Annotated in this window: 49 protein-coding genes (2 of these 49 running past the window's edge); 28 read left to right on the plus strand and 21 right to left on the minus strand. The window is 60.3% G+C overall.

All coding sequences use genetic code 11. The features are described 5' to 3' along the window. A protein-coding gene (locus tag EJ576_RS08505) for a DUF748 domain-containing protein (protein WP_126570034.1) crosses the window boundary here: on the minus strand, window positions 1–725 show its 5' portion. It extends 352 nt beyond the left edge of the window; only the first 725 of its 1,077 coding nucleotides appear in the window; the start codon lies at window positions 723–725; its stop codon lies beyond the left edge, outside the window. Window positions 726–852: 127 nt separating this feature from the next. On the opposite strand from EJ576_RS08505, the gene cysK reads away from it, so the two are divergent. Beyond that, entirely contained in the window at window positions 853–1,827 is a 975-nt protein-coding gene (gene cysK, locus EJ576_RS08510) for a cysteine synthase A (RefSeq protein WP_010212098.1), read from the plus strand. 109 nt (window positions 1,828–1,936) lie between these two features. Continuing rightward, window positions 1,937–2,875, plus strand: a complete 939-nt coding sequence (locus tag EJ576_RS08515; protein ID WP_028619405.1) for an aspartyl/asparaginyl beta-hydroxylase domain-containing protein — start codon at window positions 1,937–1,939, stop codon at window positions 2,873–2,875. A gap of 79 nt (window positions 2,876–2,954) precedes the next feature. On the opposite strand, the gene acnA is transcribed toward EJ576_RS08515, so the two are convergent. Then, on the minus strand, window positions 2,955–5,696 hold the full coding sequence (gene acnA / locus EJ576_RS08520) for an aconitate hydratase AcnA (RefSeq protein ID WP_122724967.1): 2,742 nt from the start codon (window positions 5,694–5,696) through the stop codon (window positions 2,955–2,957). Window positions 5,697–5,892: 196 nt separating this feature from the next. On the opposite strand from acnA, the gene rlmM reads away from it, so the two are divergent. Beyond that, entirely contained in the window at window positions 5,893–6,969 is a 1,077-nt protein-coding gene (gene rlmM / locus EJ576_RS08525; protein WP_016975248.1) for a 23S rRNA (cytidine(2498)-2'-O)-methyltransferase RlmM, read from the plus strand. Window positions 6,970–6,996: 27 nt separating this feature from the next. After that, entirely contained in the window at window positions 6,997–7,248 is a 252-nt protein-coding gene (gene tusA, locus EJ576_RS08530) for a sulfurtransferase TusA (RefSeq protein ID WP_126570035.1), read from the plus strand. On the opposite strand, the gene EJ576_RS08535 is transcribed toward tusA, so the two are convergent. After that, window positions 7,245–8,639 carry an MATE family efflux transporter gene (locus EJ576_RS08535; RefSeq protein ID WP_126570036.1) on the minus strand — a complete coding sequence of 465 codons (1,395 nt, stop codon included), beginning with the start codon at window positions 8,637–8,639 and terminating at the stop codon, window positions 7,245–7,247. The two genes, tusA and EJ576_RS08535, sit on opposite strands and share 4 nt — an antisense overlap. A gap of 140 nt (window positions 8,640–8,779) precedes the next feature. Here EJ576_RS08535 and pdxB point away from each other — a divergent pair, with 140 nt between their 5' ends. Further along, window positions 8,780–9,922: a 4-phosphoerythronate dehydrogenase PdxB gene (pdxB, locus tag EJ576_RS08540; RefSeq protein ID WP_126570037.1), complete on the plus strand. Its 1,143-nt coding sequence runs from the start codon at window positions 8,780–8,782 to the stop codon at window positions 9,920–9,922. Window positions 9,923–9,975: 53 nt separating this feature from the next. Here the strand turns inward: pdxB and EJ576_RS29750 are convergent, their stop codons facing one another. Then, window positions 9,976–10,149: a PA1571 family protein gene (locus tag EJ576_RS29750; protein WP_014717504.1), complete on the minus strand. Its 174-nt coding sequence runs from the start codon at window positions 10,147–10,149 to the stop codon at window positions 9,976–9,978. A gap of 248 nt (window positions 10,150–10,397) precedes the next feature. On the opposite strand from EJ576_RS29750, the gene EJ576_RS08545 reads away from it, so the two are divergent. Continuing rightward, window positions 10,398–12,185: an ABC transporter transmembrane domain-containing protein gene (locus tag EJ576_RS08545; RefSeq protein ID WP_164393655.1), complete on the plus strand. Its 1,788-nt coding sequence runs from the start codon at window positions 10,398–10,400 to the stop codon at window positions 12,183–12,185. 260 nt (window positions 12,186–12,445) lie between these two features. On the opposite strand, the gene EJ576_RS08550 is transcribed toward EJ576_RS08545, so the two are convergent. Continuing rightward, complete coding sequence (locus tag EJ576_RS08550; protein ID WP_126570038.1) at window positions 12,446–14,374, minus strand: transglycosylase SLT domain-containing protein; 1,929 nt, start codon at window positions 14,372–14,374, stop codon at window positions 12,446–12,448. 213 nt (window positions 14,375–14,587) lie between these two features. Here EJ576_RS08550 and EJ576_RS08555 point away from each other — a divergent pair, with 213 nt between their 5' ends. Further along, window positions 14,588–16,507: an ATP-binding cassette domain-containing protein gene (locus EJ576_RS08555; RefSeq protein ID WP_122724977.1), complete on the plus strand. Its 1,920-nt coding sequence runs from the start codon at window positions 14,588–14,590 to the stop codon at window positions 16,505–16,507. A gap of 183 nt (window positions 16,508–16,690) precedes the next feature. Here the strand turns inward: EJ576_RS08555 and EJ576_RS08560 are convergent, their stop codons facing one another. Then, the gene (locus tag EJ576_RS08560; protein WP_122724979.1) at window positions 16,691–17,131 is read right to left on the minus strand and encodes a universal stress protein; all 441 of its coding nucleotides are present in this window, start codon (window positions 17,129–17,131) and stop codon (window positions 16,691–16,693) included. Window positions 17,132–17,236: 105 nt separating this feature from the next. Here EJ576_RS08560 and EJ576_RS08565 point away from each other — a divergent pair, with 105 nt between their 5' ends. From EJ576_RS08565 to EJ576_RS08595, 7 genes are all read left to right on the plus strand, one after another. Beyond that, complete coding sequence (locus EJ576_RS08565) at window positions 17,237–17,674, plus strand: hypothetical protein (protein WP_126570039.1); 438 nt, start codon at window positions 17,237–17,239, stop codon at window positions 17,672–17,674. A 619-nt stretch (window positions 17,675–18,293) separates the two neighbouring features. Further along, complete coding sequence (gene fadB / locus EJ576_RS08570; RefSeq protein WP_028619416.1) at window positions 18,294–20,441, plus strand: fatty acid oxidation complex subunit alpha FadB; 2,148 nt, start codon at window positions 18,294–18,296, stop codon at window positions 20,439–20,441. Between the two features lie 29 nt (window positions 20,442–20,470). Further along, window positions 20,471–21,646 (plus strand): acetyl-CoA C-acyltransferase FadA, encoded by a 1,176-nt coding sequence (fadA, locus tag EJ576_RS08575; RefSeq protein WP_016975260.1) that lies wholly within the window; start codon window positions 20,471–20,473, stop codon window positions 21,644–21,646. 97 nt (window positions 21,647–21,743) lie between these two features. Then, entirely contained in the window at window positions 21,744–21,980 is a 237-nt protein-coding gene (locus EJ576_RS08580) for a DUF1653 domain-containing protein (RefSeq protein WP_028619417.1), read from the plus strand. Between the two features lie 114 nt (window positions 21,981–22,094). Further along, on the plus strand, window positions 22,095–24,716 hold the full coding sequence (gene topA, locus EJ576_RS08585) for a type I DNA topoisomerase (protein WP_122724981.1): 2,622 nt from the start codon (window positions 22,095–22,097) through the stop codon (window positions 24,714–24,716). Between the two features lie 110 nt (window positions 24,717–24,826). Then, on the plus strand, window positions 24,827–25,348 hold the full coding sequence (locus EJ576_RS08590; RefSeq protein WP_016975263.1) for a DUF6586 family protein: 522 nt from the start codon (window positions 24,827–24,829) through the stop codon (window positions 25,346–25,348). Between the two features lie 178 nt (window positions 25,349–25,526). After that, a complete protein-coding gene (locus tag EJ576_RS08595) occupies window positions 25,527–25,760 on the plus strand; it encodes a hypothetical protein (RefSeq protein WP_016975264.1) in 234 nt (77 codons plus the stop codon). A 318-nt stretch (window positions 25,761–26,078) separates the two neighbouring features. Here the strand turns inward: EJ576_RS08595 and sulA are convergent, their stop codons facing one another. Both sulA and lexA read right to left on the minus strand, forming a co-directional pair. Further along, a complete protein-coding gene (gene sulA / locus EJ576_RS08600) occupies window positions 26,079–26,552 on the minus strand; it encodes an SOS-induced cell division inhibitor SulA (protein WP_028619419.1) in 474 nt (157 codons plus the stop codon). Window positions 26,553–26,562: 10 nt separating this feature from the next. After that, complete coding sequence (gene lexA / locus EJ576_RS08605) at window positions 26,563–27,171, minus strand: transcriptional repressor LexA (protein ID WP_003172575.1); 609 nt, start codon at window positions 27,169–27,171, stop codon at window positions 26,563–26,565. Window positions 27,172–27,434: 263 nt separating this feature from the next. Between lexA and psrA the strand changes: the two genes are divergently transcribed. Both psrA and nagZ read left to right on the plus strand, forming a co-directional pair. After that, the gene (gene psrA, locus EJ576_RS08610) at window positions 27,435–28,142 is read left to right on the plus strand and encodes a transcriptional regulator PsrA (RefSeq protein WP_016975266.1); all 708 of its coding nucleotides are present in this window, start codon (window positions 27,435–27,437) and stop codon (window positions 28,140–28,142) included. Between the two features lie 136 nt (window positions 28,143–28,278). Beyond that, window positions 28,279–29,289 (plus strand): beta-N-acetylhexosaminidase, encoded by a 1,011-nt coding sequence (nagZ, locus tag EJ576_RS08615; RefSeq protein WP_122724983.1) that lies wholly within the window; start codon window positions 28,279–28,281, stop codon window positions 29,287–29,289. Between the two features lie 48 nt (window positions 29,290–29,337). Here nagZ and EJ576_RS08620 read toward each other — a convergent pair whose 3' ends face one another. Genes EJ576_RS08620 through mfd form a run of 3 tightly spaced genes read right to left on the minus strand, consistent with a single transcriptional unit; the run spans window position 29,338 to window position 36,065 of the window. Then, window positions 29,338–32,028 (minus strand): DEAD/DEAH box helicase, encoded by a 2,691-nt coding sequence (locus EJ576_RS08620; protein ID WP_126570040.1) that lies wholly within the window; start codon window positions 32,026–32,028, stop codon window positions 29,338–29,340. A gap of 9 nt (window positions 32,029–32,037) precedes the next feature. Continuing rightward, window positions 32,038–32,604 (minus strand): CsiV family protein, encoded by a 567-nt coding sequence (locus EJ576_RS08625; protein ID WP_126570041.1) that lies wholly within the window; start codon window positions 32,602–32,604, stop codon window positions 32,038–32,040. An 11-nt stretch (window positions 32,605–32,615) separates the two neighbouring features. Next, a complete protein-coding gene (gene mfd / locus EJ576_RS08630; RefSeq protein ID WP_126570042.1) occupies window positions 32,616–36,065 on the minus strand; it encodes a transcription-repair coupling factor in 3,450 nt (1,149 codons plus the stop codon). A 340-nt stretch (window positions 36,066–36,405) separates the two neighbouring features. Here mfd and EJ576_RS08635 point away from each other — a divergent pair, with 340 nt between their 5' ends. Continuing rightward, window positions 36,406–37,869, plus strand: coding sequence for a glyceraldehyde-3-phosphate dehydrogenase (locus tag EJ576_RS08635; RefSeq protein WP_122724991.1), 1,464 nt, complete (start codon window positions 36,406–36,408; stop codon window positions 37,867–37,869). A 172-nt stretch (window positions 37,870–38,041) separates the two neighbouring features. Here EJ576_RS08635 and EJ576_RS08640 read toward each other — a convergent pair whose 3' ends face one another. Continuing rightward, window positions 38,042–38,575, minus strand: coding sequence for a chalcone isomerase family protein (locus EJ576_RS08640; protein ID WP_122724993.1), 534 nt, complete (start codon window positions 38,573–38,575; stop codon window positions 38,042–38,044). Between the two features lie 234 nt (window positions 38,576–38,809). On the opposite strand from EJ576_RS08640, the gene sthA reads away from it, so the two are divergent. After that, window positions 38,810–40,204 (plus strand): Si-specific NAD(P)(+) transhydrogenase, encoded by a 1,395-nt coding sequence (gene sthA, locus EJ576_RS08645; RefSeq protein WP_126570043.1) that lies wholly within the window; start codon window positions 38,810–38,812, stop codon window positions 40,202–40,204. Window positions 40,205–40,246: 42 nt separating this feature from the next. Here the strand turns inward: sthA and EJ576_RS08650 are convergent, their stop codons facing one another. Next, window positions 40,247–40,969: a glycerophosphodiester phosphodiesterase gene (locus tag EJ576_RS08650; RefSeq protein ID WP_016975274.1), complete on the minus strand. Its 723-nt coding sequence runs from the start codon at window positions 40,967–40,969 to the stop codon at window positions 40,247–40,249. Between the two features lie 44 nt (window positions 40,970–41,013). Then, window positions 41,014–41,592, minus strand: coding sequence for a PilZ domain-containing protein (locus tag EJ576_RS08655; RefSeq protein ID WP_016975275.1), 579 nt, complete (start codon window positions 41,590–41,592; stop codon window positions 41,014–41,016). 94 nt (window positions 41,593–41,686) lie between these two features. Here EJ576_RS08655 and EJ576_RS08660 point away from each other — a divergent pair, with 94 nt between their 5' ends. The 3 genes from EJ576_RS08660 to EJ576_RS08670 all read left to right on the plus strand — a co-directional run bounded on the left by EJ576_RS08660 (window position 41,687) and on the right by EJ576_RS08670 (window position 44,934). Further along, window positions 41,687–42,937, plus strand: coding sequence for a lipoprotein-releasing ABC transporter permease subunit (locus tag EJ576_RS08660; RefSeq protein WP_016975276.1), 1,251 nt, complete (start codon window positions 41,687–41,689; stop codon window positions 42,935–42,937). A 7-nt stretch (window positions 42,938–42,944) separates the two neighbouring features. Further along, the gene (lolD, locus tag EJ576_RS08665) at window positions 42,945–43,628 is read left to right on the plus strand and encodes a lipoprotein-releasing ABC transporter ATP-binding protein LolD (protein WP_020372622.1); all 684 of its coding nucleotides are present in this window, start codon (window positions 42,945–42,947) and stop codon (window positions 43,626–43,628) included. A 61-nt stretch (window positions 43,629–43,689) separates the two neighbouring features. Further along, complete coding sequence (locus tag EJ576_RS08670) at window positions 43,690–44,934, plus strand: lipoprotein-releasing ABC transporter permease subunit (protein ID WP_016975278.1); 1,245 nt, start codon at window positions 43,690–43,692, stop codon at window positions 44,932–44,934. Window positions 44,935–45,039: 105 nt separating this feature from the next. Here the strand turns inward: EJ576_RS08670 and EJ576_RS08675 are convergent, their stop codons facing one another. Both EJ576_RS08675 and EJ576_RS08680 read right to left on the minus strand, forming a co-directional pair. Then, window positions 45,040–46,386, minus strand: coding sequence for a heavy metal sensor histidine kinase (locus EJ576_RS08675; RefSeq protein ID WP_122724997.1), 1,347 nt, complete (start codon window positions 46,384–46,386; stop codon window positions 45,040–45,042). After that, complete coding sequence (locus tag EJ576_RS08680) at window positions 46,383–47,063, minus strand: heavy metal response regulator transcription factor (protein WP_028619430.1); 681 nt, start codon at window positions 47,061–47,063, stop codon at window positions 46,383–46,385. The genes EJ576_RS08675 and EJ576_RS08680 overlap by 4 nt, the downstream gene beginning before the upstream one ends. Before the next feature lie 155 nt (window positions 47,064–47,218). On the opposite strand from EJ576_RS08680, the gene EJ576_RS08685 reads away from it, so the two are divergent. Both EJ576_RS08685 and queF read left to right on the plus strand, forming a co-directional pair. Further along, window positions 47,219–47,731 (plus strand): plastocyanin/azurin family copper-binding protein, encoded by a 513-nt coding sequence (locus EJ576_RS08685; protein ID WP_028619431.1) that lies wholly within the window; start codon window positions 47,219–47,221, stop codon window positions 47,729–47,731. 69 nt (window positions 47,732–47,800) lie between these two features. Next, window positions 47,801–48,631, plus strand: a complete 831-nt coding sequence (gene queF / locus EJ576_RS08690; protein ID WP_122725001.1) for an NADPH-dependent 7-cyano-7-deazaguanine reductase QueF — start codon at window positions 47,801–47,803, stop codon at window positions 48,629–48,631. A 136-nt stretch (window positions 48,632–48,767) separates the two neighbouring features. On the opposite strand, the gene EJ576_RS08695 is transcribed toward queF, so the two are convergent. Both EJ576_RS08695 and EJ576_RS08700 read right to left on the minus strand, forming a co-directional pair. Beyond that, window positions 48,768–49,034: a DUF4404 family protein gene (locus EJ576_RS08695; protein WP_122725003.1), complete on the minus strand. Its 267-nt coding sequence runs from the start codon at window positions 49,032–49,034 to the stop codon at window positions 48,768–48,770. 110 nt (window positions 49,035–49,144) lie between these two features. Next, window positions 49,145–49,753 carry a hypothetical protein gene (locus EJ576_RS08700; RefSeq protein ID WP_028619434.1) on the minus strand — a complete coding sequence of 203 codons (609 nt, stop codon included), beginning with the start codon at window positions 49,751–49,753 and terminating at the stop codon, window positions 49,145–49,147. A 195-nt stretch (window positions 49,754–49,948) separates the two neighbouring features. Here EJ576_RS08700 and EJ576_RS08705 point away from each other — a divergent pair, with 195 nt between their 5' ends. Then, a complete protein-coding gene (locus tag EJ576_RS08705; RefSeq protein WP_068936084.1) occupies window positions 49,949–50,638 on the plus strand; it encodes a VacJ family lipoprotein in 690 nt (229 codons plus the stop codon). Between the two features lie 60 nt (window positions 50,639–50,698). Here the strand turns inward: EJ576_RS08705 and EJ576_RS08710 are convergent, their stop codons facing one another. Beyond that, entirely contained in the window at window positions 50,699–50,995 is a 297-nt protein-coding gene (locus tag EJ576_RS08710; RefSeq protein ID WP_028619436.1) for a PilZ domain-containing protein, read from the minus strand. A 276-nt stretch (window positions 50,996–51,271) separates the two neighbouring features. Here EJ576_RS08710 and rssB point away from each other — a divergent pair, with 276 nt between their 5' ends. Next, on the plus strand, window positions 51,272–52,453 hold the full coding sequence (gene rssB / locus EJ576_RS08720) for a two-component system response regulator RssB (RefSeq protein ID WP_016975286.1): 1,182 nt from the start codon (window positions 51,272–51,274) through the stop codon (window positions 52,451–52,453). Beyond that, window positions 52,453–52,935 (plus strand): anti-sigma factor antagonist RssC, encoded by a 483-nt coding sequence (gene rssC, locus EJ576_RS08725; protein WP_003172602.1) that lies wholly within the window; start codon window positions 52,453–52,455, stop codon window positions 52,933–52,935. Before rssB ends, rssC begins: the two co-directional genes overlap by 1 nt. Window positions 52,936–53,046: 111 nt before the next feature. Here rssC and tal read toward each other — a convergent pair whose 3' ends face one another. After that, on the minus strand, window positions 53,047–53,973 hold the full coding sequence (tal, locus tag EJ576_RS08730; RefSeq protein WP_016975287.1) for a transaldolase: 927 nt from the start codon (window positions 53,971–53,973) through the stop codon (window positions 53,047–53,049). Between the two features lie 249 nt (window positions 53,974–54,222). After that, entirely contained in the window at window positions 54,223–55,242 is a 1,020-nt protein-coding gene (gene dusA, locus EJ576_RS08735) for a tRNA dihydrouridine(20/20a) synthase DusA (RefSeq protein ID WP_126570044.1), read from the minus strand. Between the two features lie 102 nt (window positions 55,243–55,344). Here dusA and EJ576_RS08740 point away from each other — a divergent pair, with 102 nt between their 5' ends. Next, window positions 55,345–56,442, plus strand: coding sequence for a site-specific integrase (locus EJ576_RS08740; RefSeq protein WP_126570045.1), 1,098 nt, complete (start codon window positions 55,345–55,347; stop codon window positions 56,440–56,442). A 20-nt stretch (window positions 56,443–56,462) separates the two neighbouring features. Next, window positions 56,463–56,966 carry the 5' portion of a hypothetical protein gene (locus EJ576_RS08745; protein WP_126570046.1) on the plus strand. Its footprint extends 114 nt past the window's final position, so only the first 504 of its 618 coding nucleotides appear in the window; the start codon lies at window positions 56,463–56,465; its stop codon lies beyond the right edge, outside the window.

Genomic DNA, 56,966 nt, shown 5'->3' on the forward strand with positions numbered 1-56,966 from the left:
AATTTGCCGTAGGCCGAGGCGAAGTCATTCATGCGCTTGAGCTGCAGGTCCTTCGCGCGAAAACGGAATTCGAAGTTCTCGAAATTGCTCAGCGGGTCGAAGGTGGCGGTGGCTTCCAGCGGCGCCTGGCCCTGAAGGAGCGCCTTGCCCTCGAAGCGGGCGTCGCGCTTGCCTTTGACGTCGACCACGTTGGTCAGGTTATAGAAGCTGGCGTTGACCTCGGTGGCATTGATGTTGACCGGTGGTTTGGAGTTGAAGTTGTGGAAGGTGATCTTGCCGTCCTCGATGCGCACCTCGTCGAGGGTGATGGGGGCCAGCTTGCTCAATTGCTCGCGCCAGTCGGTGCCCTTACCGGTCTGGGACGCCTGCTTGTTGGCGCCGCCGTCGACGAAGTTCACTTCGGGGTTGATAAAGCGCACCTTGGCGACCACCGCATGGTCGTACCACAGCGAGTGCCAGCTCACCGCCAGGTCGATCAACGGCGCCTTGACGAACGGTACGGGCACTTTGCCATCGACCTTGATGATCTCCAGGCCGTTGATCCTGTAGGCGCCGCGCCACAGGGCCAGGTCCACATCGGTAACCTGGCCGCGGTAGTCGCCCATATCAGCGAGCTTCTCATTCAAATAGTTGCGCACCAGGTAGGGCAGGGCGATGCTCAGGGCAACCAGCACCACCAGCAATCCGGCAACGGTCCATAGTGGCCAGCTGTAGCGACGTTTCATGGGGAGGGTCCTCTGTCCGTATAGGGGATGGACTGTTGTGAAGCGTGCAACGTTCCTCCGACTGGACGCTTCGCGGCACGAGGCATACCCTTGTGGCCTTCCTGAACACCGCCCAATAGGACCCGTCATGAGCCGCATCTTTGCAGACAACGCGCACTCCATCGGTAACACGCCCCTGGTTCAGATCAACCGGATCGCACCGCGTGGCGTGACCATCCTGGCCAAGATCGAAGGGCGTAACCCAGGTTACTCGGTGAAGTGCCGCATTGGCGCAAACATGATCTGGGACGCTGAAAGCACCGGCAAACTCAAGCCGGGCATGACCATTGTCGAACCCACCTCCGGCAACACCGGCATCGGCCTGGCATTCGTCGCCGCCGCCCGTGGGTACAAATTGCTGCTGACCATGCCGGCCTCCATGAGCATCGAGCGACGCAAGGTGCTCAAGGCACTCGGCGCCGAGCTGGTGCTGACCGAGCCGGCCAAGGGCATGAAGGGTGCGATCGAGAAAGCCGGCGAAATCGTTGCCAGCGACCCCGCCACCTATTTCATGCCGGCTCAGTTCGAAAACCCGGCCAACCCGGCGATCCACGAGAAAACCACCGGTCCGGAAATCTGGAATGACACCGATGGCGCCGTGGACGTGCTGGTGGCGGGGGTGGGCACTGGCGGCACCATCACCGGTGTGTCGCGCTATATCAAGAACATCGCGGGCAAACCGATCCTGTCGGTGGCGGTCGAGCCGATTGTGTCGCCGGTGATCACCCAGGCGCTGGCCGGTGAAGAGATCAAGCCCAGCCCGCACAAGATCCAGGGCATCGGCGCCGGGTTTGTGCCGAAGAACCTTGACCTGTCGATGGTTGACCGTGTGGAACTGGTGACCGACGACGAATCCAAGGCCATGGCCCTGCGCCTGATGCAGGAAGAGGGGATTCTGTGCGGTATCTCCTGCGGCGCCGCGATGGCCGTGGCGGTACGCTTGGCCGAGAAACCGGAGATGCAGGGCAAGACTATCGTGGTGATCCTGCCGGACTCCGGTGAGCGCTACCTGTCGAGCATGCTGTTCAGCGATTTGTTTACCGAGCAAGAAAACCAGGCTTGATTTGAGTCAGCGCCGAAAGCCCGGGCCTTCTGCATAATGGCCCAACTGTTTATCATGGCCGGCTGCTACGTCTGCTGTTGGCCAGGCGCTTATTTCCAGGAGTTGCTGCATGACCTTTTCTTTGGCCGCCAAGCTGTCGGTGCTGGCGTTGTTTATCGGCAGCACGTTGTATGTGCACCTGCGCGGCAAGGCGCGTTTGCCGCTGTTGCGCCAGTTCGTCAACCATTCGGCGCTGTTCGCCCCGTATAACGCCTTGATGTACCTGTTCTCGGCCGTGCCGTCCAAGCCGTACCTGGACCGCAGCAAGTTCCCGGAGCTGGATGTGCTCAAGGACAACTGGGAAGTGATCCGCGAAGAGGCCATGCACCTGTTCGACGAGGGATACATCCGCGCGGCCGAAAAGAACAACGACGCCGGCTTCGGCTCGTTCTTCAAGAAGGGCTGGAAGCGTTTCTACCTCAAGTGGTACGACAAACCCCTGCCGTCGGCCGAGGCGCTGTGCCCGAAAACCGTGGCGCTGGTGAGCAGCATTCCCAACGTCAAGGGCGCGATGTTCGCGCTGTTGCCGGGCGGCAGCCACCTCAACCCGCACCGCGACCCGTTTGCCGGTTCCCTGCGTTATCACCTGGGCCTGTCGACGCCGAACTCTGACGACTGCCGCATCTTTGTCGACGGCCAGGTCTACGCCTGGCGTGACGGTGAAGACGTGATGTTCGACGAAACCTACGTGCACTGGGTCAAGAACGAAACCGAGCAGACCCGTGTGATCCTGTTCTGCGACATCGAGCGGCCACTGAGCAACCGCGTGATGACCCGCGTCAACCGTTGGGTCAGCAAGCAATTGGGGCGCGCCACTGCGCCGCAGAACCTGGATGACGAGCGCGTGGGCGGGATCAACCAGGCGTATGCCTGGAGCAAGACCTTCAGTGACAAGTTCAGCGGCGTGGTCAAGCAGTGGAAGCGCAAGCATCCGAAGGCTTACCGGATTGCTCGGCCGGTGCTGGCGGTGGTGGTGCTGGTGCTGCTGTGGAAGTGGTTGTTCGGCTGATTTGAAATGCAGTTGAAATTGTGGGAGGGGGCAAGTCGAACCGTCGCACCGCCCCTCCCACATTTGACATCTATCGTTCTTAAGAGGCGATCAACTGGCGCAGCACGTAGTGCAAGATGCCGCCCGACTTGAAGTATTCCACCTCATTGAGCGTATCGATCCGGCACAGCACCTCGACCTTCTCGCTGCTGCCATCCTCCCGGGTAATCACCAGCGTCAGGTTCATCCTCGGCACGATCTCCACCTCGGTCAGACCGAGAATGTCGATCTTCTCCTTGCCGGTGAGCTTGAGCGACTTGCGGTTCTGATCCAGCTTGAACTGCAACGGCAGCACGCCCATGCCCACCAGGTTGGAGCGGTGAATCCGCTCGAAACTCTCGGCGATCACCGCCTTGACGCCCAGCAGGTTGGTGCCCTTGGCTGCCCAGTCGCGGCTGGAGCCGGTGCCATATTCCTGGCCGGCCACCACCACCAGCGGTGTGCCCGACGCCTGGTATTTCATCGACGCATCGTAGATCGGCATTTTCTCGCCAGTGGGGATGTACAGCGTATTGCCGCCTTCTTCGCCGCCGAGCATTTCATTGCGGATACGGATATTGGCAAAGGTGCCACGCATCATCACTTCATGGTTGCCCCGGCGTGAGCCGTAGGAGTTGAAGTCGCGCGGTTCCACGCCTTGTTCACGCAGGTAGCGACCGGCGGGGCTGTCGGTCTTGATATTGCCGGCCGGGGAGATGTGGTCGGTGGTCACCGAGTCGCCCAGCAGCGCCAGCACGTTGGCGCCTTTGACGTCTTTGATGACCGGCAGAGGCCCGGCAATGTCGTCGAAGAATGGCGGATGCTGGATATAGGTCGAGTCTTTCTGCCACACGTAGGTGGCGGCCTGTGGCACTTCAATGGCTTGCCACTGCTCGTCACCGGCGAATACCTCGGCGTATTCCTTGTGGAACATACCGGTGCTGACCTGAGCCACGGCATCCGCGATTTCCTTGCTGCTTGGCCAGATGTCCTTGAGGTACACCGGCTTGCCATCCTGATCGTTACCCAGCGGTTCACTGCTGATATCGATGCGCACGGTGCCCGCCAAGGCATACGCCACCACCAGCGGCGGCGAAGCCAACCAGTTGGTTTTCACCAGCGGGTGCACGCGGCCTTCGAAGTTGCGGTTACCCGACAGCACAGACGCCACTGCAAGGTCGGCCCTCTGGATGGCTTTTTCGATCGGCTCGGGCAGCGGGCCGGAGTTGCCGATGCAGGTGGTGCAGCCGTAACCCACCAAATCAAAGCCGAGCTTGTCCAGATACTGGGTGAGGCCCGCCGCTTTGTAATAGTCGGTAACCACTTTGGAGCCTGGCGCCAGAGAGGTTTTAACCCACGGCTTGCGTGTCAGGCCTTTTTCCACGGCCTTTTTCGCCACCAGACCGGCCGCCATCATCACGCTGGGGTTGGAGGTGTTGGTGCAGGACGTGATCGCGGCGATCACCACCGCGCCGTTTTTCAGGCGATAGGTCTGGCCGTCGTATTCATAGTCGGTTTCGCCGACGAGGTCGGCATTGCCCACGGCAACCCCGCCACCGCCTTCGCTTTCCAGGCGGCCCTCTTCTTTGTTGGTGGGTTTGAATTGCAGGTCGAGGAAGTCGCTGAAGGCTTGGCCGACATTCGGAAGCGCCACACGGTCCTGCGGGCGTTTCGGCCCGGCCAGGCTGGCTTCGACGCTGCCCATGTCCAGGGCCAGGCTGTCGGTGAACACCGGCTCCTGGCCCGCGTTGCGCCACAGGCCCTGGGCTTTGGTGTAAGCCTCGACTAGCTTCACGGTTTCTGCGGGACGGCCGGAGAGGCGCAGGTAGTCCAGTGTTACCTCATCCACCGGGAAAAAGCCGCAGGTGGCGCCGTATTCCGGGGCCATGTTGGCGATGGTGGCGCGGTCGGCCAACGGCAGGTCGGCCAAGCCGTCGCCATAGAACTCGACGAATTTACCCACCACGCCTTTCTTGCGCAGCATCTGGGTCACGGTCAGCACCAAGTCAGTGGCGGTGATGCCTTCCTTCAATTTGCCGGTGAGCTTGAAGCCGATCACTTCCGGGATCAGCATCGACACCGGTTGGCCGAGCATCGCCGCTTCCGCTTCGATCCCGCCCACGCCCCAGCCGAGTACGCCCAGGCCGTTGATCATGGTGGTGTGGGAGTCAGTGCCGACCAAGGTGTCGGGGAAGGCGTAAGTGCGACCGTCTTCGTCCTTGGTCCACACGGTGCGGCCGAGGTATTCGAGGTTGACCTGGTGGCAGATGCCGGTGCCCGGTGGCACCACACTGAAGTTGTCAAAGGCGCTCTGGCCCCAGCGCAGGAAAGCGTAGCGTTCGCCGTTGCGCTGCATTTCGATGTCGACGTTCTGCTCAAAGGCGTCGGCGTTGCCGAACTTGTCGACCATCACCGAATGGTCAATTACCAGGTCCACGGGCGATAGCGGGTTGATGCGCTGCGGATCGCCCCCGGCCTTGGCCACGGCGGCGCGCATGGCGGCCAGGTCGACCACGGCGGGGACGCCGGTAAAGTCTTGCATCAACACACGGGCGGGGCGGTACTGGATCTCACGGTCGGACTGGCGTTCCTTGAGCCAGGCGGCAATGGCCTTGAGGTCGGCGCCGGTGACGGTCTTGTTGTCCTCCCAGCGCAGCAGGTTTTCCAGCAGCACCTTCAGTGACATCGGTAGCTTGTCCAGGTCACCCAGGCTCTTGGCGGCTTCGGGCAGGCTGAAGTAGTGGTAGGTTTTGCTGTCTATTTCAAGGGTCTTAAGGGTTCTCAGGCTATCAAGCGATGACATGACACGACTCCTTATGGTCCGCACGGCTACGGACCTGACGGGACGAACAGAGCTATCAACTTAGCCCTGTTTTCATTAGCAGGCTAATAACTGGACTCTATCGTTAAGTCCAAGGTTCCGAACTCCGTTATCATGCGCGGGTTTTCATGACAGGCATTGCGACAGCGCAACGTCAGTTGATTCACTTGGAGAGTTGATGAACACCCTTTTTATGCACTGCCGCCCGGGTTTTGAAGGCGAAGTCTGTTCCGAGATCGCGGACCTCGCCGCGCGCCTGAACGTTTCCGGCTACGCCAAGGCCAAGACCGGCAGCGCCTGCGCCGAATTTGTCTGCACCGAAGAAGACGGCGCCCAGCGCCTGATGCACGGCCAACGCTTTGCCGAGCTGATTTTTCCTCGGCAGTGGGCGCGCGGGGTGTTCATCGACCTGCCGGAAACGGACCGCATCAGCGTGATCCTCGCCCACCTGCGCGAATTCCCGGTGTGTGGCAGCCTGTGGCTGGAGATGGTCGATACCAACGACGGCAAGGAACTGTCGAACTTCTGCAAGAAATTCGAAGTGCACCTGCGCAAAGCCCTCCTGAACGCCGGCAAGCTGGTGGACGACCCGAGCAAGCCGCGCCTGCTGCTGACCTTCAAGAGTGGCCGCGAAGTGTTCATGGGCCTGGCCGAGTCGAACAACTCGGCGATGTGGCCGATGGGTATTCCGCGTTTGAAATTCCCCCGCGAAGCGCCCAGCCGTTCGACCCTCAAGCTGGAAGAGGCCTGGCACCACTTCATCCCCCGCGACCAGTGGGACGAGCGCCTGCACGGCGACATGACGGGCGTCGACCTCGGTGCAGCGCCCGGCGGCTGGACCTGGCAGTTGGTCAACCGTGGCATGCTGGTGACCGCCATCGATAACGGCCCGATGGCCGAAAGCCTGATGGACACTGGCCTGGTGCAGCACTTGATGGCCGACGGTTTCACCTTCGTGCCCAAGCAGCCGGTTGACTGGATGGTCTGCGACATCGTCGAAAAACCGGCGCGTAACGCCGCGCTGCTGGAAACCTGGATCGGCGAGGGGCATTGCCGCGAGGCGGTGGTGAACTTGAAGTTGCCGATGAAGCAGCGGTATGCCGAAGTGAAGCGCTTGCTGGAGCGCATCGAAGACGGCTTCAAAGCGCGCGGCATCCGCGTGGAGATCGGCTGCAAGCAGCTGTACCACGACCGAGAGGAAGTGACCTGCCACCTGCGTCGGTTGGTGGATGTGAAGAAAACCAAGGCCCGGTAGACTGGCGGCCAGTTTCAGGAGTAGATCATGAGCGATATTTTCGACACCGCCGTCGACGGCACCCTAGATGCAACAGGCTTGAATTGCCCAGAGCCCGTGATGATGCTGCACCAGCACATCCGCGACCTGGTGCCCGGCGGCTTGCTCAAGGTGATCGCGACCGACCCGTCCACGCGCCGCGATATCCCCAAGTTCTGCGTGTTCCTTGACCACGAACTGGTGGATCAGCAGGAGCAGGCCGGTACGTACCTGTACTGGATCCGCAAGAAGTCCGCTTAAACCCGCGCCTTGTCGGCGCGAATGCGCCGGCGTGCACTGCGCGCCAGGCGTACCAGCAACATCCCCGCCGCACAGCTCAGGCCCACGATCAGCCCTTGCCACAAGCCGCTTGGGCCGCTCGGCTCGCCCAGCCAATTCGTCAGCCCCAGGGCGTAACCCACCGGCAGGCCAACGCCCCAATAGGCGAACAAGGTCAGTACCATCGTCACTCGGGTGTCCTGGTAACCACGCAGTGCGCCAGCCGCCGTGACCTGGATCGAGTCGGAAAACTGGAACAGTGCCGAGAACACGATCAGCGTCGAAGCCAAGTGAATGACCACCGGGTCCGGGGTATAGATCGCCGCAATCTGCTCGCGAAACAGCAACATCAGGCTGCAGGACAGGCAGGCGTAGGCCAGCGCCGTGCCCATGCCGACACCTGCGGCGAAGCGGGCTTCACGCGGTTCGCCACGCCCTAGGGCCTGGCCGACCCGCACAGTGACGGCCATGCTCAGGGAGTAGGGGATCATGAACACCAGGGAGCTGACGTTCAGCGCGATCTGATGACCGGATACCACCGTGGCTCCCAAGCTGCCCAGCAGTAGGGCAATCACCGCAAAAATGCTCGACTCGGCAAAGATCGCCACGCCAATCGGCAGGCCAATGCCCAGCACGCGCTTGATCACCGCCCATTGTGGCCAGTCGAAACGCTTGAACAGTTCGCTGCTCTGGTAGGCCGGCCCCCAGCGGGTCCAGCCGGCCAGGCCAAGCATCATCACCCACATCGAAATGGCCGTGGCCCAACCGCAACCTACGCCGCCCATGGCCGGCAGGCCGAGGTGACCGTAGATGAAGATGTAGTTCAGCGGGATATTCAGCGCCAGGCCGCCCAGGCCCATGACCATGCTCGGCAGCGTACGGCCCAGGCCGTCACTGAAGCAGCGCAGCACGTAATAGAACGCAATGGCCGGCATACCGGCGGCGATGCCATGCAGGTAACCCATGGTGGGCGCGATCAGGTCCGGCTCAACCTTCATTGCATGCAGGATCGGCTCGGCGCAGAGCAGTAGCAGTGAGCCGATGATGCCGACCACCAAGGCCAGCCACAGTGACTGACGCACCAGCGGTCCGATTTCGCTGTACTGGCCCGCACCGTAGCGTTGGGCGACTTTCGGCGTGGTGGCCAGCAGCGTACCGCTCATCAGCAGGTAGACCGGGATCCAGATCGAGTTGCCCAGGCCCACCGCCGCCAAGTCTTGGGGACTGACGCGGCCGGCCATCACCGCATCGACAAAACTCATCGCAGTGGTGGCCAGTTGGCCGACCATGATCGGCAGGGCGAGCGTCAGCAGGCCGCCGACTTCCCGGCTGATGCGGGCGGGGCGGGTGAGGGTGGCAGAGGCAGTGTTCACGTACAGGTGTCCAATAAAGGGATGCGCAAGGACCGCGGATTCTACGCTTTGACGCATTGGTCAGGAAAAATCCTGTGTTAGGGATTTGTAAGCGCGGGTCGTGATCCCTGTACACTGCGGGTCCGCGAAAGGAGCCTGCCATGTTGATTGTTGCCGACGAAAATATTCCGCTGCTCGATGCATTCTTCCAGGGATTTGGCGAGATCCGCCGGGTGCCCGGCCGTTCCATCGACCGCGCCACAGTCGAGCAGGCTGACGTGTTGCTGGTGCGCTCGGTGACCAACGTTAACCGTGCGCTGCTGGAGGGGACGAATGTGCGTTTCGTCGGCACTTGCACCATCGGCACCGATCACCTGGACCTCGACTACTTCAAGCAGGCCGGCATCCAGTGGTCCAGCGCCCCCGGCTGCAATGCCCGTGGCGTGGTGGATTATGTGCTGGGCAGCCTGATGACCCTGGCTGAAATCGAAGGTGCCGACCTCACTCAGCGCACCTATGGCGTGGTTGGAGCCGGCGAAGTGGGCGGGCGGCTGGTCAAGGTGCTCAAGGGCCTGGGCTGGAACGTGCTGGTGTGTGACCCGCCACGGCAGATTGCCGAAGACGGCGATTACGTCAGCCTGGAGCAGATCATCGAGCAATGCGATGTGATCAGCCTGCACACGCCGTTGACCAAGTCCGGCAATGGCTCCACCTGGCACCTGTTCGACCGCGAGCGGCTCAACCAGCTCAAGCCCGGCACTTGGCTGATCAACGCCAGCCGTGGCCCGGTGGTGGACAACGCCGCCCTTCGCGAGGTGTTGCTGGCGCGCGAAGACCTGCAAGCGGTGCTGGATGTGTGGGAGGGCGAACCTGAAGTTGACGTGGACCTGGCCGACCTGTGCGTGCTGGCCACGCCGCATATCGCTGGTTACAGCCTGGATGGCAAGCAGCGCGGCACGGCGCAGATCTATCAGGCGTTCTGCGCGCACCTGGGGCAGGAGGCGAGCATTCAGTTGAGTGATTTACTGCCGTCGCCGTGGTTGGCCGAGGTGCAGTTGAACGCGTCCACCGACCCGGCCTGGGCGTTGGCGACCCTGTGCCGCAGCGTGTACGACCCGCGCCGGGATGATGCGGATTTCCGGCGTAGCCTGGTAGGCACCGTGCAAGAGCAGCGCAAGGCGTTTGACCTGCTGCGCAAGAACTACCCGGAGCGCCGTGAGATTGATGGCTTGAAGGTGCGCATCAACGGTGAATCGGCGGTGCTATCGAACATCATCCGCGCATTGGGCGCCGTGAGCGCTTAGACCCCCATAAAAAACCCGGCCACCTGGGCCGGGTTTGCAAGAGCATCGGCGCTTCAGCCTTGCTGGGCAGGCTTGACCAGTCGCTGTTCCAGTTCGCTGCACGCTTGCTGGATCATCTCTTCGGTAATCTGCACTTCGCGGCCTTTGGCGTCGATGTACGAGCAAGGCAACTGCTGCGGTTGGCGGATCACTTCAATCTTGGCATCGCTGCTGTTCTGCAAGGTCATGGCCTGTCTCCTCATCAGGTTGTTTACCTAGTTTGCGTCTTGACTCTAAGCCGCCCGAGTGACCACGCTGTTACAACTCTCTGCAAGATCACCGGTTTGAACACCCAGTCCACCAGAAACCGCCTCGGATTTCCAGCCAGGGGTTAGACCGATAGCCTCTAGGGATAGGTATCGGCGGGCATAATTAACCTGACTCATTGTTATTTGCCCAAGTTCCCCCAATGTTGAGGACAGGTTCCTCACTGGTGATGCCCTCCATGTTCTCAGTCCGTCAACGCCGCGCGATCCGCCTGGCCAGCCGCTTCATCGCGCCCTACCGCTGGCAGGCGCTCGGCGCCCTGTTGGCGCTGATCGTCACGGCCGGTATCACCTTGTCCATGGGGCAGGGCATCCGCCTGCTGGTGGACCAGGGTTTCATGACTCAATCACCACACTTGCTCAACCAGTCCATCGGCCTGTTCATGATCCTCGTACTGGGCCTGGCAGTGGGCACGTTTGCACGGTTTTACCTGGTGTCGTGGATCGGCGAACGGGTGGTGGCGGACATCCGTCGGCAAGTGTTCAACCATCTGATCTACCTGCATCCAGGCTTTTACGAGAACAATCGCAGTTCGGAGATCCAGTCGCGGCTGACCACCGACACCACGTTGCTGCAATCGGTGATCGGCTCGTCGCTGTCGCTGTTCCTGCGCAACGCGTTGATGGTCATCGGGGGCATCGTGTTGCTGTTTGTGACCAACCCCAAGCTCACCAGCATCGTGGTGGTGGCATTGCCGCTGGTGTTGGCGCCGATCCTCATCTTCGGCCGCCGGGTGCGCAGCTTGTCGCGGCAAAGCCAGGACCGCATCGCCGATGTGGGCAGCTATGTGTCCGAGACCCTCGGCCAGATCAAGACCGTGCAGGCCTACAACCATCAGGTGCAGGACGAGCAGCGTTTCGCCGTGACCGTGGAAGACGCCTTCACCACCGCGCGCAAACGCATCACCCAACGCGCCTGGCTGATTACCCTGGTGATCATGCTGGTGCTCGGCGCCGTGGGTGTGATGCTGTGGGTGGGCGGCATGGATGTGATCAGCGGGCGCATATCCGGCGGCGAGCTGGCGGCTTTTGTGTTTTATAGCCTGATCGTCGGCAGCGCCGTCGGCACCCTGAGCGAAGTGCTCGGTGAGTTGCAACGCGCCGCCGGGGCCGCTGAGCGGATTGGCGAGTTGTTGCAGTCGAGCAACGAAATCCAGGCGCCCGCCGCCGGGACCGTGCAACTGCCTGAGCGGGTCAGCGGCCGCATGGAACTGCAAAACCTGCGGTTTTCCTACCCTTCACGGCCCGATAGCTATGCTGTTGACGGCCTGAACCTGACCATCAACCCCGGTGAAACCCTGGCGCTGGTGGGCCCATCCGGCGCGGGCAAATCGACGATTTTCGACCTGTTGCTGCGCTTCTACGATCCCCAACAAGGCTGCATCCTGCTCGAAGGCCATCCGCTGACCGAACTCGACCCTATGGACCTGCGCCGCCACTTCGCCCTGGTGTCCCAGAGCCCGGCGCTGTTCTTCGGCAGCGTTGAAGACAACATCCGCTACGGCAACCCGACCGCCACTCGGGAACAGGTCGAAGCCGCCGCCCGCATTGCCCACGCCCATGACTTCATCCTGCAAATGCCCGACGGCTACCAGACTCACTTGGGCGACGGCGGCATGGGCCTCTCCGGCGGCCAACGCCAACGCCTGGCCATCGCCCGCGCGCTGCTGGTGGACGCGCCGATCCTGCTGCTTGACGAAGCTACCAGCGCCCTCGATGCCCAGAGTGAACACCTGATCCAGCAAGCGCTGCCGCAACTGATGCAAGGGCGCACCACGTTGGTCATCGCCCATCGATTGGCCACCGTGAAGAACGCTGACCGCATTGCGGTGATGGACCAGGGTAAGTTGGTGGCGGTCGGGACGCATCAACAGTTGATTGCGAGCAACGCGTTGTATGCGCGATTGGCGGCGTTGCAGTTCAGTGATGGGGTAGAGGTCGCGAACAGCGAGGTCTAGGCAAGTTGCCAAGCATTGTTGAGGGTTGCTGAGGGGGCTTCTGTGGTGAGCGGGCTTGCCCCGCGCTGGAGTGCGAAGCACTCCCAATTCAGTCGTCACGGTGTAGGTGTAGCCGATAAATTGTGATATCCGGTTTTGGGGCTGCTACGCAGCCCAGCGCGGGGCAAGCCCGCTCACCACAGAAAGCTAGCTGACCACCGCAGGCCCGCTTGCTACAGGGTTTTCAATCCCCTGGAGCAGGGGGACCTTCGGGCTAGGCCTTACTGATCATCAAAATACCGCTCATGCCAATCCACCAGCGGCTGTGGCGAGTTGAGTTTCTGCCCGTAGATCACCGAATAAGACAGCACGTTCTGCACATACTGGCGGGTTTCGTCGAACGGGATGCTTTCCACCCACACGTCGAAACTCAGGTGGTCGGCGCCGCGCAGCCATTGGCGCACGCGGCCGGGGCCGGCGTTGTAGGCGGCGGAGGCGAGTACGCGGTTGCCGTTGAACTGGCTGTGCACCTGGCTCAGGTAGGCGGCGCCGAGCTGGATGTTCTTGTCCGGGTCCAGCACCTGTGCCGGGGAGGCCAGGGGAATGCTGAACTTGCGCGCGGTTTCCTTGGCAGTGCCGGGCATGAGTTGCATCAGGCCGCTGGCACCGACGCCGGAGCGGGCGTCGTCCATGAAGGCGCTTTCCTGGCGAGTGATGGCGAACACCCAGCTGGAATGCAGGCCGCGCACCTTGGCTTCACGCACCAAGGTGTCGCGGTGCGCCATTGGGAAGCGGATGTCCAGGTCGTCCCAGTATTGCGCCTGGCTGATGGTGCGGATCGCCGGGAAGTACCACTTCATGTCGTAGGCCAATCGGGCCTGGGCGACCATCTCGTCACGGTTGAAGTGACGGCTGACGTGATACCACTCGCGGCGGCCATCCACGATCTGGCCTCGGGCGTAGAACTCCAGCGCACGGCGTACGCCGGGGGTGTTGCGCACCTTGTTGATTAGCGCCTGGCTCATTGGCAGCGGTTTGTTCTTCAACTGGTACGGGGCCTTGGAGCGATCCGCTGCGAGGAAGCCGTAGAAGTCGCGCTCTTGCGACAGGTGCTTGTACAGGACCAGCGCTTGCGGGTTTTTCGGCTCGGCCAGTTCCAGGCTGCGGGCCTGCCAGTAGCGCCAGCGGTTGGTGGTGGCCAGGTCTTGTGGGAGTTTGCGGGTCAACTGGTAGGCATCTTCCCAGCGGGCCAGGCGCAACAGCAGGCGCAGGCGCCATTCGGAGACGGTGTTGTCGCGCAGTTCTGGGTCGTACTTGGTCATCACCTCGAGGGCGCGAGGGTCATAGCGCTTGGCCAACGTCAGGCCTATTTCCCGGGCGATCGACACTTTTTCGTCACGGGAGAAGTGCATGCTGCTGGCGTAGCCATCGAGCAGGGCCATGGCCTTGTCCGGATCTTGGCGGGCCAGGCGACGCAAGCCCAGGCCGACGGCGTCCGACATGGCCTCGGTGGCCGGCAGGAAGCGTGACGGGTCGCTGAGCATGTCGGGTTTTTGTGCCACGTCCACCATCAGGCGGCCTTGGGCGCCGAGGGTAGGCAAGGTTTTCACCAGGCTGTTGGCGAGTGCGTAGTTGCGCGCTTCGGCGGCGAGTTTGGCGCGGTCCCAGATCTTCTGTTCGGTGAGCTGGCCGTCGGCCGCCCATTGGCCGAAGGTGGCATCGCAGGCTGCCGGTTGAGACTTGCCGGTCATCCACAGTTTTTCGGTGGTCTTGTAGCCTTCGGCTTTCAGATTGTGGGTGAGCTGGTACTGGCCATGCAGGCAGTCCAGCTCAACGAAATTAAGCTTGGCGTCGTAGTACTTTTCAAAGGTCTGCCAGTCGCCGCGTTCAGCCAGCCAGCGCAACCAGCGCAGTTTCATCCAGTTGGCCTGGGGCAGGTCGCCGTTTTTGGCGAGGAACTGCTCGATTTCCTGGTTGCTCGCGGTTTTCAGGCGGGCGGTCAGCTCGTCGTAGGCCAGGTAGGGCGTCAGCGGGTAGTCGGCCAGGGCCTGGCTGTATTGCATGTACGGGCCGGTGTCGCCTTTGGCCAGGGCGCGTTTGGCTTCATCGTAATATTGACGTTGGGTGGTGAGGTCCACGGCCTGGGCGGATTGAACGGCGGTGGCGGAAAGAAGCAGACAAGATAAAAAGTTGAAAAGGCGACTGCGCATGAGACGTCCGTGCAGAGAAATCACGACTAGCATCGGCACCGCCGACACTGATTGCCCCTAGCTTAGCCTTTTGCCCGACGCAGACGAAAGCTTTGCTGGGCGGTTCGTTCAAGTTCGTTGGAAATGTCCTACAGAACGTGTCGGCAGCGAAAATGCCAGCCGCATCCCACCCCTAACTCAGGTAGAATGCGCGCCCAGTTTTTGGAGAAGCGTATGACCCTGCTCAAATTCAGCGATGTGTCCCTTGCTTTCGGCGCTATGCCGTTGTTGGACAAGGTGTCCTGGCAGATCGCCCGTGGTGAGCGGGTGTGCATCATCGGCCGCAACGGCACCGGCAAATCCAGCATGATGAAGCTGGTCAAAGGCGATCAGAAGCCTGATGACGGCTCTGTATGGCGCGCGCCGGGCCTCAAGATCGGCGAATTGCCGCAAGAATTGCCGGTGGCCGACGGACGGACTGTGTTCGACGTGGTTGCCGAAGGCCTCGACGGCGTCGGCGCACTGCTCGCCGAATACCATCACCTGGCGCAGAACTGCGTCACCGAAGACGACCTGAACAAACTGATGCACGTTCAGCAAGACCTCGAAGCCCGCGATGGCTGGCGCTTGCAGCAACTGGTCGACAGCACCTTGAGCCGCCTGCAACTGCCGGCCGACAAGACCCTCGCCGAGTTGTCCGGTGGCTGGCGTCGTCGCGTGCTGCTGGCCCAGGCTCTGGTGTCCGAGCCGGATCTGCTGCTGCTCGACGAACCCACCAACCACCTGGACATCGGCGCGATTGCCTGGCTGGAAGAGGCCCTCAAGGAATTCCAGGGCGCCGTGCTGTTCATCACGCACGACCGTTCCTTCCTGCAAAACCTGGCGACCCGCATCCTCGAACTGGATCGTGGCGGCTTGATCGACTGGAACGGCGACTACGCCAGCTTCCTGGTGCACAAGGAAGCTGCGCTGGCCGCCGAAGAAACCGCCAACGCGCTGTTCGACAAGAAGCTGGCCCAGGAAGAAGTCTGGATCCGCCAGGGCATCAAGGCCCGCCGTACCCGTAACGAAGGCCGCGTACGCGCCCTGAAAGCCCTGCGTGTCGAGCGCAGCGAACGCCGCGAGCGCACCGGCAAGGCGAATATCCAGCTGGACACTGCCGACAAGTCGGGCAAGCAGGTGATGGTGCTGGAGAACGTCAGCTTCCATCACCCGGACGGCCCGTTCCTGATCAAGGACTTCTCCATGGTCCTGCAGCGCGGCGACCGTATCGGCCTGCTGGGCGCCAACGGCACCGGCAAGACCACCTTGCTCAAGCTGATGCTCAGCGGCCTGCAGCCGACCAGCGGCACCGTGGAAGAGGGCACGCGCATCGACGTGGCTTACTTCGACCAGTTGCGCCACCAGTTGGACCTGGAAAAGACCGTGATCGACAACGTCGCCGAAGGCCGCGACTTTATCGACATCGACGGCCAGAGCCGCCACGTGCTCAGCTACCTGGGCGACTTCCTGTTCAGCCCGCAGCGTGCACGTACGCCGGTGAAAGCCTTGTCCGGTGGCGAGCGTGCGCGCCTGCTGCTGGCCAAGCTGTTCAGCAAGCCGGCCAACCTGCTGGTGCTCGATGAACCGACCAACGACCTCGACGTGGAAACGCTCGAACTGCTGGAAGAAGTGCTGCTGACCTTCAACGGTACCGTGCTGATGGTGAGTCACGACCGGGCATTCCTCGACAACGTGGTCACCAGCACCCTGGTCTTCGAAGGTGAAGGCAAGGTGCGTGAATACGTCGGTGGTTACCAGGACTGGCTGCGCCAGGGCGGCTCGCCGCGCCTGCTGGGCGTGACCGAGAGCAAATCCGGCAAGGCCGACTTGAACTCGGCCGTGGTGGCTCCGGTGGCGGCGGCTGCGCCGGTTGCAGAGGCGGCGCCAGTGGGCAAGAAGAAGCTCAGCTACAAGCTGCAGCGTGAACTGGAAGCCTTGCCGGGTGATATCGAGGCCAAGGAACAGCAGATCGCCGCGGTAGAGGCGGAAATGGCTGACGCGGGCTTCTACCTGCGTCCGGCGGCGGAAACCGCCAAGGTCATCGCCTCCCTGGAAACATTGAACCAGGAGCTGGAAGCGTTGGTTGAGCGTTGGGCTGAGCTGGATGCCTGAGTGATTCCAGTGCATTAAAAAACCCGGTGTTCATTTTCATGAGCACCGGGTTTTTTATATGAAATACAGTTAAAAATGTGAGAGCTGGCTTGCCTGCGATAGCAGTCTGTCAGTTGATACACCTGGCGACTGACAGACTGCTATCGCAGGCAAGCCAGCTCCCACCTTTGATTTTCAGTGTTCTTAGGAGCTCTTCACCAGCTTCACCGCCAGTACGTCGCACGGCGCACCGTGCAGCACATCATTGGCTGTAGAACCCAGCAACAACGCCAAACCGTGACGACCATGGCTACCCACCACGATCAAGTCGCAAGCCTTTTCCTTGGCCAGATGGTGGATTTCCTGGCGCGGTTGGCCGTACGTCAGGTGGCAGTCTTCCTTTTTCAGGTGCGGGTATTTGAGAATCAAACGGTCCAGGCGCTCCTTGGCCTGGTCAAATTGTTGTTGCTGCAACTGGGAAAGGTCCATGGGCACGTCGCCACCAAAGGCCATGGCCATGGGCTCGACGATATGCACCAGCGACAGTATGGCGCCATTGGCCAATGCAGATTCCTGCGCGCGCTTGATCACCGGATCGCACTCTTCGGTCAGATCGACAGCGACCAGAATATGTTGGTAGGGCATGAGGCGTTCCTCCAAGGGACTGCAATATGTTCAGTATGGCTGCTTTCAAGCGGATGGGGTTGCGTCAGGTCAAATCCGCTCATCTAGAAATTCGGGAGTACACATATGACGGTCTGGATAGTGGTGTCAATCCTTGTGGTGGTTCTGAGCCCCCTGGCATGGCTGCGCCCGTCGCGCCATCAGAGCGGGCGCATGGCCCTGCGCATGGAGGCGCGCCGCATCGGCCTGGCCATGCAGTTGTCCCCCCAGGAATGGCCGCATTGGCTCAAGCAGGAGCCACCGAGCCCGTGCGCGCAGTACTGCCGGCCACGGCGTGGCAGCACACCGGCCATTTGGAGTTACTGGCAGTTGGAGCCCGGAGTCTGGGTGAATCAGTGGCGTGAAGTGTGTGTTGATGAAAAGTTGTTGCCGCATTTTGCGACGTTGCCGGACAACGTCTACAAGGTCGAAGCCGACAAGCAGATGATCGCCCTGTATTGGGGCGAGAAGGGCGAGGCGAGCGTGTTGAAGGCTATCGATACGCTACTCAGAGCCCTGGCCTGACACCGACCCTGGCGGCCTGCGACAACCCCCTGTAGGAGCCCGGCTTGCCGGCGATGGCGTTCTCAAGATTGGCGCAATGTTTGCGGGCCCCATCGCCGGCAAGCCGGGCTCCTACAAAGGGCGTGCAAATCATGGAAAACGGCAGGCAATAAAAAGCCCGACATCATCATCGGGCTGGAGTTGGCCAGGCAGGCCGGTAATTCTGTGTTCCCTGCGTCGGATGTTCATCCAAGCGCGGTACGGTTGTCGCTAGCCTAGCGGCATATCCCGTTCTGTACAGCCTTTTCCCTCATCTTTTGCATTATTGATTTCGTGAATATTTGAATATTGACGAGTCGCGGGCTTATGGTCGGGGTTCTGAAATGACTGGAAAGTCGCGTTTTTCCTAGCCTTTCGAGCGATTGACAATTGCTCGGAATTGGATGAAGGTGGCGTACCCAAATCAAACGGGCGTATGAATTGAGCGTTTGTCTGTCAGACCGCTCATACAGAATCCCGACTATCGCATTGGCGGGTGTGCCTGGCGGATTGGCATGAGCATTGACGCAACTGTCAGTGTCCAGCCAGAGGCCAGCGTCCAATGTGTACTGTTCAGCTTCCATATCGTGGAGATCAGTTGATGATTTACGAAGGTAAAGCCATCACGGTTAAGGCTCTTGAAAGTGGCATCGTCGAACTGAAATTCGACCTCAAGGGTGAGTCCGTCAACAAGTTCAACCGTCTAACCCTGAATGAATTGCGTCAGGCCGTAGACACCATCAAAGCAGATGCTTCGGTCAAGGGCGTGATCGTTTCCAGCGGCAAGGACGTGTTCATCGTCGGCGCTGACATCACCGAATTCGTCGACAACTTCAAGCTGCCCGATGCCGAGCTGGTGGCTGGCAACCTCGAAGCCAACAAGATTTTCAGCGATTTTGAAGACCTCAACGTACCGACCGTCGCCGCGATCAACGGCATCGCGTTGGGCGGTGGCCTGGAAATGTGCCTGGCGGCAGACTTCCGCGTCATGTCGGCCACGGCCAAGATCGGCCTGCCTGAAGTCAAACTGGGCATCTACCCAGGTTTTGGCGGTACCGTGCGCCTGCCGCGCCTGATCGGTGCCGACAACGCTATCGAGTGGATTGCCGCCGGTAAGGAAAACCGTGCTGAAGACGCGCTGAAAGTCGGTGCTGTCGACGCTGTGGTTGCCCCGGACAAACTGGCCGAAGCCGCATTGAACCTGATCAAGGGCGCCATCAGCGGCGAATTTGACTACAAGGCCAAGCGTCAGCCGAAGCTGGAAAAACTCAAGCTCAACGCCATCGAACAAATGATGTCGTTCGAAACCGCCAAAGGTTTCGTGGCTGGCCAGGCCGGCCCGAACTACCCGGCACCGGTTGAAGCGATCAAGACCATCCAGAAAGCCGCGAACTTCGGTCGCGACAAAGCTCTGGAAGTGGAAGCGGCTGGCTTCGTCAAACTGGCGAAAACCTCCGCAGCCCAGAGCCTGATCGGCCTGTTCCTGAACGATCAGGAACTGAAGAAAAAGGCCAAGGCCTACGACGAAATCGCCAAGGACGTGAAACAGGCTGCCGTACTCGGCGCCGGTATCATGGGCGGCGGTATCGCCTATCAGTCGGCGTCCAAAGGCACGCCGATCCTGATGAAAGACATCAACGAGCATGGCATCGAGCAAGGCCTGGCAGAAGCCGCCAAGCTGCTGGTCGGTCGTGTGGACAAAGGTCGCATGACCGCTGCGAAAATGGCTGAAGTGCTTAACGGCATTCGTCCTACGCTGTCCTACGGCGATTTCGGCCACGTCGACCTGGTGGTCGAAGCCGTTGTCGAGAACCCGAAGGTCAAGCAAGCCGTGCTGGCCGAAGTGGAAGCCCAGGTCAAAGACGACACCATCCTGGCGTCCAACACCTCGACCATTTCCATCTCGCTGCTGGCCAAGGCCTTGAAGCGTCCGGAGAACTTCGTCGGCATGCACTTCTTCAACCCGGTGCACATGATGCCGCTGGTGGAAGTCATCCGTGGCGAGAAGTCCAGCGAGCTGGCCGTTGCCACCACCGTTGCCTACGCCAAGAAAATGGGCAAGAACCCGATCGTGGTCAACGACTGCCCGGGCTTCCTGGTCAACCGCGTGCTGTTCCCGTACTTCGGCGGTTTCGCCAAGTTGGTCAGCGCCGGCGTGGACTTCGTGCGCATCGACAAAGTCATGGAGAAATTCGGCTGGCCAATGGGCCCGGCGTACCTGATGGACGTGGTCGGCATCGACACCGGCCACCATGGTCGCGACGTGATGGCTGAAGGCTTCCCGGACCGCATGAAAGACGACCGCCGCTCGGCGATCGACGCGCTCTACGAAGCCAAGCGCCTGGGCCAGAAGAACGGCAAGGGTTTCTACGCCTACGAGGCCGACAAGAAGGGCAAGCAGAAGAAAGTGGCCGACCCGTCGGTGCATGAAGTGCTGGCTCCGGTCATCTACGAACAGCGTGAGGTGTCGGACGAAGACATCATCAACTGGATGATGATCGCCCTGTGCCTGGAAACCGTGCGTTGCCTGGAAGACGGCATCGTCGAAACCGCCGCCGAAGCCGATATGGGCCTGGTGTACGGTATTGGTTTCCCTCCATTCCGTGGTGGTGCGCTGCGTTACATCGATTCGATCGGTGTGGCCGAGTTCGTTGCCCTGGCTGATCAATACGCTGATTTGGGCCCGCTGTACCACCCGACCGCGAAGCTGCGTGAAATGGCCAAGAACGGCCAGCGCTTCTTCGGTTAAGTGCCCAGACGACTAGAGCGAGAATATTTATGAGCTTGAATCCAAGAGACGTCGTGATCGTCGACTTCGGTCGTACGCCGATGGGCCGCTCCAAGGGCGGCATGCACCGCAACACCCGTGCCGAAGACATGTCGGCACACCTGATCAGCAAACTGCTGGAACGCAACGTCAAGGTCGACCCAAACGAAGTCGAGGACGTGATCTGGGGCTGCGTCAACCAGACCCTGGAGCAGGGCTGGAACATCGCGCGCATGGCGTCGCTGATGACCCAGATTCCGCACACCGCCGCCGGCCAGACCGTCAGCCGCCTGTGCGGTTCGTCGATGAGCGCGCTGCACACCGCCGCCCAGGCCATCATGACCGGCAACGGTGATGTGTTCGTGGTCGGTGGCGTGGAGCACATGGGTCACGTCAGCATGATGCACGGCGTTGATCCTAACCCGCACATGTCGCTGTACGCGGCAAAAGCCTCGGGCATGATGGGCCTGACTGCGGAAATGCTCGGCAAAATGCACGGCATTACCCGCGAAGCCCAGGACGCGTTCGGCCTGCGTTCCCACCAGCTCGCCCACAAGGCGACTGTGGAAGGCAAGTTCAAGGATGAAATCATCCCGATGAACGGTTATGACGAGAACGGTTTCCTGAAACTGTTCGACTACGACGAAACCATTCGTCCGGATACCACCCTGGAAAGCTTGGCCGCGCTGAAGCCAGCGTTCAATCCAAAGGGCGGCACCGTGACAGCCGGTACTTCGTCGCAAATCACCGACGGCGCTTCGTGCATGATCGTGATGTCGGCGCAACGTGCCCAGGATCTGGGCATCCAACCGCTGGCCGTGATCCGTTCGATGGCTGTGGCAGGTGTGGACCCGGCAATCATGGGCTATGGTCCTGTACCGGCCACACAAAAAGCCTTGAAGCGCGCAGGCCTGACCATCAACGACATCGACTTCTTCGAGCTCAACGAAGCTTTCGCCGCACAGGCCCTGCCCGTGCTGAAAGATTTGAAAGTACTCGACAAGATGAATGAGAAGGTTAACCTGCACGGCGGCGCGATTGCCCTGGGCCACCCATTCGGTTGCTCCGGTGCGCGTATCTCCGGCACTTTGCTTAACGTGATGAAGCAAAATGGCGGCAACCTAGGGGTTGCAACCATGTGCATTGGTCTCGGCCAAGGCATTTCCACCGTCTTCGAACGCGTCTAAGCGTTAGGTTGACGGAAGCCGGGGCCCAGTGCCCCGGTTTTTGTTTTTGGGTGGTTTTGTATTTTTTTTTTAACAAATTTTGTAAGAGGGCCAGAGCATGAAAGTCGAACCAGGGCTCTACCAGCATTATAAAGGTCCGCAGTACCGTGTTTTCAGTGTGGCACGCCACTCCGAGACCGAAGAAGAAGTAGTGTTCTACCAAGCACTGTATGGCGATTACGGCTTTTGGGTACGCCCCTTGAGCATGTTTGTGGAGACCGTCGAGGTTGACGGCGAGCAGGTCCCGCGCTTTGCTTTGGTCCAGGCCGAACCCAGTCTTTTTTCAGGGCAATAACGGCAGGTCGCGCAGAATGCTGCGCTTGACCTCACCTTGTTGCCACTATATATAGCGTTGCCGCGACAGGCGCCAACTGCCTTTCACTTCTCGAATTCAGGAATTTTCCGATCCATGGGCAAATCGCTGGTCATTGTGGAATCCCCGGCTAAGGCCAAGACCATCAACAAGTACTTGGGCAACGAGTACGTGGTGAAGTCGAGTATCGGCCATATCCGAGACCTGCCCACCAGCGGTTCGGCTAGCGCCAGCAAGGAGCCTGCCGCCAAGCGCGGCAAGGCGGCTGCGGGCGAAGGTCCGGTGCTCACCCCTAAAGAGAAAGCGCGCAAGCAGCTGGTCTCGCGCATGGGTGTGGACCCGGATCATGGCTGGAAGGCCAAGTACGAAATCCTTCCAGGCAAGGAAAAGGTCATCGAAGAGCTGCGCCGGCTCGCCAAGGATGCTGACACCATCTATCTCGCGACGGACTTGGACCGCGAAGGGGAAGCCATTGCCTGGCACCTGCGGGAAGCCATCGGCGGTGATGACAGCCGCTACAAGCGTGTGGTGTTCAACGAAATCACCAAGAAAGCCATCCAGGAAGCCTTCTCCAAGCCGGGCGAACTGGACATCGACCGCGTCAACGCCCAGCAGGCCCGTCGTTTCCTCGACCGCGTCGTGGGTTATATGGTTTCGCCGCTGCTGTGGGCCAAGATCGCCCGTGGCCTGTCGGCCGGTCGCGTGCAATCGGTTGCGGTGAAGCTGGTGGTGGAGCGTGAGCGCGAGATTCGTGCGTTCATCCCCGAAGAGTACTGGGAAGTCCACGCCGACCTCGGCACTGCCAAGGGCGCCAACGTGCGCTTTGAAGTGGCCCGCGAGAAAGGCGAGGCCTTCAAGCCGCTGAACGAAGCCCAGGCCATGGCCGCGCTGGAAAAGCTCAAGTCTTCCAGCTACAGCATCGTCAAGCGTGAAGACAAACCGACCAGCAGCAAGCCATCGGCACCGTTCATCACCTCCACCCTGCAACAGGCCGCGAGTAACCGCCTGGGCTTCGGTGTGAAGAAAACCATGATGATGGCCCAGCGCTTGTACGAAGCCGGCTACATCACTTACATGCGTACCGACTCCACCAACCTGTCGGTGGATGCGGTCGCGATGGCGCGTACCTATATTGAAGAAGAGTTCGGCAAGAAGTACCTGCCGGAGAAGCCGAACGTCTACAGCAGCAAGGAAGGCGCACAGGAGGCTCACGAAGCGATCCGTCCTTCCGACGCCAATACCACGCCTGCCAAGCTGAGCGGCATGGAGCGCGACGCTGAGCGCCTTTACGAGCTGATCTGGCGCCAGTTCCTGGCTTGCCAGATGCTGCCAGCGCAATACCTGTCCACCACTGTCACCGTGGCGGCCTCCGATTTTGAGCTGCGTGCCAAGGGCCGTATCCTCAAGTTCGACGGTTACACCCGTGTGATGCCGCAAATCGCCAAGCCTGGCGATGACGACGTGCTGCCGGACATGGCCCAGGGCGACACGCTCAAGCTGATCCAGCTCGACCCGTCCCAGCACTTCACCAAGCCGCCGGCGCGTTATTCGGAAGCCAGCCTGGTAAAAGAGATGGAAAAACGCGGTATCGGTCGTCCGTCGACCTATGCAGCGATCATCTCCACCATTCAAGACCGTGGTTACGTTGCGCTGCACAACCGTCGTTTCTACTCGGAAAAGATGGGCGACATCGTGACCGAGCGCCTGTCCGAGAGCTTCTCCAACCTAATGGACTACGGCTTCACTGCCGGCATGGAAGAGAATCTCGATGACGTGGCCCAGGGCGAACGCGACTGGAAAAACGTGTTGGACGAGTTCTACGGCGACTTCAAGAAAAAACTCGAAGTAGCCGAGAGCCCTGAAAATGGCATGCGCGCCAACCAGCCGGTGATGACTGACATCCCGTGCCAGACCTGCGGTCGGCCGATGCAGATTCGTACGGCGTCCACTGGCGTGTTCCTCGGCTGCTCGGGCTACAGCCTGCCGCCGAAAGAGCGTTGCAAGGCCACTGTCAACCTGGTGCCGGGTGATGAAATCGCCGCCGACGACGAGGGTGAGTCCGAGTCGCTGGTACTGCGTGGCAAGCACCGTTGCCCGATCTGCAGCACGGCGATGGACGCCTACCTGCTGGACGAGAAGCACAAGCTACACATCTGCGGTAACAACCCGGATTGCAACGGCTACGAGATTGAAGAAGGTACCTATCGCATCAAGGGCTACGAAGGTCCGAGCCTGGAATGCGACAAGTGCGGCAGCGAGATGCAGCTCAAGACCGGCCGTTTCGGCAAGTTCTTCGGTTGCACCAACCCAACCTGCAAGAACACCCGCAAACTGCTGAAAAGCGGTGACGCGGCGCCGCCGAAGATGGACCCGGTGAAGATGCCCGAGCTCAAGTGCGAGAAGGTCAATGACACCTACATCCTGCGTGACGGCGCTTCGGGGTTGTTCCTGGCGGCCAGCCAGTTCCCGAAGAACCGCGAGACCCGCGCGCCGTTGGTGCTGGAGATCGTGCCGCACAAGGATGAGATCGATCCTAAGTACCACTTCCTGTGTGAAGCGCCGAAGAAGGACCCGGATGGTCGTCCAGCCGTGATCCGCTACAGCCGCAAGACTAAGGAGCAGTACGTGCAGACCGAAGTGGACGGCAAGCCTACCGGCTGGAAAGCGTTCTACGACGGCGGCAAGTGGAAGGTCGAGGATAAGCGCCAGGGCGCTTGATCAACTAATCTGCCCACTATGTAGGAGCGGGCTTGCTGTGGCGAGGGAGCAAGCTCCCTCGCCACACTACACAGCCAGCATCACGCTTATTCGTTGTGGAGATTGCCGTCATGGCCAACGAACTCTATACCCGTACCAATCAGAAAATTTACTTCGCGGGTTTGTCCCTGGAAGCCCTTGGCCGTGCCGAGGAAGGGAAAGAGATGAATGCCATCGCGCTGGTCCAGGCGGGGCGTGAAGCAGCGTTGTTTCACCTGTACGGCGCTTTGCTGGGTTTGTGTCATGAAATCGCCGGGTTTTACCGCCTGCCTCAGGCCGGTTCACCCCGTGCAGAAATGATCATGAATCGCGAAGTGCTGGACGCGATGGCCATTCCTGAGCTGGCCGAACTGGTCGAAATGGCTCAAAGCCCGGACAGTTGGGTGGCGCGTTTGCTCAAGGCGCATGCGGATATGTTCCAGCCACCGCGTATTCCACATGTGCCCAAGGGCGATGTGACGCAGCCGCTGATCGTGGCGGTTGCGGTGGAAGAGGAAGAACCCAAGCCGTTGAGCCGTGAAGAGCTGGAGGGGTGGCGTCAGGAACTGAAAAAGATGGCGCTGCGCTTTCGCGAAGGCCTGAACGAGTGCTGATCCGCTCGTAGGAGCCGGCTTGCCGGCGATGCAGGCACCTCGGAGTGTGAGGCGCAACGCGTTGTAGCCATCGAAGCCGGCGACCATTCATCAAGCTGTCAACAAACCTGTTCAGATCCTCTGCGGGGCTGGGTGGATGACTGATATAATCCCGGCCTTTCGTGGAGAACAGATTTTTATGCCAACGTCCTTTCTGGAAATTGTTGAGTTGCCTGACGGCCGAATCGAGCTGCGCCGGGCTGAGGACGAGGGTTCTCTGGTTATCTTGGATTTTTCCGAAGACGCCAAGCAGTTCCTGCAAGGCCAACACGTGGAAGTGGCTAAAGCCATGTTGAGCGTGGGCGTGCAGATGGCCGGTCGCCTGGCTGAAGGCGAGCCGGAGAAAGACGAAGGGCCGCGGGTTCTTCACTGAGCCTTGTGGTGAAGGAGTCTGGGGTGGTTAGACAGGCTTCTGTGGTGAGCTAGCTTGCTTGTAGTGAGTGGGCTTGTTGTGGTCAGTGAGATTATTGTGGTGAGTGGGCTTGTTGTGGTGAGCGGGCTTGCCCCGCGCTGGGCTGCGCAGCAGCCCTAAATAGATTGACGCAGTACATCAGGTATTCCACGGTGCCTGGTTTTGGGGCCGCTTCGCAGCCCAGCGCGGGGCAAGCCCGCTCACCACAGAAGCCCGCATGTCACAGAAGCCCGCTCACCATAGAAGCCTGCATGTCACAGGACTTCGGTCGATCAGCACTCAGCCCAATCGAATATTCAAACTCTGCGCATCACCCGTACGAGCGGCGCTGATCAGCTGTTGCTTGGCGCTGACACTCAGTGGATTCAACCAGCTCACCACGGTATGGCTGCGGCCCAGGCGTAGTGCTTCGCAGGTCAACTGTTGGGCACTTTGCGCGCCGCGTGGCTGCAGCAACAGAATGCGCTCGCGGTTGAGGCCGGCATCCCGCAGCCAGGCCTGGGTCAGGCTGGCGGGTGGGGCGATCAGCGTCAGCCAGCGGGCGTCCTGTTCCTCGCTCAGATCGCGCAGGATCGGCGCCAGCAGGCTCAGGCAACTCCCCGCTGCACCGCGCAACGACAATTCACTGAACGCCTCAGGTTCGGCGCCCCAGGGCGCCTCGACCGTTTCCTTGAGGATAGGCGCAAGGGGTTGGGCCATGAAGGCCTCGAACAGCGACAGTTGTGTGTGTTGTGGGGTGTGGACGAGTTGCATGATGCCTCCTCTAGCGGCGAATGACGCCGACGCTCAAGCCTTCGATCACCAGGTCCTGATCTTTCAGGTTCACTTCAATCGGGGCGAACTCAGGGTTCTCGGCCAGGAGCCAGACCTTGCTGCCTTCGCGCTTGAAGCGTTTGACGGTGACTTCATCGCCGATACGGGCGACGACGATCTGGCCATTACGGGCTTCGCGGGTGGTGTGGACGGCCAGCAGGTCGCCATCGAAGATGCCCACGTCCTTCATGCTCATGCCATGGACCCGCAACAGGTAGTCGGCGCGAGGATGGAAGAAGGTCGGGTTGATGTTGCAGGATTCCTCGACGTGCTGCTGCGCCAGGATCGGCGCACCGGCGGCGACGCGGCCGATGATCGGCAGGGTCGATTCGTCGGCCTTGGCTTCGAAACCAGGAATGCGAATACCGCGCGATGCACCGGGGGTCATCTCGATCGCGCCTTTGCGAGCGAGGGCCTTGAGGTGTTCTTCAGCGGCGTTGGGGGACTTGAACCCCAGTTCCAGCGCAATTTCCGCTCGTGTCGGCGGGTAGCCGTTGTCATCGAGGCAGCGCTTGATAAAAGCCAGAATCTCAGCTTGGCGTGGCGTCAGTTTTAGCATGTTGATCGCTCTGTCTTTTTATACAGTGACTGGGATTATATACAGTGAACTGCTATTGGCAATCATCCTTTTCTGCCCCTCCGCTGGACGGTCATCGGGCAGGCTTCCCACAAGCCAGAGATAGCGCTGCCTACAGACCGGTATGGATGTGATTAAATAGCGATGAAATGTATGACTGCCCGGCCGGAAAGCGAACCCGCAGGCTTGACAAGACACACCCTGAAACGTATGTTTCAAACAAGTGTTTGTCAGGCGGAGTAGCCATGGCCCAGTCGGAAACCGTTGAACGCATTCTCGATGCAGCCGAGCAATTGTTCGCGGAAAAAGGATTTGCTGAAACCTCATTGCGGCTGATCACCAGCAAGGCTGGCGTCAACCTCGCTGCTGTGAACTACCATTTCGGCTCGAAAAAGGCCCTGATCCAAGCCGTGTTCTCGCGCTTCCTGGGGCCGTTCTGCGCCAGTCTTGACCGTGAGCTGGAGCGTCGCCAAGCCAAGGCTGACCATAAGCCGACCCTGGAAGAGTTGTTGGAAATCCTCGTCGAGCAGGCCCTGGTCGTTCAGCCCCGCAGCGGCAACGATTTGTCGATTTTCATGCGCTTGTTGGGCTTGGCGTTCAGCCAGAGCCAGGGTCACCTGCGCCGTTACCTGGAAGACATGTACGGCAAGGTTTTTCGTCGCTATATGTTGCTGGTTAACGAGGCGGCCCCGCGTATTCCGCCGATCGAGCTGTTCTGGCGCGTGCACTTCATGCTCGGTGCTGCCGCGTTCAGCATGTCCGGGATCAAGGCGTTGCGGGCCATTGCCGAGACCGATTTCGGCGTGAATACCTCAATCGAACAGGTCATGCGCCTGATGGTGCCGTTCCTGGCCGCCGGCATGCGTGCCGAAACCGGTGTGACCGACGCCGCCATGGCCGCTGCTCAATTGCGCCCACGCAGCAAGTCCGCGCCAATACCCGCCAAGGTTTGACCGCACCGGGTGGGCGCGACCGCTTGCATCCGCTAAGCTAGCGGCCCATGCCGAATTCAGCTATCTACTCGCAACCCGTTGTACTCACTGTGCGTGGTGAGGGCAACGGGTTGTGTGCGTTATTTAAGGAAGGTTTATGACTGCTGCCCTGCAAGGTTCTTTGATGGTTGACGTGGCCGGCACCTGGCTGACGGCCGAGGACCGCCATCTGCTGCGCCAGCCTGAAGTGGGCGGCCTGATCATCTTCGCGCGCAACATTGAGCATCCGCGCCAAGTGCGGGAATTGAGTGCAGCGATTCGCGCTGTGCGCCCGGACCTGCTGCTGGCCGTCGACCAGGAGGGCGGCCGCGTACAGCGCCTGCGCCAGGGTTTCGTGCGTTTGCCTGCCATGCGTGCCTTGGCGGATAACCCCAACGCCGAATACCTGGCCGAGCAGTGTGGCTGGATCATGGCGACTGAAGTGTTGGCCGTTGGCCTGGACCTGAGCTTCGCCCCGGTGCTGGACCTGGACTACCAGCGCAGCGCGGTGGTCGGCACCCGATCCTTCGAAGGCGACCCCGAGCGCGCAGCCGTGCTGGCTGGTGCATTCATCCGCGGCATGAACAGCGCCGGCATGGCCGCTACCGGCAAGCACTTCCCCGGTCACGGTTGGGCTGAGGCCGATTCCCACGTCGCCATTCCCAATGATGAACGCAGCCTGGAACAGATTCGTGCCAACGACCTGGTGCCTTTCGCACGCTTGAGCCAGCAACTGGCCGCCGTGATGCCCGCCCACGTCATCTATCCGCAAGTCGACGCCCAGCCAGCTGGGTTCTCGCGCCGCTGGCTGCAGGACATCCTGCGCGGTGAGTTGCAGTTCGATGGGGTGATTTTCAGCGATGATCTGTCCATGGCCGGTGCCCATGTGGTGGGCGACGCCGCCAGCCGCATCGAAGCGGCGCTGACGGCGGGTTGCGACATGGGACTGGTATGCAACGATCGTGCGGCGGCTGAGTTGGCGTTGACTGCCGCTCAGCGGATGAAGGTCACGCCATCGCCACGCATTGCGCGGATGCGTGGGCAGGCAATTGCTTCGACGGAATACAAGCAGGATCCGCGTTGGCTTGCGGCGCTGACTGCGTTGCGGGATGCTCAACTGATTGAGTGAGACCGTGTTGCGTCTATCGCCGGCTTGCCGGCGATGGCGATCTAACCGTCAGCGCTTTTCCTGTTTGTTGGGCAACGGCGCAAACAACGCCTCAATATCCTCATTGCCCAACTGCCAATCCCCCGTCGTACGCCCATCCAGCACGCCCGCTGCCAGGTCGGATTTTTCCTTCTGCAGGTGCTGGATTTTCTCTTCCACCGTGCCCCGGGCAATCATCTTGTAGACGAACACCGGCTTCTCTTGCCCGATGCGATAGGCGCGGTCGGTGGCCTGGTTCTCCGTGGCCGGGTTCCACCAAGGATCATAGTGGATCACCGTATCGGCCTCGGTCAGGTTCAGGCCAACACCGCCGGCCTTCAAGCTGATCAGAAAAATCTGCAGCTTGCCGCTCTGGAAGTCCTTCACCGGCGTGCGCCGATCCCGGGTCTGGCCGGTGAGCAGTGCGTAGGCCACGCAGCGTTTTTTCAGCTCGACTTCGATCAGGCTCAACATCGAGGTGAACTGGGAAAACAGCAGGATCCGCCGACCCTCCTCAAACAGCTCCTCAAGCATTTCCATCAAACTATCGAGTTTGCCTGAGCTGCTGCCACGTGCGGGCAGGGTCGCGTCGTTGACCAGCCGCAAATCGCAACACACTTGGCGTAACTTCAGCAGCGCCTCAAGGATGATGATCTGGCTGCGCGCCACGCCTTTGCGGGTGATCTCGTCGCGGACTTTCTTGTCCATGGCCAGGCGCATGGTTTCGTACACGTCGCGCTGGGCTTCATTGAGGTCGACCCAGTGGATGATCTCGGTCTTGGGTGGCAACTCAGTCGCCACCTGTTCCTTGGTGCGGCGCAGCAGGAAAGGTTTTATCCGACCGTTGAGGTGTTGCAACCGCACATCACTGGCACGCTTTTCGATGGGCACGCGGTAATCACGGTTGAAGCTTTTTACATCACCGAGCCAGCCAGGCAGCAGGAAGTGAAACAACGACCACAATTCGCCCAGGTGGTTTTCCAGCGGCGTGCCGCTCAGGCACAGGCGTTGGCGTGCGTTCAGCTCGCGTGCCGCCTGGGCCGCCTTGCTGGACGGGTTCTTGATGTACTGGGCTTCATCGAGGATCAGTACATGCAAGGGCAGGGCGGCGAGTTGTTCGATGTCCTTGGGCAGCAGCGCATAGGTGGTCAGCAGCAGGTCATAGTCCGGCAGGTTGGCGAAATGTTTCTTACGCCCTGCGCCATACAGCGCCAACACCTTGAGTTGCGGTGTGAAATGCGCCGCCTCATCCAGCCAGTTGGGAATCAGGCTGGTGGGCATGACCACCATGCACGGCCGATCCAGGCGACCGGCGATTTTCTCAGTGAGAATATGCGCCAGGGTCTGTAGGGTTTTGCCCAGGCCCATGTCATCCGCAAGTATGCCGCCGACATCAAGCTGACGCAGCGACTGCATCCAGCTCAAGCCTTCCAGTTGGTAAGGGCGCAAGGTCGCGTTCAGCCCTTCAGGCGCTACACACGTGAAATCCTTGATATCCCGCAGGCGCTGGGCAAAGTTGCGGATCTTCTCGCCACCTTCCCACTGCAGCGGTAGGTCTTCCAGCGGGTTAAGCCGGATCGCATCCGCCTTGGCCAAGCGCAGCGTAGTGGTGCCGGCTTCCTGTAGGTAAAACTCACCAAGGGTCGCCAGCACCGGTTTCAATCGGCCGTAGGGCAGCGCCACTTGTATCGGGCCGTGACCATTGGGCAGGCCTGGGATGTTCACCAGAATCAGCTCATCATCACGGCGCCGCGCCAGCTTCTCCGGGTTGAGGATCTCGGTGTGGGAACGCATCAGGTTTAGCAGGATCGGCAACAGGCTCAGTCGCTCGCCGTTGACGATGATCCCCAGCTCCAGATCGAACCAATCACGCTCCGGACCTTCGTCAACCGTGGCGTACCAGTCATCGACCGCGCTGAGGTCGAAGCCGAAATCATCATCGATCAGCAGCTCCCAACCCTCGGCTCGCAGTGTCGGTGTGGCATTGAGGGTGAAGGTCAGCCAGGCACTGTCATTGACCATCTCGAACAGCTCGCCGGCGCTTTCCGGCAGTGCCTTGCTCTGGCGCGTGGCGATCTTGAAGCCCAGCAGGCGCAGTTGTTCGCGATACGGTTGCTCAAGCTCCGGATGCCGCTTGATGCGCAGGCTCTGGGTGTCCTGTCGCACGATGATGTCGGCGTTTTTCTGCCCGCTGACGTAGTTGCCCAAGTAGTTGAACGACAGCGCCGCCCGGTGCTGGATATAGCGCTGCATCTTGCCGTTGCGCGGTTCAAAGGCGCTGAATTCGACACTGGCCATCCACAGGCGCGGCACCGGCACCACGTCTTCCATCACCACTTGCGGCAGCACCGCCCGGTTTTCCAGCACGGCCTGGAGTTTTTCCAGCAGCTCGGCATCCTGTGCGGCGGCGGGGTAGGCCAGGGTTTCCTGGACCTTGAGCAATACCGCGGCGATGTGTTTGCAGTTGGTGTGCACCGGGCAGGTACAGCGGCTGTCCACCAGGATCAAGGTGCCCTTGGCCGATTCGCGCAACGAGATGGTCTGCCGATACACGTTGCCGCCGGAGCCTTCGCAACTGGCGACGATGGTGCTGTCGCCGCATTCGACGATGCGCACCCGGTTTTCCAGCGCATAACGTCGCCCGCGCTCAAGGCTCTGCTCTTTAAAGCGATTGGCCCAGGAAGGCGCCAGGGGTTTGGTCAGCGACGACGTGAGGGACATGGCGCTGGATCAGTCCTGAATGTCGGATGGTGGCGCGCTGGGTGGCTTGGCGGTCAGCGAGGTGATCTTGATCAGCAGCGCGAGGTGGCCACCGTCCAGGTAGTTGAGCTGGTTGTTCTTGGTACGCACGTCGGTCTGGCTCAGCTGCTCGCTGGCGATCACGCTGCCGTTGGCGTCGAACTGGTTGATCCAGAAGTTCGCATCAATGTCGGTAAAACGGCCCAGTTGCAGGCTCAACACGCCCTCGATCGGAAACTGGCCGAATTGTTCCTGGCCGTCGGTGATTGCGACCTTGACCGGCTGCTCGCCCAGGTTCTGTTCCCACGCCTTATGCAGCAGCACTGTGTAGGTGGGGTCGGCACGCAGCTTGTCGACAATGTTGGACAGGCGCGGCGGGCTCAGTCTGTCGGCCAGGCGCGCTGCCCCGGCATCCCAGTTTTCCGGGGCGGCGCGGCTGTTGATCACCGGTTCGGCGTTCTGGCGCACCAGGATCATTTCCACCTGGTACGGGCTGTCGGCGAACGCCGCAGGTGCCACGACCACCAACAACAGGCTCAACATGCGGAACAGGCGCATTGGGGCGTCCTTCAAGCAGATTTCGGGATGAGGCGCTCGAACAACGCCTCCAAGGTATTAAAGCGTTCTTCGGCACGTTCCATCGGCACCATGAACTTGAACAGCGTAGCCCCTTCGAACTTGTAGCGGTTGGGCTGGCCCTGGATCAGCTTGATCAATACCAGCGGGTCCACCGGCGTTTGCGCTTCGAACTCGATGCGCCCGCCTTGCGGCCCGGCGTCGACCTTCTTGATGCCGAGCTGCTCGGCCTGCAATTTCAGCAGGGTCAGGCGCACCAGGTTCTTGGTGGGTTCCGGCAACAGGCCGAAGCGGTCGATCATCTCCACCTGCAGGTCCTTGAGGCCTTCTTCGTCGGTGGCCGAGGCGATGCGCTTGTACAGGATCAGTCGCGCATGCACGTCGGGCAGGTAATCCTCGGGAATCAACGCGGGCAAGCGCAGATTGATTTCCGGCCCGCCGCCCAGCGGTTGATCGAGGTTCGGCTGCTCGCCTTTGCGGATGGCTTTCACCGCGCGCTCAAGCATCTCCATATACAGCGTGAAACCCACCGCCTGGATCTGCCCGCTCTGGCCGTCGCCCAGCAGTTCGCCGGCGCCACGGATTTCCAGGTCGTTGGTGGCCAATACAAAACCGGCGCCCAGGTCCTGGGTGTTGGCGATGGCTTCCAGGCGCTTTTCCGCGTCGGAGGTGATCTGCTGGCGCGGCGGCGTCAGCAGATACGCGTACGCCTGGTGGTGACTGCGCCCGACGCGACCGCGCAGTTGGTGCAACTGAGCCAGGCCGAACTTGTCGGCGCGCTCGATGATGATGGTGTTGGCGCTCGGCACGTCGATGCCGGTCTCGATGATGGTCGAGGCAATCAGCACGTTGAAGCGCTTGTGGTAGAAGTCGCTCATCACCTGTTCGAGTTCGCGCTCGCGCATCTGCCCATGGCCGATGGCGATACGTGCCTCCGGCACCAGCTCGGCGAGGTCGGCGGCGCATTTCTCGATGGTCTTCACGTCGTTGTGCAGGTAGTACACCTGCCCGCCGCGCAGCAGTTCACGCAACAGCGCTTCCTTGACCGTGCTTTTGTTCTGCTCCATCACGAAGGTGCGTACCGACAGGCGGCGCGCCGGCGGCGTGGCGATGATCGACAGGTCACGCATACCAGACACCGCCATGTTCAGCGTGCGTGGAATCGGTGTGGCGGTGAGGGTGAGGATATCGACTTCACTGCGCAGGGCCTTGAGCTGTTCCTTCTGACGCACACCAAAGCGGTGTTCTTCGTCGATGATCACCAAGCCCAGGTTCTTGATCTTCACATCGTCCGACAGCAGCTTGTGGGTGCCGATCACGATGTCGATCTTGCCTTCGGCCAAATCGGCGATGGCGGCGTTCACTTCCTTGGCGGACTTGAAGCGGCTCATCACTTCCACGGTCACCGGCCAGTCGGCAAAGCGGTCGCGGAAGCTGTTGTAGTGCTGCTGGGCGAGCAGGGTGGTCGGCACCAGGATGGCTACCTGGCGACCGCCGTGCACGGCGATGAAGGCGGCGCGCATGGCCACTTCGGTCTTGCCGAAGCCCACGTCGCCGCAGACCAGGCGGTCCATGGGCTTGGGCGCGAGCATGTCGGCGCGCACCGCTTCGATGGTGGTTTGCTGGTCCGGGGTTTCTTCGAAGGCGAAGCCGGCGCTGAAGGTGGCGTAGTCGGCTTTCGGGTCGGCGAACGCGTAGCCTTCGCGTGCGGCGCGGCGTGCGTAGATGTCGAGCAGTTCGGCGGCGACGTCGCGCACCTGCTCGGCGGCTTTACGCTTGGCTTTCTGCCAGGTTTCCGAACCCAGGCGATGCAACGGCGCCAGGGCGTCATCGCTGCCGGTGTAGCGCGCAATCAAATGCAGGCTGGCCACTGGCACGTAGAGCTTGGCGCCCTCGGCGTATTCCATGGTGAGGAATTCGGCGGCCTGGTTGTCGATCTCCAGGGTCTGCAAGCCCAGGTAGCGGCCGACGCCGTGGTCGATGTGCACCACCGGCGCGCCTTCGCGCAGTTCGGTGAGGTTTTTGATCACGGCATCGTTGTTGGCGTCGGCGCGTTTTTCGCGGCGACGACGCTGCATCACGCGCTGACCGAACAACGGGCTTTCGGCGATCAGCGCCAGGGCCGGATCATCCAGCAACAGGCCTTCATCGAGCGGTGCGATGGTGATCGCCAGGCGCTCTTTGCTTTTGACAAAATCTGGCCAGCTGTCGACGGTTTTCGGGCGCAGTTTCAGGCGTTCGAGCAGTTCCAGCAGTACTTCGCGGCGGCCAGCGGATTCGGCGGTAAACAGCACGCGGCCGGGGAAGTCGCCGAGGAAGTTGGACAGCGCTTCCAGCGGTTGCGTGGCTTTGGCCTGGATTGCCAAGTCCGGCAGTGTCCCCGCCGGGAAGCGTTCGCGGCCGACACCGGTTTCCACATCCTGTTGGCTGGCGACCACGCGCGGCCAGCTTTTCAGGCGCGCGAAGCAGTCTTCCACCGGCAGGAACAGTTCGGCGGGCGGCAATAAAGGACGGGACGGATCGACGCGACGCTCTTCATAGCGGTTGCGCACGTCGTTCCAGAAGTTTTCCGCCGCTTGCTCGATACCCGGCAGCGAGAACACTTGGGTGTCCTGGGGCAGGTAATCAAACAGGGTGGAGGTTTCGTCGAAGAACAGCGGCAGGTAGTACTCGATACCGGCCGGTGTAATCCCGCTGCTCAGGTCCTGGAAGATCGGGCAGCGGCGGAAGTCCACGTCGAAGCGTTCACGGAAGCGCGCCTTGAAGCGGGTCACCGCGTCTTTTTGCAGCGGGAATTCCCGCGCAGGCAGCAGCTTGACCGAGTCGACTTTATCGATGGAGCGTTGGTTTTCCGGATCGAAGGTACGCAGGGTTTCGATTTCGTCATCGAACAGGTCGATGCGATACGGCAATTTGCTGCCCATTGGGAACAGGTCGATCAGCGCACCGCGCACCGCGAACTCACCGTGCTCGTACACCGTGTCGACGCAGCGGTAGCCACTGGCTTCCAGGCGCGTGCGCATCTGCTCCACATCGAGCTTCTGGCCGATATCCAGCACCAGGCTGCTGCCCAGCAGGAACTTGGTCGGCGCCAGGCGATGCAAGGCCGTGGTGATCGGCACCACCAGCACGCCGTGGGCCAGTTCCGGCAAGCGGTACAGGCTGGCGATGCGCTGGGAGATGATGTCCTGGTGCGGCGAGAACAGGTCGTAGGGCAGGGTTTCCCAGTCGGGGAAATGCAGCACCGGCAAATCGGGGGCGAAGAAGCTCAGCTCCTGCTCCAACCGTTCGGCGCTTTGGCTGTCGGCGGTGAGCAGCAGGGTAAAGCGCTTGGCTGCGCTGGCAGCCTCGGCGATGGCCAGGCTCAGGGCGGCACCGGGCAGGTTGCCCCAGTGCTGTTTGCCTGCCGCAGCAGGGAGTAGCGGTAGACGCAGGACGGGCACGGAAGGTTGAGCTCCAAGCGTTGCGACAAAGTCGGTAATTGTAACGGTGCGGGGCGCCGTCTGTCAGTTGCTGACTGAGCCTATTACGGTTTGTAGGAAATGTAGTGGCTAAGACAAACAATGGCGGGTTTTGACTCATTATGTAGTGCCAAAATGTACGCGTTTTTCGGAGAGTTACGGACAAGTCGTCCCGCGCGCGTCATTGATGGCCTTCTGGAACCCGCGTATTTACTGGGCTGTAGCGGGGTGTCAATTTTCCGCAAGTGGTTTTTGTTGTCCGGGGCGCATTGCTCCGGGGGCGGTCGGGCGGCATAATGTAGCCCCTTTTTTCTGCCCCTACATGTGGAAGGTTCCCGTGACTCAGAAGCCCGACCAGTGTCTTGGTGAATGGATCGACCGTGAAGCACTCGCTGAAGCGATGATTCCGCTTATCGGTCAGCTGTACCGCAATAACAATGTGGTGAGCTCGATCTATGGCCGCAGCCTGATCAACCAGTCTGTCATCGCGATTCTCAAAGCCCACCGCTTTGCGCGTCACCGTTCTGCCGACGACAGCGAACTCTCCGTCCACGAAACATTCCCACTGCTTAAAGCCATGAGCGAGCTCAAGCTCGGCGCGGCTTCGGTAGACCTGGGCAAGCTGGCCTACAAATTCCGCAAGGAAGGCGCCGGCCGTACCGCCGAGCAGTTCGTGCGTGAAGAAATGGCCGATGTGGTTGGCCAGCAAAACGCCGCTGCCCGCAAAGGCACCGACGTGGTGCTGTACGGCTTCGGTCGTATCGGCCGCCTGCTGGCCCGCATCCTGATCGAAAAAACCGGTGGCGGCGACGGCCTGCGCCTGCGTGCCATCGTCGTGCGCAAAGGCGCCGAGAACGACCTCACCAAGCGCGCCAGCCTGTTGCGCCGCGATTCGGTACACGGTCCGTTCAACGGCACCATCGTCATCGACGAAGAAAACAACACCATCACCGCCAACGGTAACCTGATCCAGGTGATCTACGCGAAGAACCCGTCCGAGGTGGATTACACCCAGTACGGCATCAAGGACGCCCTGCTGGTGGACAACACCGGCGTATGGCGTGACGCCGAGGGCCTGGGCCAGCACCTGGCCTGCCCGGGTGTGGACCGCGTTGTCCTGACCGCGCCTGGCAAAGGCAAGTTGAAGAACATCGTTCACGGCATCAACCACGGCGAAATCACCGCTGACGACAAGATCGTGTCCGCCGCTTCCTGCACCACCAACGCCATCGTGCCGGTGCTGAAGGCTGTGAACGACAAGTTCGGCATCGTCAACGGCCACGTCGAAACCGTTCACTCGTACACCAACGACCAGAACCTGATCGACAACTTCCACAAGGGCGATCGCCGTGGCCGTAGCGCCGCGTTGAACATGGTGATCACCGAGACCGGTGCTGCCACCGCTGCTGCCAAGGCCCTGCCTGAGCTGGCCGGCAAGCTGACCGGTAACGCGATCCGTGTTCCGACGCCAAACGTGTCGATGGCCATTCTCAACCTGAACCTTGAGAAAGCCGCCACCCGTGAAGAGATGAACGAGTACTTGCGCTTCATGGCGCTGCACTCCGATCTGCATAAGCAAATCGACTTCGTCAACTCGCAGGAAGTGGTCTCCACCGACTTCGTTGGCTCGCGCCACGCCGGTGTGGTGGACGCGGAAGCGACCATTACCCAGGACAACCGCGTTGTCCTGTACGTGTGGTACGACAACGAGTTCGGCTACAGCTGCCAGGTGGTTCGCGTGATGGAAGACATGGCCGGGGTCAACCCGCCTGCGTTTCCGCGCTAAGCATCAGCTGTAAATGAAAAAGCCCCGACTGGTTCGGGGCTTTTTTATGGTTGTGAGGGCCTCTTCGCGAGCAAGCTCGCTCCCACATTCGACCGGGTGTTTTCAGGGCGCGCGCGGTTAAATGTGGGAGCGGGCTTGCACGCGAAGGCGGTCGTTCAGCCAGCGCAAATCTTCAATTGAGCAACTGGGTACGCAAGCGTTCGGACAGCCCATTGGGCGCCAGCCAGAGGCTCAGGTAGGTCCTGGCAAGCTCATCGTCGCGACTGCTGAACACCACCTGCCTATTGATCTCCAAATTCAAACCACGTCCCGGATGAAAATCCAGGGCATACCGATCGCCGCTGCGGATATCGCGAAAACTGGCGTGCAGTTTGTCTATCTCGGGCTTCAACCGGGCGCTGGCCTGCTGGCGCTGCAGCGTGGCAGCGGCGGCTTTGATCACATCATTGCGGTCGATGTCACGGAAGTAGTACAGCGTCAGGCGCAGCGCTTTTTGTTGCGCCCAAGCCTGCTTGGCGCTCAGGTCGGACGGGGCATACAGCGCAGCCGCGTAGACATCCGCCCAGAGGTAGGTGAGCACCGCCTGGTTTTTCAGGGTCAGTTGCTGTGACTGCGCCGGGAAATCGGCTTGTTTCAGACGATCCGCTTCATTGGCGTGCACCGTGATCGACAGCATCAGCAATAAACAGAAAGCGACATGTCGCATAATGGCCAGTCCTGCAAAGGGGCTTGCTGGCAGTGTAATTGCAATTTCCTGATGGTGTAGTAAAGGCAAGACTGGCCTACGACGCGACCAAGGGTTAATGTTCGCGGCGTTGAGCCTTATATAGACTGTGCCCCGGTTCACACACTTGAGCCAAATTGTCCTTCATGACCGCTGGCCGCGGCATGATTTAGCCCGGCGTCCAACCGTACGCCTGGCCTGTTCTGAGGAGTACGCATGGCTGTCTACAACTACGACGTGGTGGTACTGGGTTCCGGCCCGGCTGGAGAAGGTGCGGCGATGAACGCCGCGAAAGCAGGGCGCAAGGTGGCGATGGTCGATAGCCGTCGCCAGGTCGGCGGTAACTGCACCCACCTGGGCACCATCCCGTCCAAGGCCTTGCGTCACTCGGTGCGCCAGATCATGCAGTTCAACACCAACCCGATGTTCCGGGCCATTGGTGAGCCGCGCTGGTTCTCGTTCCCGGACGTGCTCAAGAGCGCCGAGAAAGTCATCTCCAAGCAAGTCGCCTCGCGTACCGGCTACTACGCCCGTAACCGCGTCGACCTGTTCTTCGGCACCGGCAGCTTCGCCGACGAGCAAACCATCGAAGTGGTCTGCCCCAATGGCGTGGTCGAGAAGCTGGTGGCCAAGCACATCATCATCGCCACCGGTTCGCGCCCTTATCGCCCGGCGGATATCGATTTCCACCACCCGCGTATCTACGATAGCGACACCATCCTGAGCCTGGGCCACACCCCGCGCAAACTGATCATCTACGGCGCTGGCGTGATCGGCTGTGAATACGCCTCGATCTTCAGCGGCCTGGGTGTACTGGTGGAACTGGTGGACAACCGCGACCAGTTGCTGAGCTTCCTCGACTCGGAAATCTCCCAGGCGTTGAGCTACCACTTCAGCAACAACAACATCACCGTGCGCCACAACGAAGAGTACGAGCGCGTCGAAGGCCTGGACAATGGGGTGATCCTGCACCTCAAGTCCGGCAAGAAGATCAAGGCCGATGCGTTGCTGTGGTGCAATGGCCGTACCGGCAACACCGACAAGCTGGGCATGGAAAACATCGGGGTCAAGGTCAACAGCCGTGGCCAGATCGAGGTGGATGAGAACTACCGCACCTGCGTGACCAACATCTACGGTGCCGGTGACGTGATCGGCTGGCCGAGCCTGGCCAGTGCGGCGCATGACCAGGGCCGCTCGGCCGCTGGCAGCATTGTCGATAATGGCAGCTGGCGCTACGTGAACGACGTGCCGACCGGGATCTACACGATTCCCGAGATCAGCTCGATCGGCAAGAACGAACACGAACTGACCAAGGCCAAGGTGCCTTACGAAGTGGGCAAGGCGTTCTTCAAGAGCATGGCGCGTGCGCAGATCGCCGGTGAGCCGCAAGGCATGCTGAAGATCCTGTTCCACCGTGAAACCCTGGAAGTCCTCGGCGTGCATTGCTTCGGCTACCAGGCGTCGGAGATCGTGCACATCGGCCAGGCGATCATGAGCCAGCCGGGTGAACTGAATACCCTGAAGTATTTCGTCAACACCACGTTCAACTACCCGACCATGGCAGAAGCCTATCGGGTAGCGGCCTACGACGGCCTCAACCGGCTTTTTTGAGCGGCTCCGGCCGGTGGCCTGAGCCGGCCGGGGAGACCGATTTCAGTAATTCCCGAGGGTGGCAGTGGCCAAACCGGGAAAGTCTGTAATCAGGCTATCTACGCCGAAGTCGGCGAGCCTGCGCATCAGCGCGGGTTCGTTGACGGTCCACACGGACACGTGCAAGCCCTGGCGCTGGGCTTTTTCCAGTCGCTCAGGGGTGCACAGCGTCCAGTTCAACGCCAGAATCTCACACCCGTAGTTTTGCGCGACCTTCAGCGGATCGAGCCAGGCGTATTCCGCCACCAGTCCGCGTGACAGGTCGGGAGTGAGTTCAACTGCGGCTTTCAGTACTTCCCGCGAACTTGAGGTCACGGTGACCTTGTCCATCAGCCCGAAACGCACGGCCATTTCACGAATCGCCAGCACGGTGGTGGCGGCGCGGGTGCGCGAGGCGCTTTTGACTTCCAGTTGCCAGTGATCGAAGTCGCACTTTTCGAACAGTTCTTCCAGACGCGGAATCGGGCACGGCTTGACCCAGCCCGGACCGCCTTTGCGTGCGTCCATCTTCACCAGGTCGGCCGCTGAATACTCTACGACTTTGCCGCGCCGGTCGGCGGTGCGCTTGAGGGTCGGGTCGTGGATGACCATGAGCTCGCCGTCCATGGACAAGTGCAAATCCAGTTCGCAACGGCGTACACCGTGCTTGAGGCACTCCTGGAAGCTGGTCAGGGTGTTTTCCGGTGCTTCGCCTTTGGCACCGCGGTGGCCGTAGATCAGGGTCACAGTTGCTCCTTCGCGCCAGGATAGCTGGCGTAGTGAATACGAATTCAGATGTCGTCGTTTTGTTCCCGCGCCAGGCGCCGTTCCTGGGCCTGTTTCTGCAGGATGTAGCGCGCCAGCAGTTGGCGTTGGGCGTCGGTCATGGCTTCGAATTCCGTGCCGACATCAAAGCCTGCGCCTTTGGGGTCGCAATGGGTGACGCGCGCGCGCAGCAACAAGCCGAGCGCTTGTGGCATCAGCACCAGCTTGACCGCCAGGTGTGCGCCGGCCGGCAGGGGCGTGGGGTGTTGGAAGTCGATGCCACCTTCGGAAATGATCACCGGTTGCGGTGCGCCGACCTCATCCAGGAGGCCGCGCGCCATGATCTGGCTGAGCAGGTCCAGGCGTTTGTTCTGCACGCGCAGGAAGGCGGCGAGGGTGCGATCCTTCTCGCTGAGCTGGCGCAGCAGGTGCTGGGCTTCGAATTCACTCAGGTGCAATTCACTGAGTAAATTGAACAGCGGAGAATCATCCAGCAACACTTCCTTGCTCGCCGCCTCGGGGGCAGACAGGCTTTTGATTTGAAGTGCGATCATGTCGTCGATACGGTAGTATTCGCGGCGTTCTTCTTCATCTAATGTCGACATGGCGAACCCCAGCTAGCGGTAATGGTCAGAGTGTAAAGCTGCTTACCAGACCCCGCCACCGGGACGTCTTCTTTTCCTCCGAACAAGCCCCGACATGTTCAGACCTCTCTTCGTATTTATTGGCACGCGTTATACCCGTGCAAAGCGTCGCAATCATTTTGTGTCGTTCATTTCCCTGACCTCGATGATCGGGCTCGCCTTGGGCGTGGTCGTGATGATTGTGGTGTTGTCGGTGATGAACGGCTTCGATCATGAGATGCGCACCCGCGTGCTGGGCATGGTGCCCCACGCGACCATCGAGGGCGATGCGCCCATCAGTGACTGGCAAAGCCTGGCCGACAAGGTCAAGCAGAACCCCAAGGTGCTGGCCGTCGCGCCATTCACCCAGATGCAGGGGTTGCTGACCAATGACGGCAAGGTGCAGAAGATCCTGCTCAATGCCATCGACCCTGCCCAGGAACGTAATGTCTCGATCATCGACAAGTTCATGCTGCAGGGCAAACTTGACGACCTGGCGCCCGGCAGCTTTGGCATCGTCATCGGCGACAAGGCCGCTGCCAAGCTCGGCGTGGGCCTCGGCGACAAGCTGACCTTCGTCGCGCCGGAAGTCACCGTAACCCCGGCGGGCATGTTCCCGCGCATGAAGCGCTTTACCGTGGTTGGCACTTTCCACGTCGGCGCCGGCGAGATCGACGGCTACCTCGGCCTGACCAACCTCACCGACCTGGCGCGCCTGCATCGCTGGCAGCCGGACCAGGTGCAGGGCCTGCGCCTCAAGTTCGCCGACCTGTTCGATGCGCCACGCGGCGCCTGGGAAATCGCCCAGCACCTGGGTGAAAGCCAGTACTACGCCCGCGACTGGACTCGTACCCACGGCAACCTCTACCAGGCCATCCGCATGGAAAAAGCCATGATCGGCCTGCTGTTGCTGCTGATCGTCGCTGTGGCGGCCTTCAACATTATCTCCACGCTGGTGATGGTGGTGAACGACAAGAAGGGCGATATCGCCATCCTGCGCACCCTCGGCGCCACGCCGGGGCAGATCATGGCGATCTTCATGGTGCAAGGCACCGTGATCGGCGTGGTTGGCACCTTGATCGGTACGGCGGTGGGCATTCTTGCCGCGCTGAACGTCAGTGCCGCCATCGCCGGCCTCGAAACCCTGATCGGCCACAAGTTTCTCAACGCCGACGTCTACTTCATCGACTACTTGCCGTCCCAGGTTCAGGCCCAGGACGTGTTGATGGTAGGCGGCGCTGCGTTGGTCCTGAGTTTCCTTGCCACCCTGTATCCAGCCTGGCGCGCGGCACGTACCCAGCCAGCACAGGCCTTACGTTATGAGTGAATCGGGCATGAGTGAAAAAGCAATCCTGAGCTGCCGCGACCTGGGCAAATCCTACGAGGAAGGCCCGGAGTCGGTAGTGGTGCTGTCCAACCTGCAACTTGAGCTACACCCGGGCGAGCGCGTGGCGATCGTCGGCAGTTCCGGTTCCGGCAAAAGTACCTTGCTGAACCTGCTGGGCGGCCTTGATACCCCGTCCCAGGGCAGCGTGTGGCTGGCCGGTGAAGAACTGTCGGCCCTCGGTGAAAAGGCTCGCGGCCAGTTGCGCAACCGTTCGCTGGGTTTTGTATACCAGTTCCACCACCTGTTGCCGGAGTTCACCGCCCTGGAAAACGTGTGCATGCCACTGCTGATCGGCAAGACCGCGATCCCGGAAGCCCGCCAGCGCGCTAAAGCACTGCTGGAGCGCGTCGGCCTCGGCCATCGCCTGGAGCACAAGCCGGCCGAGTTGTCCGGCGGCGAGCGCCAGCGTGTGGCCATCGCCCGCGCCTTGGTGAACAACCCTGGCCTGGTGATGCTCGATGAACCCACCGGCAACCTCGACTCCCACACCGCCCAGGGCATCAAGGACTTGATGCTGGAACTGAGCACCCAGATGCGCACCGCGTTCCTGGTGGTGACCCATGACATGAGCATGGCCCGCCAGATGGACCGCGTGCTGCACCTGCAGGAAGGTCATCTGGTCGCCATCTGACCCGTTTCAAGCCCGGTGTTTCAAGCGCCGGGCTTTTTCATTTTTTCAACGGTGCCCGCGAATGTTCAGACCGTTATCGATTTTCATCGGCACGCGCTATACCCGCGCCAAGCGCCGCAACCGTTTTGTCTCGTTTATCTCGATGACCTCGATGATCGGCCTCGCCCTGGGCGTGTTGGCGATGATCGTGGTGTTGTCGGTGATGAACGGCTTCCAGCGCGAAATGAGCTCGCGCATCCTTGGCATGGTGCCTCACGCCACCATCGTCGGCGTGAACCCGATTGACGATTGGCAGCCGGTGGCTGCTGCCGCGATGAAGAATCCGGAAGTGACTGCCGCCGTACCTTTCACGCAGATGGACGGCATGTTCTCCTACAAGGGCGCCATGCAGCCGATTGAGATCAGCGGCATCGACCCGGCGCAGGAAGGCAAGGTGTCGATCGTGGCCCAGCACATCGTGCGCGGCAGTCTGGAAGACCTGAAACCCGGCGAGTTTGGCGTGGTCATCGGCGACATCACCGCCCGGCGCTTTCGTCTGAATGTGGGCGATAAAGTGACCCTGATCGTGCCGGAAATCAGCACTGCACCGGGCGGTATCACCCCGCGCATGCAACGCTTGAACGTGGTGGGCATTTTCAAGGTCGGTGCCGAGCTGGATGGCTCCATGGCGATGATCCACATGGCCGACGCCGCAGAGATCCAGCATTGGCAGCCGAACCAAGTACAAAGCGTGCGCCTGGCGGTGAAAGACTTGTACGCGGCCCCCAAGGTCTCGTCGGACATCGCCGCCAGCCTGGGCACTGCCTACAAGCCTGACGACTGGACCCACACCCAGGGCAGCCTGTTCAGCGCGATGAAGATGGAAAAGACCATGATCGGCCTGTTGTTGCTGATGATCGTCGCCGTGGCCGCGTTCAACATCATCGCCACCTTGATCATGGTGGTGAACGACAAGGGCGCGGATATCGCGATTTTGCGCACCATCGGCGCGACGCCTCGACAGATCATGGCGATCTTCATGGTGCAGGGCACGGTGATCGGTATCGTCGGCACCTTGATCGGCGGCGTATTGGGCGTGATTGCCGCGCTGAACGTGAGTGAGCTGGTGGGCTGGGTCGAGCGGGTCACCGGGCAGCATATCTTCAGTTCGGACGTGTACTTCGTCAGCAACCTGCCTTCGGAGCTGCAGGGTGGGGATGTGCTGCTGATCTGCACGGCCGGGTTTGTGTTGAGCTTTCTGGCGACGCTGTACCCGGCGTATCGGGCGGCGAAAATTGAGCCGGCGCATGCCCTGAGATATTCGTAAGCCTTCTGGCCGCCATCGCAGGCAAGCCAGCTCCCACAGATTGATCTGTGGATACATTCCAATGTGGGAGCTGGCTTGCCTGCGATGGGGCCGGCCCAGCCTGCATCAATCCCTCTTAGGTAACTCGATCACAAACCGGGTCCACCCCGCCTCAGATTCACCATAAATCCTCCCCCCATGCGCCCGCACAATCGACTGGGTAATCGCCAGTCCCAATCCCGCATGCTCACTGCTGCCTTCATGGCGCGCAGGGTCCGCTCGGTAGAACCGGTCAAACAACCTCGGCAGCAACTCCGCTGCAATACCATCCCCGGTGTTCTCCACTGAAAGCCTCACCCCATCCTCTATCCGCACACGCACTTCGCCACCCGGCGGAGTAAACCGCAACGCGTTATCCAGCAAGTTTGACAAGGCCCGGCGCAGCATCCCGCGATCACCCGCCGTAATGGCCGCGCCCTCTCGAACCAGGCTGACCTGTCCGTCTTCCGCCAGCAGTGCAAAAAACTCCAGTAGCGCGTCCACTTCATCCGCCAGCGCCAAGGTTTCGCGCTTGGGCATCAGCAGGCCGTGATCCGCCTTGGCCAGGTACAACATGTCATTGACCAGTTGTGCCATCCATTGCAGCTCTTCCAGGTTGCTGTGCAATGCCTCGCGGTAATCCTCCAGCGGGCGCGGCTGGGTAAGGATGACCTGGGTCTGGGTCAGCAGGTTTGACAGGGGCGTGCGTAGTTCATGGGCGATGTCGGCGGAAAACGCCGAAAGGCGCTGGAAGGCGTCGTCCAGTCGTCCGAGCATGGCGTTGAAGGCCTGGGCCAGGTCGGCCAGTTCCGTGGGCATTTCCTGCTGAGGCAAACGTTGGGTCAAGGAGTGGGCCGACACACTGGCGGCCACTTCGCCCATGCGTCGCAGTGGCCGCAACCCGCTGCGGGCGGCCCAGGCGCCGAGCAGGGCGGTCGCCAGGGCTGACAGGCCCACAGTGAGCCAGATCAGGTGCTGCATGCGCTGCAAAAAGTGCTGATGGTGGGTAATGTCGAGCATCAGGCTCAGTTGCGGCGAGTCGGGTTGGCCTGCCCTCAACGGCGCGTTGTAGACCCGGTAGTCGGTGTCGGCGTTTTGCAGGCTGTGCAGGCCGGGCGCGTCGGGCAAGGTCACGCTTGGCGCATCGTCCAGCCAGCGTTCGCCGGCGGCGGTGATGCGCAGGGTAAGGTCGGGCTGGCGACTGAGTTCGGTGCGCAATTGCGCTTCACGCCGGGCGAAGGCCTCCGGCGAGTCGACGCCCTGTAAGGTGCTGCGCAGCGCCACCAGTTTGCTATCGAGTTGTTGCTGGTCCAGCTCAATGAAGTGCGCCTCGCTCGCGCGATTGAACAGCACACCGGCGATCAGCGACACCACCGCGGTGCAGGCGGCAAACAGCAGCGCCAGGCGGCTGGCCAGGGACAGGCGCTTGATCAATTGACGCGCTCCTCCAGCACATAACCCATGCCGCGTACGGTGTGGATCAGCTTGTTGGGGAAGTTGTCGTCGACTTTCAGACGCAGGCGGCGGATCGCCACTTCGATGATGTTGGTGTCGCTGTCAAAGTTCATGTCCCACACCTGGGAGGCGATCAGCGATTTGGGCAGCACTTCGCCTTGGCGGCGCAGCAGCAGTTCCAGCAGGGAGAACTCCTTGGCGGTCAGGTCGATGCGCTGGCCGTCCCGTTCGACGCGGCGGCGGATCAGGTCCAGGCGCAGATCGGCCAGTTGCAACGCGGTTTCCTGCGGTGTGCTGCTGCCACGGCGCAGTAGGGTGCGCACGCGGGCTAATAATTCGGAAAACGCGAAGGGCTTGACCAGATAATCGTCGGCGCCCAGTTCCAGGCCATGCACGCGGTCTTCCACGGCGTCGCGGGCGGTGAGGAACAGCACCGGAATGTCCATGCCGGCACTGCGCACCGCCTGGAGGATCTGCCAACCGTCGCGGCCCGGCAGCATCACGTCGAGGATCAACAGGTCGTAGTCGCCGGTCAACGCGAGGTGCTGGCCGCTGGTGCCGTCGGCCACCAGTTCGGTGGTAAAGCCCGCCTCGGCCAGGCCCTGGCGCAGGTAGTGGCCGGTTTTAGGTTGGTCTTCGACGATCAGCAGTTTCATGGGCGGCTCTTGGCAACGGTGGACGACGGCTTTATACCTTGAGTGCCAGGGCAGGGGAGCAACCTGACAAAGTTGTAATCTAGCAGTCAGCTAGCTGGCAGCGGCGCAATCTTAGAGTGCTGCCCAAGCTGTTCCTATATTTCTGGAGAAGACCGATGGCGTTGCGTACACCCCTGTTGTTGGCGGGTTGCCTGTTGGCGTTGAGTTTTGATGCGATGGCCGATGCTGCCCACACCTATGCCTTCGGCGAGGCAGCGCCGGCGAGCAAAGCCACGCGTACCGTGGAAGTGACGTTGCAGGATATTTCCTTTTCGCCCAAGTCGCTGGACGTAAAGGCCGGTGAGACGGTGCGCTTTGTGCTGGTCAACAAGGGCCAATTGCTCCACGAGTTCAACTTGGGCGACGCGGCGATGCATGCCGAACACCAGAAGGAAATGCTGCAGATGCAGGCCAGCGGCATGCTCACTGCCACCGGTATGGGCAAGATGGACCACGCTGCCATGGGCCACGGTGCGATGAAACACGATGACCCCAATAGCGTATTGGTTGAGCCGGGCAAAACCGCCGAGCTAACCTGGACGTTCACTAAGGCCACGGGCCTGGAGTTTGCCTGCAACCTTCCGGGGCATTACCAGGCGGGCATGGTCGGCAAGCTCAACGTCGATTGATCCGCTGGCGTTTAGGCACGGGGGCAAAGGCTGGTAGACTGGCGCGGTTTATTTAGCCAGGTTTCCGCCATGCATCCCGCAGCCGAACATTCGCCGCTGGGCAAGTCCAGTGAATACATCTCCACCTACACACCTTCGTTGCTGTTTCCGATCCCACGTGCCGCCAAATGGGCAGAGCTGGGCCTGAGCGCCGAGACCCTGCCTTACAAGGGCGTGGATTTCTGGAACTGCTTCGAATTGTCCTGGCTGCTGCCGTCCGGCAAGCCGGTGGTGGCCATCGGTGAGTTCAGCATCCCGGCCGACTCGCCGAACATCATCGAGTCCAAGTCGTTCAAGCTGTACCTCAATTCGCTGAACCAGACCGCTTTTGCCGATGCGGCCAGCCTGGAAGCCACTTTACGCGCCGACCTCAGCGCTGCCGCCGGTGCGCCTGTGAGCGTGCGTATCCGCAGCCTGGCCGAGATCGAGGCCGAAGGCGTGATGGCGCTGCCGGGCGTTTGCATCGATGATTTGGATATCAGCGTCAGCAACTACGAGCACCCGCGCCCGGAGCTGCTGCGTTGCGATAACTCGCGCGTTGTCGAGGAGAGCGTGCACAGCCACCTGCTCAAATCCAACTGCCCGGTGACCAGCCAGCCGGACTGGGGCAGTGTGGTGGTGCAATACCGTGGTCACGCGTTGGATCACGCCAGTCTGCTGGAGTACATCGTGAGCTTTCGCCAGCACTCGGACTTCCATGAACAGTGCGTGGAACGCATCTTCCTGGACTTGCAGCGCTTGCTGAAGCCGGAGACGTTGACGGTGTATGCGCGGTATGTGCGGCGGGGTGGGTTGGATATAAACCCGTATCGGAGTACTGAGGATATGGCGTTCCAGAATGTGCGGCTGGCTCGCCAGTAGCTATCACGCAAATCAAATGTGGGAGCTGGCTTGCCTGCGATGACGGTGTATCAGTCACCTGATGGATGACTTAATGATCGCTATCGCAGGCAAGCCAGCTCCCACATTTTGCTTCTGTGCTGGGCGGGGGACTGTATTAGATCCCGATATTGCCCAAGGTGATCATGATATTGCGCAATGTCCCGGAAATAACCGGGTGCTCAGTATCGAACTCGATGGCCGCTTGATTGACATCGTCGGAAATACTGGGTGTTTGAGTGGCCGGCTCAAGTTCGAGTTGCAATTCAAACTTGGCAATCAAGGCCTCCAGCGCTTCACGTTTTTCTTCCGACAGCGGCGGTTCCTGTTCCAACTGCCCGCGCAGGATTTCGACCTGTTCTTCCAGTTTTTTGCGATCAGGCATGACGTGTTTCCTTTTATCGATAGGCACTGGCATAGACCGCGGCACGCCGAGAAAGGTCTACGGGCTGACCTGTAGATTAATCCACTGGCGTCGACTGTGCATGATCCGTGTCAGGGCTTCTCGCCTTTGAGCTGGCGCAGGCTGATGTCGGCCAGGCAGGTGCCGAGTTCGCCCAGGTGATCGATCACCGAGTGCACGCCCAGCCCGTACAGCGCGAGGGTGGCCTTGCCGCGCTTGAGCTCGCGCTCCTGTTCGCTCAGCGCCTGCCATTGTTCGGGCGCCATGCCGCACAGCGAGCCGCAGGAGGCCAGCCCGATGGTCCACAAACCGGCATTGAGCCCGGATTGCAGCAGGCGCGGTTCCCCACTGACCAAGACGCAGCCTTCCAGGCGTTCGATGTTGAGTTCCATCAAGGCTTGCCAGCAGGCGTGGGGCGCGGGCCAGCGAATCGAGGAGGGTGATGTCGCCTTGACCCACGCAGGCAGGGTGGCGGCCAGCGGGGTGGTGACGGCGGGGGGGAGTTCATCCAGCCAGGCGCAAGGGACGCCTTGGTCTTGGAGGCTGCGCAGGATTTTCAGCGCGCCTGGTGTGGCTTGGGAGTCCGGTGAGGGTGAGTCGGTGCGGGCACGGGAACCGAAGTCCACCAGGCAGCCACTCAGGCCAAACAGAACGGCAGTCAACGCAGGAGCGCTGGCGATGGCTATCTCGGCGTGAGGCATGTCGACATCCCTGAAATAGCGCCAACGCTATCGGGTCAGGATGACAAGTCGATGACAGGATTGTTAATTGTAGGAATTTTGTCCATTTTTGGTCTGACGTTTCCTAGTTGCTGCCTAATTGGCGACTTCCGTCATATACTGACGGCCTTATTCAGGGCATAGCGCCCATGACAGACCATTCAAGGAGCAAAAGCTATGCGCTGGAGCCACTACTTCGCTCAGCTGTCGGTGTGTGCCACTGTCCTGCTGGCGCCTTTCGCTGCACAGGCTGCATCGGAAGACGATCCATGGGAAAGCGTCAACCGCCCGATCTTCACCTTCAACGACACCGTTGATACCTATGCCCTCAAGCCACTGGCCCAGGGTTATCAGTTCGTGACCCCGCAATTCGTTCAGGATGGCGTTCACAACTTCTTCCGCAACATCGGTGATGTGGGCAACCTGGCCAACAATGTGCTGCAGCTCAAGCCCGAAAAGGCCGGTGTAGACACGGCCCGTTTGCTGGTCAACACCACGTTCGGCGTGCTGGGCTTTATCGATGTCGGCACCAAAATGGGGCTGCAGCGCAGCGATGAAGACTTCGGCCAGACCCTCGGCTACTGGGGCGTAGGCAGCGGTCCATACGTAATGCTGCCTTTGCTGGGCCCGAGCACCTTGCGTGATGCGCCGTCCAAGTACGTGGACAGCTACACCCAACCGTACCGCTACATGAACGACATCGGCTGGCGCAACAGCACCTTCGGCCTGAATATCGTTGACACCCGTGCCAGCCTGCTCGACAGCGAGAAGCTGATCACCGGTGACAAGTACACCTTCATTCGTAACGCTTACCTGCAGAACCGCGAGTTCAAGGTCAAGGACGGCAAGGTCGTCGACGACTTTTAAGCTGTGACGTTTTGAAATGAAAAAGGCGACCCTTGCGGTCGCCTTTTTTGTTCGCGGTTTTCAGCGCATTTTCAGGATCTTGAGGCCCAGGTGCTGGTCGTCACCGCTGGTTTTGGTCCATACCACCTCGGTGTCCGCCTCCAGGCCCTTGAGCGCCGCGTGCTCCGAATCGATGCGCACCGTCAACCGGTCGCCTACGTTGAACTGGCGCGGCGCCTGCACTTGCATGCCGGAGCTGGAAAGGTCCACGCAAACCCCGGCAATCTCTTGCCCGGCATGGATCAGAGACACATCGGCATCCACACGCATGCGGATGAAATCGCGTTTTTCGGCGTAGTCGCGCTCGTGTTCGCTCATGGGCTCCATCCTTACTTTGTGTTGTGGTCGTGCCTGTTCTTATAACTCCCGGTGATTTGCGGTGTAAAGACGCCCGGCGACCATCGGCATGAGCTTGAAACCCCTGACGGATGGGAGTACCGTCTGCGCCTTAGAAGGGCACCTCTGCTTTACCTTTGTGCATGGGAAAAATCCCTATGCTTTGTAGGACAGAGAGGCTAGAAAGCGAATCCAGTACGTGAGCCCGGCCATTGTCGCGCCACCTACGCCAACCTAATTCTGGCGCCGTTTGCCCACATGCAAAAAACCAGTGCCACGCTGCTGATAATCGATGACGACGAAGTAGTGCGCGCGAGCCTCGCGGCCTATTTGGAAGACAGTGGCTTCAGCGTCCTGCAGGCCAGTAATGGCCAACAGGGTCTCCAGGTATTCGAGCGCGACCAGCCCGACCTTGTGATCTGCGACCTGCGCATGCCCCAGATGGGCGGCCTGGAGCTGATTCGCCAGGTGACTGAGCTCGCCCCGCAGACGCCGGTGATTGTTGTGTCGGGCGCCGGGGTGATGAACGATGCCGTCGAAGCTCTGCGCCTGGGCGCCGCCGACTATCTGATCAAACCCCTGGAAGATCTGGCGGTGCTGGAGCACTCGGTGCGCCGTGCCCTGGATCGTGCACGCCTGCTGGTGGAAAACCAGCGCTACCGTGAAAAGCTCGAAACCGCCAACCGCGAACTCGAAGCCAGCCTCAACCTGCTCCAGGAAGACCAGAACGCCGGTCGCCAGGTGCAGATGAACATGCTGCCGGTCAGCCCCTGGACCATCGACGACTTCCAATTTGCCCACCAGATCATCCCGTCGCTGTACCTGTCGGGCGATTTTGTCGACTATTTCCGCGTGGATGAGCGACGTGTGGCGTTCTACCTGGCCGACGTCTCCGGCCACGGTGCTTCCTCTGCTTTTGTTACCGTGTTGTTGAAGTTCATGACCACACGGCTGCTGTTCGAATCCAAGCGTAATGGCACCTTGCCGGAGTTTACCCCCTCCGAGGTGCTGGGCCACATCAACCGGGGCCTGATCAGCTGCAAGCTGGGCAAGCACGTGACGATGGTCGGCGGCGTGATTGATGAAGAAACCGGTCTTTTGACCTACAGCATCGGCGGTCACCTGCCGATGCCGGTTTTATACACTCCAGACAGTGTGCGTTACCTGGAAGGCCGTGGTCTGCCGGTAGGCTTGTTCAATGAAGCCACCTACGAAGACCATATCCTGGAACTGCCGCCGACGTTCAGCCTAACGCTGATGTCAGACGGCATCCTGGACCTGCTTCCAGAGCCTACACTCAAAGAGAAAGAAGCCGCCTTGCCCCAAAAGGTCAAGTCGGCGGGCGGCAGCCTGGATGGCCTGCGGCAGGTTTTTGGATTGGCCACGCTAGGGGAGATGCCGGATGATATCGCCCTATTGGTGTTGAGCAGGAATCTTTGATGAGTACCGGAAGAATCCAATTCGCCGAGCAAGACGGGACCTTCGTCCTGAAATTTGTCGGTGAAGTGCGCCTGACCTTGTGTTCGGCGCTGGATGCGACGATTGAGCGGATCTTCACAGCGCTGAACTTCTCGGCGATCGTGATCGATCTGACCGAAACCCGCAGCATCGATAGCACCACCCTGGGCCTGTTGGCCAAGTTGTCCATTCTGTCTCGGCAGAAGGTTGGCCTGTTGCCGACTGTGGTCACCACCCACGAAGACATCACCCGTCTGTTGCAGTCCATGGGCTTCGACCAGGTGTTCAACATCGTTGACCGCCCGATTCCGTGCCCGGAATGCCTGACCGACCTGCCTTCGCAAGACCAGTCCGAAGAAGTCGTTCGCGTCAAGGTGCTGGAAGCGCACAAGATCCTGATGGGCCTCAACGAGTCCAACCGCGAAGCCTTCCACGACCTCGTCAACGCCCTCGAACGCCACTGACGAACCACGCCCCCTGTGTAGGAGCTGGCTTGCCAGCGATGGCGACAGTCCAGGCAGCATAAAAAAGGGCGGAACCCTCACAGGTTCCGCCCTTTTTGCAGTCGCTGCCTTTTACAGCTTGGCAGTCAGCAACGCCTCCAACTTCTCTTGGTCGCGAGCAAACTGACGAATCCCTTCCGCCAGCTTCTCAGTCGCCATCGCGTCCTCGTTGGACTCCCAGCGGAACTGCGCTTCAGTCAGGTGCACACGGGCTTCACCGGCATGGCCTGGCGACAGCTTGCGCTCCAGCTTGCCTTCATCCGCTGCCAGCTTCTCCAGCAGGTCCGGGCTGATGGTCAGGCGATCACAGCCCGCCAGCTCTTCGATCTGGCTCAGGTTACGGAAGCTCGCCCCCATCACCACGGTCTTGTAGCCATTGGCCTTGTAGTAGTTGTAGATGCGCGTCACCGACTGCACGCCCGGATCTTCAGCACCGGTGTAGTCGTTGCCGTTGGCCTTCTTGTACCAATCGTAGATACGGCCCACGAACGGCGAGATCAGGAACACGCCAGCTTCTGCGCAGGCCACAGCCTGGGCGAAGGAGAACAGCAAGGTTAGGTTGGTCTGGATACCTTCTTTTTCCAGCTTCTCGGCAGCGCGGATACCTTCCCAGGTGGAAGCGATCTTGATCAGCACGCGATCACGGCCAACGCCGGCTTTGTCGTACAGCTCGATCAGGCGGTGTGCGCGCTTGAGAATAGCGGCTTCGTCGAACGACAGGCGGGCATCTACCTCGGTGGAGATACGGCCTGGCACCACTTTGAGAATCTCTTGACCCACCGCCACCGCAAAACGGTCGCTGGCCAGGCCCACGTCACCGTTGCAGTCTTGCACGGCCTCATCCAGCAGCTTGGCATAGCCCGGAATTGACGCAGCCTTGAGCAGCAGGGAAGGGTTGGTGGTGGCGTCTTGTGGCTTGAGCTTGGCGAGGGTGGAAAAATCGCCGGTATCGGCAACGACAGTGGTGAATTGCTTGAGTTGTTCCAGCTTGGAAGTCATGGGCGTGCTCTGTCCTGTGGGTCTGATGACATTACCCGAGCGCTGGCAGGCGCTCAAGGGCGCAAATGCGTTCGATCGTTTGCGAGGGCAACAACCTGAAAACAGCCGTTTGAAAGACCGGCCGTACTGCTCAATAGGAGGGCAAAACGGCTGGCAGGTTCAACCCAACTGCTACTGGCGACTCGATCTACTGTAGGAGCTGGCTTGCCAGCGATGACGGCAGCCCGACCCCCCTATATCAACTGACCCTCATCGCCCCTCCAGCAAAGCCCCCGCCTGATCCAGCAATGCCAAAGGATCACTCGCCTTATGAATATCCACCGACAACAACTGCCTGAACTTGCGCGCCCCCGGAAAACCGGTACCCAACCCCAGAATATGCCGAGTGATATGGTGCATTGAGCCACCGCTCGCCAAATGCTGTGCAATATAAGGCCGCAACTGCACCAACGCCTCCGCCCGACTGATCACCGGCGCCTCACTGCCAAACAACTGCTGATCCACCTCCGCCAGCAAATACGGATTGTGATAAGCCTCCCGGCCCAACATCACCCCATCAAACGTCTGCAAATGCTCATGGCACTGCTCCAGCGTCTTGATCCCGCCGTTGAGAATGAACTCCAGATCCGGGAAGTCCCGCTTCAACTGCGCTGCGACGTCATAACGCAACGGCGGAATGTCGCGGTTCTCCTTCGGCGACAACCCCTCCAGAATCGCAATCCGCGCGTGCACGGTAAAGCTGGTGCACCCTGCGTCCTTCACCGTCCCGACGAAATCACACAACTCGGCGTAGCTGTCCCGGCCATTGATGCCGATACGGTGCTTTACCGTTACCGGAATCGATACCGCGTCACGCATGGCCTTCACACAATCGGCAACCAGGGCTGGGTGCGCCATCAGGATTGCGCCGATCATGTTGTTTTGTACGCGGTCGCTTGGGCAGCCGACGTTCAGGTTTACTTCGTCGTAACCGGCGGTTTCGGCCATGCGGGCACAAGCCGCCAAATCAGCCGGAACACTACCGCCCAGTTGCAGTGCAAGTGGATGCTCGGCTTCGTTGTGACGCAGGAAACGGTCGTGGTCGCCGTGCAGGATGGCGCCGGTGGTGACCATCTCGGTGTAGAGCAGGGCGTGTTTGGAGAGCAGGCGCAGGAAGAACCGGCAGTGGCGGTCGGTCCAATCCATCATCGGCGCCACGCTAAACCGGCGCGACAGCTCTGAGCGGGAAGGGCTAGCGTTTACTGGAGGTACGGCTTTTTCAGAATTCATTAATACTGATCTTTTATACAGCGGTTTTTACCCATTTTCCCTTGTTTTCTAGAGTCCGTTGCTACATTGTAGCGATCGAATTCGCCAATGTAGCAACTGGAAATGGGCACGATCACAGCACGTAAGCGCAAGGACAACTCGATAGCCTACACGGCGCAGATACGGATCAATCGGGATGGCAAGACAGTTTATCAGGAAAGCCAAACCTTCGACCGTAAGCAGGTCGCCCAGGCTTGGATCAAGCGACGGGAGACCGAGCTGGCCCAGCCAGGTGCTATTGAGCGGGCGAATCGGAAGGGGGCAACGATCAAGAAGATGATCGAGCAGTACCTGGAAGAGTACGAGAAGATCCGGCCGCTGGGAAAGACCAAGAGCGCGACGTTGAGCGCGATCAAGGATACCTGGCTGGGTGAGTTGGATGATGCAGCGCTGAACAGCCAGAAGCTGGTGGAGTACGCGCAGTGGCGGATGAGCGAGGAAGGCGGCGGGGTGCAGGCACAGACGGTTGGTAATGATCTGTCGCACCTGGGCGCTGTGTTGTCTGTGGCACGGCCAGCATGGGGCTATGAGGTCGATCCTCATGCAATGCCTGATGCTCGCAAGGTCTTGCGCAAGCTTGGCATGGTCAGCAAGAGCAAGGAGCGTAATCGCCGGCCAACGCTCGAGGAGCTGGATAAGCTCATGGGGCATTTTTTCGAGATGCAGAAGCGCCGGCCGGACTCTATCCACATGCCGAAGATGATCGCCTTTGCGCTTTTCTCCACGCGCCGGCAGGAGGAGATCACTCGAATTCGGTGGGAAGATGTTGATTGTGCTATGCAGGCGGTCTTGGTGAGGGATATGAAAAACCCAGGGCAGAAGATCGGTAACGATGTGTGGTGCTATTTGCCTGACGAGGCATGGGCGATCCTTCACGCAATGCCGAAAGTTAAGCGAGAGATTTTTCCATATAATGCGAAGTCAATATCGGCCTCTTTTACTCGCGCATGCCCTTTGCTGGGAATTGAAGACTTGCATTTTCACGACCTGAGGCATGAGGGTGTGAGTCGTTTATTTGAGATGGATTGGGATATACCTAGAGTATCAAGCGTATCTGGGCACAGGGATTGGAATTCTCTTCGTCGATATACTCATCTTCGTGGTCGTGGTGATCTATATGAAAACTGGAGCTGGTTGAGCCGTGTCTTGGTGACCGTATAAAAACGTAAGGAAAACGGGTAATGGTTGACTTTGATTTCAAGAGACTGGCTGCATATCTCAAGCGGAACCTGGTGGGGATATTGGTGGTGGCTACTATCTATGCAGGGATTGGGTTGAAATTATTGGACGTGCAAAAGGATCAAGAGGTTGAATCTAAGCGTTTAGCGCATGAGCGTGTAGTACTTAATGATCTGAAAGTAGAGTTTGAGAAAGAAAAGGCTAACTCTTCTGTTGAACAGGCGAAACGTGAATTAGAATTGCAAAAGCGCGAATTTCTTATCGCACGCACTGACGAAGAGATTGCTAAGCAACAGATTGAGCTGGGTGCTAGAGAACAGTCTTTGCTGGATTCGACGCAAAGGCTTCAAGCTGGACAGCGATTACTCAGTCAAGAACAGGTTGCTGCTTCAGTTGAAGAAAAAATTCAAACCTTGATGAGTGAGTTCTCCGCTTTAGGTGTGAATTTGGATGACAACTATTTTTGCTTTTCTGGTGAGTACCTACAAAGATACTATTCGGCGAAA

This window comes from Pseudomonas sp. C 49-2 (genome assembly GCF_003970195.1).
Lineage (GTDB): Bacteria > Pseudomonadota > Gammaproteobacteria > Pseudomonadales > Pseudomonadaceae > Aquipseudomonas > Aquipseudomonas canadensis.

Coding starts and splice junctions, on each gene's coding strand:
- cysK (WP_010212098.1), top strand. CDS start 853: ATGAGCCGCATCTTTGCAGACAACGCGCACTCCATCGGTAACACGCCC.
- EJ576_RS08515 (WP_028619405.1), top strand. CDS start 1,937: ATGACCTTTTCTTTGGCCGCCAAGCTGTCGGTGCTGGCGTTGTTTATC.
- acnA (WP_122724967.1), bottom strand. CDS start 5,696: ATGTCATCGCTTGATAGCCTGAGAACCCTTAAGACCCTTGAAATAGAC.
- rlmM (WP_016975248.1), top strand. CDS start 5,893: ATGAACACCCTTTTTATGCACTGCCGCCCGGGTTTTGAAGGCGAAGTC.
- tusA (WP_126570035.1), top strand. CDS start 6,997: ATGAGCGATATTTTCGACACCGCCGTCGACGGCACCCTAGATGCAACA.
- pdxB (WP_126570037.1), top strand. CDS start 8,780: ATGTTGATTGTTGCCGACGAAAATATTCCGCTGCTCGATGCATTCTTC.
- EJ576_RS29750 (WP_014717504.1), bottom strand. CDS start 10,149: ATGACCTTGCAGAACAGCAGCGATGCCAAGATTGAAGTGATCCGCCAA.
- EJ576_RS08545 (WP_164393655.1), top strand. CDS start 10,398: ATGCCCTCCATGTTCTCAGTCCGTCAACGCCGCGCGATCCGCCTGGCC.
- EJ576_RS08550 (WP_126570038.1), bottom strand. CDS start 14,374: ATGCGCAGTCGCCTTTTCAACTTTTTATCTTGTCTGCTTCTTTCCGCC.
- EJ576_RS08555 (WP_122724977.1), top strand. CDS start 14,588: ATGACCCTGCTCAAATTCAGCGATGTGTCCCTTGCTTTCGGCGCTATG.
- EJ576_RS08560 (WP_122724979.1), bottom strand. CDS start 17,131: ATGCCCTACCAACATATTCTGGTCGCTGTCGATCTGACCGAAGAGTGC.
- EJ576_RS08565 (WP_126570039.1), top strand. CDS start 17,237: ATGACGGTCTGGATAGTGGTGTCAATCCTTGTGGTGGTTCTGAGCCCC.
- fadB (WP_028619416.1), top strand. CDS start 18,294: ATGATTTACGAAGGTAAAGCCATCACGGTTAAGGCTCTTGAAAGTGGC.
- fadA (WP_016975260.1), top strand. CDS start 20,471: ATGAGCTTGAATCCAAGAGACGTCGTGATCGTCGACTTCGGTCGTACG.
- EJ576_RS08580 (WP_028619417.1), top strand. CDS start 21,744: ATGAAAGTCGAACCAGGGCTCTACCAGCATTATAAAGGTCCGCAGTAC.
- topA (WP_122724981.1), top strand. CDS start 22,095: ATGGGCAAATCGCTGGTCATTGTGGAATCCCCGGCTAAGGCCAAGACC.
- EJ576_RS08590 (WP_016975263.1), top strand. CDS start 24,827: ATGGCCAACGAACTCTATACCCGTACCAATCAGAAAATTTACTTCGCG.
- EJ576_RS08595 (WP_016975264.1), top strand. CDS start 25,527: ATGCCAACGTCCTTTCTGGAAATTGTTGAGTTGCCTGACGGCCGAATC.
- sulA (WP_028619419.1), bottom strand. CDS start 26,552: ATGCAACTCGTCCACACCCCACAACACACACAACTGTCGCTGTTCGAG.
- lexA (WP_003172575.1), bottom strand. CDS start 27,171: ATGCTAAAACTGACGCCACGCCAAGCTGAGATTCTGGCTTTTATCAAG.
- psrA (WP_016975266.1), top strand. CDS start 27,435: ATGGCCCAGTCGGAAACCGTTGAACGCATTCTCGATGCAGCCGAGCAA.
- nagZ (WP_122724983.1), top strand. CDS start 28,279: ATGACTGCTGCCCTGCAAGGTTCTTTGATGGTTGACGTGGCCGGCACC.
- EJ576_RS08620 (WP_126570040.1), bottom strand. CDS start 32,028: ATGTCCCTCACGTCGTCGCTGACCAAACCCCTGGCGCCTTCCTGGGCC.
- EJ576_RS08625 (WP_126570041.1), bottom strand. CDS start 32,604: ATGCGCCTGTTCCGCATGTTGAGCCTGTTGTTGGTGGTCGTGGCACCT.
- EJ576_RS08635 (WP_122724991.1), top strand. CDS start 36,406: ATGTGGAAGGTTCCCGTGACTCAGAAGCCCGACCAGTGTCTTGGTGAA.
- EJ576_RS08640 (WP_122724993.1), bottom strand. CDS start 38,575: ATGCGACATGTCGCTTTCTGTTTATTGCTGATGCTGTCGATCACGGTG.
- sthA (WP_126570043.1), top strand. CDS start 38,810: ATGGCTGTCTACAACTACGACGTGGTGGTACTGGGTTCCGGCCCGGCT.
- EJ576_RS08655 (WP_016975275.1), bottom strand. CDS start 41,592: ATGTCGACATTAGATGAAGAAGAACGCCGCGAATACTACCGTATCGAC.
- EJ576_RS08660 (WP_016975276.1), top strand. CDS start 41,687: ATGTTCAGACCTCTCTTCGTATTTATTGGCACGCGTTATACCCGTGCA.
- lolD (WP_020372622.1), top strand. CDS start 42,945: ATGAGTGAAAAAGCAATCCTGAGCTGCCGCGACCTGGGCAAATCCTAC.
- EJ576_RS08670 (WP_016975278.1), top strand. CDS start 43,690: ATGTTCAGACCGTTATCGATTTTCATCGGCACGCGCTATACCCGCGCC.
- EJ576_RS08680 (WP_028619430.1), bottom strand. CDS start 47,063: ATGAAACTGCTGATCGTCGAAGACCAACCTAAAACCGGCCACTACCTG.
- EJ576_RS08685 (WP_028619431.1), top strand. CDS start 47,219: ATGGCGTTGCGTACACCCCTGTTGTTGGCGGGTTGCCTGTTGGCGTTG.
- queF (WP_122725001.1), top strand. CDS start 47,801: ATGCATCCCGCAGCCGAACATTCGCCGCTGGGCAAGTCCAGTGAATAC.
- EJ576_RS08695 (WP_122725003.1), bottom strand. CDS start 49,034: ATGCCTGATCGCAAAAAACTGGAAGAACAGGTCGAAATCCTGCGCGGG.
- EJ576_RS08700 (WP_028619434.1), bottom strand. CDS start 49,753: ATGCCTCACGCCGAGATAGCCATCGCCAGCGCTCCTGCGTTGACTGCC.
- EJ576_RS08705 (WP_068936084.1), top strand. CDS start 49,949: ATGCGCTGGAGCCACTACTTCGCTCAGCTGTCGGTGTGTGCCACTGTC.
- EJ576_RS08710 (WP_028619436.1), bottom strand. CDS start 50,995: ATGAGCGAACACGAGCGCGACTACGCCGAAAAACGCGATTTCATCCGC.
- rssB (WP_016975286.1), top strand. CDS start 51,272: ATGCAAAAAACCAGTGCCACGCTGCTGATAATCGATGACGACGAAGTA.
- rssC (WP_003172602.1), top strand. CDS start 52,453: ATGAGTACCGGAAGAATCCAATTCGCCGAGCAAGACGGGACCTTCGTC.
- tal (WP_016975287.1), bottom strand. CDS start 53,973: ATGACTTCCAAGCTGGAACAACTCAAGCAATTCACCACTGTCGTTGCC.
- dusA (WP_126570044.1), bottom strand. CDS start 55,242: ATGAATTCTGAAAAAGCCGTACCTCCAGTAAACGCTAGCCCTTCCCGC.
- EJ576_RS08740 (WP_126570045.1), top strand. CDS start 55,345: ATGGGCACGATCACAGCACGTAAGCGCAAGGACAACTCGATAGCCTAC.